Raw genomic sequence first — 57,671 nt, forward strand, 5'->3', positions numbered from 1 at the left:
GTTGCGGTGCACCGCGAAGGCCGCACCCAGGGCTACCAGGGCCAGCGGCCCGGTGGCGTTGGTCATCTGCGTGGCAAAGATCTGCAACGGGCCGGGCAACTGCCACTCCAGCAGGATGAACAATCCCGCAAGCGCCACCGCCAGGATCAGCGGGTTACTGACAATCGAGCGCAGAGTGGTGAGCAATACACGGGCCAGATCCGGCCGGGCCTGAACCTCCTGCTGGGCAGTGAGCTCCATGAGCAACGCCCCGCCTGCCAGGATCACCAGGTTGTCGGCCATGGTAATCATCAGGGTCGGCAGCGCCGCTGCGTCACCGAAGGCCATGACCATCAGCGGCAGGCCCATGTACCCCACCACCCCCGAGATCGAGGACAGCCCCCGCAGGCCCGCCACCCTGGCGTTGCCGCCCCAGATCAGCCGGCCACCGACGACGGCGATGATGAAGGTCACCAGGCAGGCCAAGTAGTAGGCGCTCAGCAGGCTCCAGTCCAGCTCGCCGTGGTCTCGGGTGCCCAGGGTCTTGATGAAGATGAAGCACGGCAGGAACAGCCAGAACACCACCCCCACCAGGCCGTTCACCGTGTCCTTGGCGATCACCCCGATCCGCACTATCCAGTAGCCGGCGAAGATCATGGCAAACAGCGGTATCACCACCGTAAAGACCTTATCCATGGGCCGCACGCCTGCGGAAAATGCGCTGCTCGGCATACACCGCCAGCTGGCGAGGGGTGTAGGTGGACGCGCGATAGAAATCCATTACCCCGCCCATCACCTGCCGGTACTGGGACTCGATATGGGGTATGGACGCCTGCATCTCGTTTTTCAGGCTGTCCACTATGGCCCACAGCTCCTGGTCGGCAATAGCCCCTACATCCAGCCCGGCCGAAGAATAGTTCTCCAGAGCCTGCCGTAAAGTCTGCGGATGCAGGCCGACATAGTTGACGAAATAGCCCTTCTCATCATTGGTTTCGAGAAAGTCCGGAATATTCAGGACGCCGTAGTTGGAAAGCGTTTCAAACTTGCCACTCACCGCACGATAGATACTGGGCAATTGCAAAAACGCCTCTTCACACTGATGTGCGGCGCTGATCAGGCCCGGCAGATCAAGTTCCAGGGAGCCCAGTTTTATATTGTTGGCCTGGCACAACTTCACAACTTGTTCCAGTGGGGCAATACCGGAACGATTGCCAAAGCCGGCCAATGACCCTTCAACCATCTGGAAGCCCGAATGAATGGCCTGCATGGTATTGGCCAGCGCCAGCCCGTTGTCATTGTGAGCATGCAGGCAGAACACCAGTTGAGGGAAATCCTTCACCAGCCTGGAACACAGCCATTGGGTCACGTGAGGCTGCAATGAGCCCACGGAATCGTTAATCCTGATGATCTCCACACCCAGGCCGGCAGCCCAGTCAATCTGCCGGCAGATTTCCTGGTAACTGCGGTTCGACACCCCATCACGGAAGTTGTTGAGCACACTGGCCTTGAACCTGACCGCGCCGATACTGCGAAAGGCCTCGATGGCCCGTTCGAACTCCCCGGTGCTCTGCCGATAGGTGATCATGCCGAAGCTGAACACGGTATCGGCGATCCACTGGCGATGGGCTTCCCGAGCCTTGAAATAGTCGAAAGCGGTTTCCCAGCAGTTGAGCAGAATAATGAAGGTGGCCCGGGTGTCGGCCGGCAGCTCACCGGCGTCCCGAGCCAAATGCAGACGGTCCCAGACCAGGGGTTCCTCAGGGCCGCAACCCACCACGAAATCCCTCAAGCCTGCCGCCACCATGGATTTGAGGATTGCGACCTTGGCCTCTACCGTGATCGGAAAGGCAGTACGTTCAATGCCTTCTCTAAGCGTTTCATCCACCAGATGCGGGACCGAGTAATCACAATAGCGAATTCCATTTTCAACCATCATTTTTATGCTCCTTGCTGATTGTTTTACTTGCCTGCTCATTGAGTTGAGACATCAAATTAAAACCCAACAATCAACACACGATATAGCAACAAACAAAAACTCGACCTAAGACAATTCTTAAAAGACAAAACAACAAACAATCACAAACAAACTACAAAAACATTAAAAACCATTGACTGGATATTAACGACAAAACAACTTCACAAATTAAACAAGCAACTAACTCAGTGGCAGGCAACACACTAGAAAACTTCAGTATTCCACTCGCTGCCCGTCAACATCCGGCCACTGGCCTGCGAGCCCGCCCTAGAGCGCCTGCCGGTCAGCGCCAGGTGAGGCTAGAATCAGTTCCTTTCTCCCCCGCGACCCGACGAGATCCGTTCATGAGCTTCGATTTCGATACCCTGCACCCCCGTCATGGCACCGGCAGCACCAAATGGAGCCGCTACCCCGAGGATGTCCTGCCGATGTGGGTGGCGGACATGGATTTCGCCGTGGCCGATGGCATCCTTCAGGCCCTGCGTCAGCGCCTGGAGCACCCGCTGCTGGGCTATAGCGTGGCCCGGGACGAATTGCGCGAGGCGGTGGTCGCCGACCTGTGGGACAAATACGCCTGGCGCGTCAGGCCCGACGAGCTGATTTTCCTCCCCGGGGTCGAGCCCGGGTTCAACATGGCCCTGCACGCCTTCGTCCAGCCGCAGCAGAAGGTGGTGCTGCAAACCCCCAACTATCGCCCCCTGCGCCTGGCCCCGGGCAACTGGGGCCTGGACAAGATCGAAGTGCCGTTCCAGCTCACCGTCGACGGCACCTACGACACCCCCATGGATGCCCTGCGCCAGGCCTTGCAAGGCGCCGGCGCGATGCTCCTGAGCAACCCGCACAACCCCCTGGGCAAGGTCTTCCCCCGGGACGAACTGTTGGCGGTGGCCACTGCCTGCCTGGACCAGGGCGCGTTGATCATTTCCGACGAGATCCATGCCGAGTTGTGCTTCGACGGCCGCCGGCACATCCCCACCGCCTCCCTGAGCCCGGAAATCGCCCGGCGTACCATCACCCTGATGTCGGCCAGCAAGGCCTACAACATCGCCGGGATGAAGACCTGCTTCGCCATCATCCAGGACCCTGCCACCCGCCTGGCCTTCAACAATGCCCGCGCCGGCATGGTAGACAGCGTCAGCCCCCTGGGCCTGGAAGCCACCCTGGCCGCCCTGACCCACGGCGGCCCCTGGCTCCAGGCCCTGCTGGGCTACCTGCAGGCCAACCGCGACTACCTGCTGCACGCGGTGCAGACCCGCCTGCCCGGCATCCGCATGCACGCGCCCCAGGGCACCTACCTGGCCTGGCTCGACTGCAGCGCCCTGGGCCTCGACGACCCCCACGCCTTCTTCCTCGAGCAAGCCAAGGTCGGCCTCAGCGCCGGCCTGGAATTCGGAGACGACTGCGGGCAGTTCGTGCGCCTGAATTTCGGCTGCCCGCGGGCCTTGCTGGAAGACGGCATCCAGCGCCTGCAGGACAGCCTGCAACGACGCTGATTCTGCAACCCCACTTCGTCCCCGACACCGCAGCCGCCAGATCCCCCTGGCGCTGCGGCCCGCCCCCCAGCCTCGCCCCGCAACTGCCCACCGGCCCTTCGGCGCGCCGCGCCTTGACGCGCGAACAGTGGATCCATAAATTCCCTTCACTGGATCCAAAACCCCTATAGCAGCCGATTATCGAACACTAAATCAGCATATTTGTTTGACACCCCCAGAGCGCCAACCATTTAATGGATCCATTAAATAAAAACAACAAACGCCTGGAGAGACGTCATGTACCCCAAGAATGCCTGGTACGTTGCCTGCACCCCCGATGAATTGCAGGGCAAGCCCCTGGGCCGGCAGATCTGCGGCGAACACATGGTGTTCTACCGCGCCCATGAAGGTCGGGTAGCCGCCGTCGAGGATTTCTGCCCCCATCGCGGCGCGCCGCTGTCCCTGGGCTATGTCGAGAACGGCAACCTGGTATGCGGCTATCACGGCCTGGTGATGGGCGGCGACGGCAAGACCGTGGAAATGCCCGGCCAGCGGGTGCGCGGCTTCCCCTGCAACAAGACCTTCGCCGCGGTGGAGCGCTACGGTTTCATCTGGGTCTGGCCCGGCGACCAGGCCCTGGCCGACCCGGCGCTGATCCATCACCTGGAATGGGCCGACAACGATCAATGGGCCTATGGCGGCGGGTTGTTCCACATCCAGTGCGACTACCGGCTGATGATCGACAACCTGATGGACCTGACCCACGAAACCTACGTGCATGCCTCCAGCATCGGCCAGAAGGAAATCGACGAGGCGCCACCGCAGACCACAGTAGACGGCGATCAGGTGGTCACCGCCCGGCACATGCACAACGTCATGCCGCCGCCCTTCTGGCGCATGGCCCTGCGCGGCAACCAGCTGGCCGACGACGTGCCGGTGGACCGCTGGCAGATCTGCCGCTTCAGCCCGCCCAGCCATGTGCTGATCGAAGTCGGCGTGGCCCATGCCGGCCACGGTGGCTACGACGCCCCTGCGCAGTACAAGGCGTCGAGCATCGTGGTGGATTTCATCACCCCCGAAAGCGACACCTCGATCTGGTACTTCTGGGGCATGGCGCGCAACTTCACCCCCCAGGACCAGGCGCTCACCGAGAGCATCCGCGAAGGCCAGGGCAAGATCTTCAGCGAGGACCTGGAGATGCTTGAGCGCCAGCAGCAGAACCTTCTCGCCCAGCCCCAGCGCAACCTGCTCAAGCTCAATATCGACGCCGGCGGCGTGCAGTCGCGCCGGGTACTGGAGCGGCTGATCGCCCAGGAGCGCGAGCCCCGGGAACCCTTGATCGCCACAAGCCGTTAACCCCCCGAACCCGACAGGCTGGCGGCCCGGATGCGGCCACTGGCGAGGACCGATGATGATCGACGTACTGGTGGCCGCGCGCCACGACGAAGCCCTGGACATCTGCAGCTTCGAACTGGTCGCGGCCGACGCAAGCCCCCTGCCCGCCTTCAGCGCCGGCGCCCATATCGACGTGCATCTGGCCAACGGCCTGGTGCGCCAATACTCCCTGTGCAACCACCCCGCAGAGCGCCACCGCTACCTGATCGGCGTGCTCAAGGACCCTGCCTCCCGCGGTGGCTCCAGCAGCCTGCACCAGCAACTGGAGGTGGGCACGCGCCTGCGCATCAGCGAGCCACGCAACCTCTTTGCCCTGGAGCACGCAGCACGGCGCAGCCTGCTGTTCGCCGGCGGCATCGGCATTACCCCGCTCCTCAGCATGGCCGAACAGCTGGCCCACAGCGGCGCGGATTTCCAGCTGCACTACTGCGCTCGTTCGGCCCAGCGCGCGGCCTTCGTCCAGCGCTTGCAGGCCTCGCCCTTTGCCGAGCGGGTGAGCCTGCATTTCGACGAACAACCGGACACCGCCCTGGATATCGCCCAGGCCCTGGCCGGGCCCCGGGACGACGTGCACCTGTATGTCTGCGGCCCCGGTGGCTTCATGCAACACGTGCTGGACAACGCCCGGGCCCAGGGCTGGAAGGAGCAATGCCTGCACCGCGAATATTTCAGCGCTGCGCCCATCGACCACAGCGCCGACGCCAGCTTCGCGGTGAAGCTGGCCAGCAGCGGCCAGGTGTTCCAGGTACCGGCCGATCGCAGCGTGGTCCAGGTGCTGCAGGACCAGGGCATCGAAGTGCCGATTTCCTGCGAGCAAGGGATCTGCGGCACCTGCCTGACCCGGGTGCTGGAAGGGGTACCGGAGCACCGCGACCTGTTCCTCACCGAGGACGAGCAGGCGCGCAACGATCAGTTCACGCCCTGCTGTTCCCGGGCCAGGAGCCCGCTGCTGGTGCTGGATCTGTAGAGCCTCACTGCGGGCGCAGGATCAGCCTCATGCGCTCGTCGGCCACGGCCGAGCCGAAGATCTCGGCATAGCGCAAGGTGGCGTTGGCATGCTCGCGCATCAGGGCCTCGGCCCGCGCACCCTGGCCATTGACCAGGGCATCGAATATCGAGTGATGCTGCATGTGGGCATAGTTGAAGCGCCGGTATTCCCGGGCCATGTCCTGGCGGTCTACTGCCAGGGCGGTGACCGAGGCGAACGGCAGGTGGTCGTTGCGCGCCAGGGCATCGGCGATCGCCGGGTTGCCGCTGCCCGCCACGATCACCTGGTGAAAACGCATGTTGAGGTCGTGATAGAGCTCCAGGTCCTCTTCGTTGACATAGCCCTTGTCGAACAGCGCATCGCCCTCGACCAGGCAGCGTTCGAGAATCGCCCGGCCCTCGGCCGACAGCCCGCGCTCGGCGGTCTGGCGCGCCGCCAGGCCTTCCAGCACCCCGCGCACCTCCACCGCCCCGGCGATGTCTTCGGCGCTCACCGAGCGCACCTGAAACCCGCGACCGCCGAACCGCACCAGCAGGCCTTCCTGCTCCAGGGTGCGAAAGGCCATGCGCACCGGCATGCGTGACACCCCGAACAGCTCGGCGGTGGGCACTTCCATCAAGCGCTCGCCTGCCGCCAACTCGCCCGAGGCGATCATCTTGCGCAGCGCGACCAGCACCGTTTGACCGGGTTTGCTCATCCGGGCAGCTTCCTGAAAACGTGGGCGGCCATAGTAACGCAAGCCCCCCCGCAACACGCACCCCGAGATTGCCGTAGCCATACGAAGCAGCACGAAACAGCGGCTACCTTGTAGCCGCTGCCGAGCCTCGGCGAGGCTGCGCAAAGGTCCGCAGGACCTTGCCTGGCGATCTGCCGCCGGACCTCCAGCGCCCGTGGAATCGCTGCGTCTGCTGCGTCGGAATGCCGCCCAAGCCGTTCGCAGCCTTCGGCAGCGGCTACAGGGTTTTCAGAGCGACAGCGGGTAGCTGACAATCAGCCGGGTCTGGTCGAAGTCGCTGTTGAAGCTGCGTCGGTTGGTGGCGTTGTTCAGCCGCAGGCTGAGGTTCTTCAAGGTGCCGCTCTGCAGGGTGTAGCCGATCTCGGTATCGCGCTCCCACTCATGGCCGTCATTGCCAACCTTGGTGGTGGCGCTGTCGCCACGACCGTAGCGCACCATGGCCAGCAGCCCGGGAATCCCCGAGGCGGCGAAGTCATAGTCATAACGCACCTGCCACGAACGCTCGCCGGCGTTGCTGAAGTTGCCGTTGAACATGTCGTTGCCCAGGGTCCGGCCGCTGCTGCCGTAGACCGACATCCAGGGGCTGTCGCCGCTGACTTTCTGCAACCCCAGGTACAGCGTGTGCCCGGCCCGGGAGGCGGAGAACAGACCATAGGCGGTGTGGCTGTTGACCCGGCCGATACGCGCGCTGCCATCGTCGCGGTCGATGAAGTAGCCCAGGTTCGCCCCCAGGGTCCAGTCCCCCAGCGGTTGCTTGTGCAGCAGGTTGAAGTAGCTCTGGCGGTAGATGTCCTCCAGCTGCGAATGCCAGACCCCGAGCAAGGTGCGCTGCTGGTTGAAGCGGTATTCGGCACCGGCGTAGTTGAAGCCGTCGGACTTGACCCCGGGCGCGGCCCAGGCCGAAAGGTCCTGCATGTCCGAGGAGTTGCGCAGGCTGACGGCACGGTACTGCCCGGCCTGCAGCCCCAGGCCGCTGATCTCTCGGGAGACCAGCATGGCCCCGCGGAAGGTCTGCGGCAGCAGGCGGCCGTCGTCATAACGCAGCAGTGGAATGTCCGGCAGCAGCTCGCCGACCTTGAACTCGGTGGCGGAAATCCGCGCCTTGAGGGCCGCTCCGGCGCGACCGAAATTGTCCGCGGCGCGCCCGTCGTCGTGCACCGGCAGCAACTCCGAACCGCTAGTCTCGCGACTGCTGTCGAGCTTGAGGCCGAACAGGCCGATGGCGTCCAGGCCAAAGCCCACGGTGCCCGGGGTGTAGCCGGAGCTGAACTTGAGGATAAAGCCCTGGGCCCACTCCTCGACCTGGCCCTTGGGCGCGTCATGGTCACGAAAATCCCGGTTGAAGTAGTAGTTGCGCAGCAGCAGGTCGGTCTTGCTCCCCTCGAAAAAACCGCTGTCGTCGGCGGCCCAGGCGGGCACGCACAGGCCCACGGACAAGCAAGCCCCCACCAGGGAACGGCACTGCATCGGATGACGGGTGTTCATTATTATTGTTCTCCGCTTTTCATAGGCGCAGCCGTGCCCGACAGGCCGACAAGGGCCCGCGCGCTCACGGATGCTCAAAAGCCCGGCCAGGGCGGCCGGGCGTTATTCAAAGGTGCCGGGTCAGAAGGGATACTGACGCGGCCGGTGCTGCAGGCTGATCCAGTGGTCCCGGGTGAATTCATCAATCGCCCAGTCGCCGTTGAAGCGCCCAAGGCCTGAGTTCTTCTCGCCACCGAAGGGCGCGTTGGCCTCGTCGTTCACCGGCACATCGTTGATGTGGGTCATGCCGGCGCGCACCTGCCGGGCGAAGTTCACCCCGCGCTCCAGGTTGCCGGTGAACACTGCACTGGCCAGGCCGAATTCGCTGTCGTTGGCCAGCTCCAGGGCATGGGCTTCGTCCCGGGCGCGCAGCAGCCCCACCAGCGGGCCGAAGATTTCATTGCGCGCCAGGTCCATGTCGGCACGCACTTCGCCGTACACATGGGGCGCCAGCAGGTTGCCGTTCTGCCCGCCCTCGTACAGTGGCTCGGCGCCCTGCTCGCGGGCCAGGGCGATCTTGTCCTGCAGGCCCTGCAACTGGCGGGCGTTGATCACCGGGCCGATCACTGTGTCCAGCGATTGCGGATCACCCACCTTGAGCTGCTTGACCCGGGCCACGAAGCGCTGGGCGAAGGCGTCATAGAGGCGCTCGTCGACGATGATGCGGTTGATCGCCATGCAGATCTGCCCCTGGTGCAGGAACTTGCCGAACACCGCGGCGTTCACCGCCTGTTCCAGGTCGGCATCGTCCAGTACCACGAACGGGCTGTTGCCCCCCAATTCAAGCGCCACGTGCTTGAGGTGCTCGCCGCCACTGGCGATGCGGCCGATGCCGCGCCCCACCGGGGTCGAGCCGGTGAAGGTGATCAGCGCCGGCACCGGGTGCTCGACAAAGGCATCGCCGATCTCGCTACCGGCGCCCACCACCACGCTGAACACCCCGGCGGGCAGGCCCGCTTCCTCGAAGATCCTGGCCAGCAGCAGGCCGCCGCACACCGGCGTATCGCTGGCCGGCTTGACCACCACCGCGTTGCCCAGGGCCAGGGCCGGGGCGATGGAGCGCTGGGTCAGGTGCAGCGGGAAGTTCCACGGGCTGATCACTCCGACCACCCCCAGGGCGCTGCGGTACACCCGGCTTTCCTTGCCCGGCACATCGGATTCGACAATCCGCCCGTGGACCCGCGCCGGGAAGGACGCCGCCTCCAGGGTGATGGCCCGCGCCGCGCCCCACTCGGCCAGGGCCTTGATCCGCGTGCTGCCGGATTCGCGAATGATCCAGTCGACAATTTCCTCCTGGCGCCGGTCGAAGATCGCCACCGCCTGGTGCAGCACCGCCGCGCGCTGGGACGGGCCCAGGGCCGCCCATTGCGGCTGCACCTGGGCGGCCTTGGCGTAGGCCGCGTCCAGGTCGCTGCGGTTGGCCTGGGCCAGTTCCAGCAGCTGTGCACCGTCGAATGGATTGCTCACCACCAGGGTCTTGCCGGAGGCGCCGGCGCGCCACTGTCCGGCGATGGGTTGCAGGTGCAGGTCGCGATAGACCGCGTTGGAATCACTCATGGAAAATCTCCTCATGGAACAGCGTTCATAAACCGATGTGTCACACAAAAGCCGGCGTATGCAGGAGCTGGCTTGCCAGCGAAGGCGCCCGCCAGCACCACACAAGCCCCAAGGCCCTCTTCGCCGGCAAGCCGGCTCCTACGAGGCGGCGCGTTTTTCGATCAGGCGCAGCAGGCCCAGCAGGGTTTCGGTGTGGGGCACGGGCACCCCCGCCTGCCGCGCCCGTTCCAGCACCTGGCCATTGATGGAGCCGATCTCCGTGGGCCGCCCTGCCAGCACGTCCTGCAACATCGAAGGCTTGTGGGTGCGGTGATGGGCAATGGCGAACGCCACACTGTCCAGGCAGCCCTGGGCATCCAGCTCTATTCCCTGGGACCTGGCCACCGCCACCACCTCCAGCACAATGGACCGGGCCAGGGCCACGCCCTCCGGCGCTGCGTCCAGCTGGCCCACGGTGCAGCCGGTAACGGCGCACAGGCTGTTCAAGGCGGCGTTGAAGGCCACCTTCTCCCAGATAGAGGTCCAGACCTGCGGGTCCACCGCACAGTTCAGCCCGGCAGCGTCCAGCACCGCCGCCACCTCCTGGCTGGCGTTGCGCTCGCGGCTGCCTGGGGCCAGCACCCGCACCATGCCCTGGCCGTGGGAATGCACCTGCCCCGGCCCGACCATGTCGGCGGGCCAGTTGGTCATGCCGATCAGCACCTGCTGCGGGGCCACATGCCGGGACAGCGCCTCGGCATTGCCCAGGCCGTTCTGCAGGGTCAGTACGAGGGTGTGGCCGGCGATATGCCCGGCGACACTGCGCAAGGCACTGTCGGTGTGCAGGGTCTTGGTGAAGACCAGCAACAGGTCGGGGTGCCCCGTGGCCTGCTCCGGACGGCAGGCGTGCAGGCCGGTAATGCGCCGCTCGCCGCTGTCGGTGGCCAGCAGCAGGCCGTCGCTGCGGATCGCCGCAAGGTGCCCGTCGTTGATGTCCAGCAAGGTCACCTGCTGGCCGCTTTGCGCCAGCAGGCCGCCAAACAGTGAACCCATGGCGCCCGCGCCAAGAATGGTGATGTTCATCGAACCTCCTGTTTGAGTGGCCGGTTCACGCACCGGGCCGCGTTCATGACTGGCCCGGCAGGCGCCGGGGAATGTGCCGGCCCACGATCAGCAGCGCCAGCAGCGCCATGACCATCACCGACCCCAGCAGCGTGAGGTAGCCGTTGGCGCCGCCCTGGGTAATCACCAGGGCTCCGGCGAAGGCACTGAGAATCGCCCCCAGGCGCCCGAAGGCCAGGGCCGATGCGGTGCCGGTGGCGCGCACACTGGTGGGGTAGATAAAGGCGCACAGGGCAAACATGGTGGACTGCACGGCGTTGACGAACAGGCCGTGCACGCCGAAGCCGAAGATCAGCAGCCCGGTGTCCTGGTGGATGTCCACCACCTGCAACAGGAAGGCGCTGGCCGCGCCGCCGGCGCAGCAGATCAGCAGCGGCCAGAACGAACCCCAGCGAGTGATGGCCACCGCGCACACCAGTGCCCCGATCACCCCGCCCAGGTTGTAGGCGGTCAGCCCGGAACCGGCCACCGACAGCTCCAGGCCTTCGGACAGCAGCATGGTGGGCAGCCAGCTGAAGGCGCTGTAGACCGCGGTCAGGCACATGAAGAACGCCACCCAGAGGGCCAGGGTGTCACGCCCGTAGCCCAGGGCGAACAAGGCGCGGAAACCACCCTGCTTCTCGCTCTTCTGCTCCAGGGCATCGGTGTAGACCACCCCCGCCGCCATCGGCCGGCCCATGCGCCCGAGCAAGGTGCCCAGCTCGTTCCAGCGCTGGGGCCGGCGCGCCAGAAAGCGCGGCGACTCCGGCAGCGTCGCCAGCAAGGCAAAGCCCAGGACGATGGGCAGGCTGCCGCCGATGAAAAACAGGGTGCGCCAGCCGTACAGCGGCAACACATGGGAGGCGAACAACCCCGCCAGCATCCCGCCCAGGGGTACGCAGACAATGGTGGCCGTCACCGCCAGGGTACGCCGCCGCGCCGGGGTGAACTCGGCCGTCACCGTGGTGGCGCTGGGCAGCGCGCCACCGATGCCCAGCCCGGCGATAAAACGCAGGGCCGCCACCGCCAGCGCATTGGGCGCCAGGCCAATGGCGCAAGTGGCCGCACCGAACACGAAGACACTGGCAATGATCGCCATGCGCCGGCCGAACCGGTCGGCAAACAGACCGGCGCAGGCACTGCCAATGCCCATGCCGATCAGCCCGGCCGCCACCGCCGGAGCGAACGCCTCGCGGGTGATGCCCCACTCCTTGATCATCAGCGGAATGGCAAAGCCGATCAGTTGGCCGTCGAAGCCGTCCATGACGATGGACAGCGCCGCCAGCAACACCACCAGCTTCTGCATGCCGGTGAAGGGGCCATGGTCGAGCAAGGTGCCGATGTCGGCGTGGGTGGAACCGGAACGCGCCGGCTGGGGCGCGTCATCTATCACAGCAGTGACCGAAGTCGTGTTCATAACCACCTCTTTTTATTCTTCTGGTGAGTCCGCAGGTTGCGGTTGGCAAGGCCGGGCTCGCGCCCGGCGACAAGGCAGCCCTCAGGGTTCGATGGTCAGGGTCGGCACCTCGATCAGTACCGGGCGGTCGCCTGCCAGGGCTTCACTCAGGGCCTGGGCGAACGCCTCGCGGGTGTTGGCCTGCACCGAGTGCACGCCATAGCCGCGGCCGATGGCGCAGAAGTCCAGGCCGGGCACGTCCAGGCCCGGGGCGTCGCTGACCTGCAGCACACCGGCGAACCAGCGCAGGGCGCCATAGGTGCCGTTCTTGAGAATGATGAACACCACCGGGATCTGGTACTGGGCGGCCGTCCACAGCGCGGTGATACCGTAGTTGGCCGAGCCGTCGCCAATGACCCCGATCACCCGCCGCTCCGGCCGGGCCAGTTGCACCCCCACCGCCGCTGGCAGGCCGAAGCCCAGGCCACCGGCGGCCGGGAAGTAGTAGCTACCGGGTTCGCGCATTTCCACCCGCTGCCAGAAGGCGCCTACGGTGGAGGTGGACTCCTTGACGTAGATCGCGTCCTTGGGCGCCAGCTCATCGATCACGTCGAACACGGTTTCCGGGCGCAGCAGGCCGCCCAGCTCCTCGACCGGAGCAGCCGGCGGCAAAGCCTGGGGCTGCGGCCGGTCGCAATCCGGCAGCGCCCAGACCAGGGCCTGCAGGGTCTCGGCGATGTCCCCCACCAGCGCATCGCCCATGGGCGCACGCGCCGCTTCGCCGGGGTCGCAGGTGATGTGCAGCAGCTCGGTGCCCGCGGGCAGGTAGTCCCCCGGGGCGAACTGGTGGTAGCGGAATACCGGGGCCCCCACCACCAGGATCAGGTCATGGTCCGCCAAGCAGCGGCTGATGCCGGCAATGGCTGCCGGCAGCACCCCGCGAAAGCTCGGGTGACGGGTGGGAAACGGGCAGCGCGAAGCGGACGGCGCGACCCAGGCCGGCATGCGCAGTTTCTCCGCCAGTTGCACGGCCAGGTGGTTGCTCTGGCTGCCATCCACATCCGGCCCCAGCACCAGCACCGGGTTGCGCGCTGCCGCCAGGCGCTGCACCAGCGAACGCAATTGCGCCGCCGAGGGCAGCCCGGCAGTGGCCACCTGGCGCCGGGCCAGATGCTCGACCCCGGCCGGCGCCGGGCGGGCCCAGTCGTCGTAGGGAATGGACAGGTACACCGGGCCCTTGGGCGCCTGGTTGGCCATGTGGATCGCCTGGCTCAGGGCCCGCGGCACGTCCTCGGCGCAGGCCGGCTCGGCGCTCCACTTGACCAGGGGCTTGGGCAGCTGCGGTGCATCGACGTTGGCCAGCATCGCCTCGACGCCGATCATCGAGCGCACCTGCTGGCCGGCGGTGATCACCAGCGGGCTGTGGGAGTACCAGGCATTGGTCAGGGCGCCCATGCCATTGCCGGTGCCGGCCGCGGCGTGCAGGTTGACGAAGGCCGGCTGGCCGCTGGCCAGGGCGAAGCCGTCGGCCATGCCCACCACCGCGCCTTCATGCAGGCCGAGGATGTAGCGGAAGTCTTCGGGGAAGCCCTTGAGAAAGGGCAGCTCGTTGGAACCCGGGTTGCCGAACACGGTGGTCAGGCCTTGTTGCCGCAGGATGTCGTAGGAGGCGCTATGGACGGTTTTCATATGGACCTTTGCCGCTGTTTTTTAGAATTTGAGTTACTCTTGCAGCCGCCACGAAATTGATCAAATCGATACTATCTCTATTAAAAATAAGACCCATCTATATCCATGAGGCAGCATGAGCCACATCGATCTGAACCTGATCCGCACCTTCGTCACCCTCTACGAAGCCCGCAGCGTGACCCTGGCCGCCGAGCGCCTGTTCGTCACCCAGCCCTCGGTCAGCTACGGCCTGGCGCGGCTGCGCGAGCTGTTCGACGACGGCCTGTTCAGCCGCACCCGGGACGGCATCCAGCCCAGCCAACTGGCCGATGAGCTGTACCCGGCCTTTCGCGAATCCCTGACGCGGATCGAGAACACCGTGCACAGCACCCGGCGCTTCGACCCGGCGACCACCGAACGGCGCTTTCGCATCGCCCTCTCCGACCTTGGCGAAATGGGCTTCCTGCCGCTGATCCTGGCGCGCCTGAACCAGCAGGCCCCCGAGGCCGAAGTCGAAGTCCTGCCGCTGCAGGTGGACCAGGCCGGCGAATGGCTCAGCAGCGCCAAGGTCGACGCGCTGATCTGCCGCAAACCCTTGACCGGCACCCGCAGCCAGGTGCTGATCCGCGAGCGCTACGTGTGCCTGCTCAGCGACCGTCATCCGCGCATCGGCACCCAGCTGAGCCTGGAGCAGTTCCTCGCCGAGCGGCACATCGCCGTGACCCGCACCACCGGCCACGGCAGCGTCGAGGACGTGCTCAAGCAGATGGGCGCCCGGCGCCGCATCAGCCTGCACGTGCCGCACTTTTCGGTGCTGCCCAAAGTGCTGCCCGGCACCGACCTGCTGACCGTGCTGCCAGCGCAGATCGCCCGCCTGTTCACCCTCGAAGGCGGCCTGCGGCAACTGGAACTGCCGTTTTCCGTGGGGGAGTTCGAAGTCTCGCTGCACTGGCACCCCAACAGCGACAGCTCCGCCGCCCTGAGCTGGTTCCGCCAGGCCGTGGCCGCGGCGATCATCGACGGCCAGTCTTGAAACAGCGCCCGCACTTTGCCGGGCCGTGCTGACAACCGCCCATCCCTTGGGCGACCATGGCCGGCCTGGGCCACAACCAGGCACCTCTCTTGAAAGGACTCTGACCACCATGAGCACCCGCTCCCTGCCTTTAGTTTTCCTGACCATTTGCATCAGCTTGCTGCTGAGCGCCTGTGGCCCCAACGTGCGCTGGATGCACCCGGACCCATCGAAGGAACTGCTGCTGCGCGCCATGACCGAGCTCAACGGTTTTCATGCCTACGACTTCAGCGGTGAAGACAACAGCCTGATCAGCGCCGCCGAAGCCAGGGCGCTGCTGGAAGACAGCACCCGGATCACCGAGCGCACGCCGACCTTCATGTTCGTCGAGATCAAGGGCCGCACCCTGAGCATCGTCGGTTACTCCTCCACCTATCGCCCGCGCACCCAGGACTACACCACGCCGATGATCTTCAGCTATGTCGGCGAGCTGAAAAGCGCCCGCTATGCCCTGCCCCACATGGCGCCGAACATCGCCGACCTGAAGTTCACCTCGATCCCCGTGGAAAAGCTCAAGGTGGCCCTGCTGCCGCTGTCCAGCGGGCGCGTGAGCTATCCCGACTTCAATGGCGACCTGAACGTCGAATCGGTCAACGGGCGCTACACCCGGATCAGTGCCTTTACCCGCAAGGACCGGGACTCGATCTTTTAACCCCCACCCTGGCCACACTAGGCCAGGGCCGGCTGCGGTTGCGCCGATACCGGCCGCAGCAGCAACAGGCAAGCGGCCGCCAGCACGAAGACCACGGCAAACACTGCGTACAGGTGCAGCGGCTGCCAGCCGGCATCCAGCAACACCCCGGCCACCGTGGGCGAGACAATCGCGCCAATGCGCCCGATGCCGATCCCCCAACCGACCCCGGTGGCCCGTACCGAAGCGTCGTAGACCACCGGTGATAGGGCGTAGAGCCCGGCCACGCAGCCGTTGGCGAACAGCCCGATCAGCAGCCCCAGGCCCAGGGCCGCGGCAATCGAGGAGGCCGAGCCGACGAACAGCACCAGCAGCCCGGCGGTCACCAGCATGAACAGCGACAGCACCCGGGTCAGCGGCCAGCGCGAGGACAAGCCGCCGACCAGCGCCGCGCCGAAGATCCCGCCGACACTCAGCAGCACCCCGCCGGTGATCCCCTGCTGCGCCGAGAGCCCGGCGGCCACCAGCAGTTTCGGGGTCCAGCTCATGACGAAGTAGAAACCGAACATCACCAGGAAAAACAGCAGCCAGATCAGCAGCGTGGTGCGCCGCATCGGCCCGGCGAACAGTTGGCCAAAACCGCTGCCGGCGCCCTGCTCGCGTACCGCTGCCGCGGGCATCTGCAGCAGTTGCGGATGGCCCAGGCGCCCGGCCAGGCGATTGATTCGCGCCAGGGCATCGGCCGGCCGCCGGGCCAGGAGAAAGTCCAGGGATTCGGGGAGCCAGAGCAGCACCAGGGGGATCACCAGCAAGGTGACGATGCCGCCGAACAGGAACACCGAGCGCCAGCCCCAATGAGTCAACAGCCACACCGCCAGCAGCCCGCCCAGGGTCGCGCCCAGGGCATAGCCGGTGGATTGCAGGCTTACCGCCAGGCCGCGCCAGCGGCGGCTGGAATACTCGGCGGCGATCACGTTGCTGCTGGCCAGGATGCCGCCGATGCCCAGGCCGGTCAGGCCGCGCAACAGCGCCAGTTGCAAAGGGCTCTGGCTGCCGGCCGAAAGCAGCATGCCGACACCCGACAGCAGCAGGCAGAACAGGATCAGCGGCCGGCGCCCGAAGCGGTCGGCCCAGGGCGCGATAAACAGCGAACCGGCGGCCATGCCGAACAGACCGGCACTGAGCAGCAGACCGATCTGCGCCCCGTTGAGTTGCCACTCGGCGGACACCGAAGCGGCGGTGAAGGCCATCACCAGCACATCGAAGCCGTCGATCATGTTGAGGACGATGCAGATACCGATCGCCAGGCACTGGAAGGAGCCCATCGGGCCTTGGTCGACCCGTTGCTTGAGATCGTGGTTCATGGCCGTCCTCCCATGCTCGGGCTGGACGCGCAAAGCGCGGGGACGGACAGGCACACAGGCAGGTGGCACGCAGGACCGAGAACGGCCCGTGCCCTTGGGAGAACGCGCATGACGAAACCCTTTTCTTGTAATTGTTATGCGGGGACGGCCAGGAAGGTTCCTGCCATCGCCAGGGGCCTAATCAATCAATTAATGGATCCACAAACAATAGAGAGACACGCAAATAGTGCTTTTTATGGGCGATTATCGCGCACTATCGACTTTTCACGCTGTAAACGATGAAGCCTTTAGATAATGGCTTTATTTTTGGATCCATTGGCATGAATCAACTGTTTGTGAGTGGCTGGCTGGGGCAGGCAGGCGCTGCGCCTTTTGTCGCCACCTGCAGCAGCGGCGACGGAGATCGGATCCTCTGGGGATCCGATCAGTAGGCTGGGCCCGGGTTGCGGCATCGCTTCAGAGGCTCAGGCAGATTTTCCCCAGGTGCGCGCCCGAGGCTTCATGGGCGAAGGCCTTGGCGATATCCGCCAGGGGGAAGGTGCTGTCGATGATCGGTTTGATGCCGGTGGCTTCCAGGCCCCGGACCATTTCGATCTGCTGCTGGCGGCTGCCGACGATCAGCCCCTGCAGGCGCTGTTGCCTGGCCATCAGCGCCGCGGTCGGCACCGGTCCGGCCCAGCCGGTGAGCACGCCGATCAGGGCGATGTGCCCGCCAATGCGGCACGCGTTGATCGACTGCGGCAAGGTGCCCGGGCCACCGACTTCCACCACGTGATCGACGCCGCGGCCGCCGGTGAGCTTGAGCACTTCAGCGCCCCACTCGGGGTGGGTACGGTAGTTGAGGGTATGGTCGGCTCCCAGCTCGCGCACCTTGGCCAGCTTGGCGTCCGAGGAGGAGGTGGCGATCACCGTGGCGCCCATGGCCTTGGCCAGTTGCAGGGCGAAGATCGACACCCCGCCGGTGCCCAGCACCAGCACGGTTTCCCCGGCCTTGAGCGCGCCGTCCACCACCAGTGCGCGCCAGGCAGTCAGGCCGGCGGTGGTCAGGGTCGCCGCCTCGGCATGGCTGTAGCCCTTGGGCGCATGGGTGAACCAGTGGCTGGGCTGGATCACCACTTCACGGGCGTAACCGTCGACGCCATCGCCCGGGGTGGTGCTGAAATCGGCGATCGCCGGGCCGCCATCGTGCCAATGGGGAAAGAAGCAGGACACCACCGCATCGCCCACCTTGAACTCGCTGACGCCCTCGCCCACCGCTTCCACGACCCCGGCGCCATCGGCCATGGGAATCCGCCCGTCGGCGGTAGGCAGCGCGCCGGTCACCACGGCGTAATCGTGGAAGTTCAAGGAACAGGCATGGATACGCACGCGGATCTGCCCGGCGCCGGGCTGGCCGGGGTCTGCCAGCTCCACGCGCTTCAGGTTGTCCAGGGATGCCGGCAGGCTGAGCTTGATGGCTTGCATGGGATGCTTCTCCACAGATCGATAATCATCAGGGGGCGAACCCTACCACCAATACCGGCTATCTGTAGCCGCTGCACCAGGCTGCGAACGGCTTGGGCGGCATTCCGACGCAGCAGACGCAGGTTTTCAGGGCCGCCACAGGCTCGGCTCGGGACCGCCAGGCAAGGCCCTGCGGGCCTTTGCGCAGCTTCGCAGGCTCAGCAGCGGCTACAGCGCTCAGCGCTCAGCGGATTGTGTCGCGCTGCGCCACCCTTGCTCGCACATAACACTGCTCGGTCACTGGCGCGCCCCATTGCTCGCCCTCTTGCTCCTGCACCAGCACAAAGCCCTGTTCCTCATACAACGCGCGCGCCGCATCCAGGCCCTTGAAGGTCCACAGCCGGGTGGCGGCAAAACCCCACTGGTCACAAAAGCCCAGGGCCTCGGCCAGCAACCGCCGGCCCAGCCCCTGGCCGCGGGCGGCCTCATCGAGAATGAAGCAACGCAGGAGCGCCTCGCCGCCCTCGCCCTCCCCATCAATGGCGATGGAACCGACAATCCGTTCCCCCTGCAGCGCCACCCAGACTTCATTGCGCGGGTTGTGCAAACGCCCCATCAATTCGGCCATGTCCCGCGCCACCAGGCTTTCGAAGGGCTGGCCGAAACCCGCCAGATCCGCGTAGTAACGGGCGTGCATTTCGGCGATGCGGCCAATCACTCCGGGCCGGTAGCCCCGGGCGATGGTGCTGCACTCCGGCTGTTCGGGCGCCTCTCCCAGCCGCACCGCACGCAATGCCCGGGCGTAGTCGGCGATGCCCGCACAGGCGCTGCGCTGCTGGGCCGGGCTCAGGTGGGCCAGGGCCGCGGCCACCTGGGCCTGGGCGAAACGGTCGATGCCGGCCAGGGTCTGGCGCCCCCGGGCGCTGAGCTGCAGCTTCTTGGAGCGGGCGTCCTGGTCATGGGCCTGCTCGCTGATCTCGCCGGCGTCCACCAGCTTGCGCACCAGGCGGCTGACGCTGGATTTCTCCAGGCCCAGCAGGGTCACCAGGTCACCGGCGGTCAGGGCATTGCCCTGGCCGATCTCCAGCAGTGCGTGCACCGCCGAGGGCGGGTAGTCGGTGGCGGCCAGGGTGGCCTGCATGAAGCCCAGCTCGCGGACCATCTGCCGGGAGGCCTGGCGCAGTGATGGGATAAGGGAAGCGGATGAACTCGGCATGGGCGTGACCTCGCAAGTGAGGCATTTAGTTGTACCTTGCAACCAATTAAACCTCAACCCTGCTCACTTTTCCGAGTGTCAGTCAGCCCTGGTGAACGGCAATAAAAACTCAAGCACTCACTAATGAGAAGCATTACCATAAACGCCCATTTCACCCACCTCGACCTCGGAACCCTTATCGATGGTGCCCAACCCTTCGCTACAGCACGCCGTGGGCGAGCTCTACCTCCAGCATCACAACTGGGTGGTGCAACTGCTGCGACGCAAGCTCGGCAACCAGGACCAGGCCATGGACCTGGCGCAGGACACCTTTGTGCGCATCTTGCGCAGCGAGCGACTGCCGGTACTGCGCGAACCCCGGGCCTACCTCAACACCGTGGCCAGCCGCCTGTGCGGGCAGTATTTCCGGCGCCAGGCCCTGGAGCGCGCATACCTGGAAACCCTGGCGCAGCTGGAGCCGCAGTACCAGCCCTCGCCGGAAACCCGGCTGCTGGTGCTTGAGGCCCTGGACGCCGTGGGCCAGGTGCTGGACGGCCTGGGCAGCCGGGTGCGCGAGGTGTTTCTGCTGTCCCAGCTCGAAGGCCTGACCTACCCGCAAATTGCCCAACGCCTGCAGCTCTCGGTCAACGTGGTGCAGAAAGCCATGCTCAAGGCCTACCGCCACTGCTACGCGGCGGTGTACCCGGGATGAACGCCTTCCAGCCAGTGGACGATCAGGGCGCCGTGGAGCAGCAGGTACTGGACCAGGCCCTGGAGTGGCTGGTGCTGCTGCAATCGGGCATCAGCCCCCCCGAGCAGCAGGCCGCCTGCCTGGCCTGGCGCCGGGCCGACCCGCAGCATGAGCTGGCCTGGCAGCGCCTGGCCGGCATCGGCCAGGACCTGCGCGACAGCACCCGCAGCCTGCCCGCGCCCCACGCCCGGCAACTGCTGCAGGCTCGTAGCCACCCCGGGCGGCGCACCCTGCTCAAGGGCATCGTCGGCCTGGGCGTGGTGGCCGCCAGCAGCTGGAGCGTGCGCGAACGGTTGCTGTTGCCGCAACTGTTCAGCGACTACCACACCGCCACCGGCGAGCGCCGCCAGCTGCAACTGGCCGCTGGCGCCAGCCTGCAACTGGACACCCGCACCAGCCTCGACCAGAAGGCCAGCCCCCAGGGCCTGCAACTGCGGCTCAACAGCGGCCGCCTGTTGCTGACCCTGGGCAACGCCGCGCCCGTGCAGGTCGCCACCACCGATGGGCACATCCAGCTCGCCCCGCGCTCGCAGTTGATCCTCAGCGTCGGCTTGCCGGGCATCAACGGCACCCGGGTACAACTGCTCGCCGGCAGCGGCTCGGTAAGCACCGCCCATGCCCCTGCGCTAAGCCTGGACCCGGGCCAGCAAGTGGATATCGCCCAACAGCGGATCAGCGCCCTGGCCGCCGTGCCCACCACGGCCAATGCCTGGACCCAGGGCCTGCTGATCGCCGAGCGTCGCCCCCTGGGCGAGGTGATCGCCGAACTCGACCGCTATCGCCCCGGCCTGCTGCGCTGCTCCGCCGAAGTCGCCGGGTTGCGGGTTTCCGGCTCGTTCTCCCTGGACCAGCCGGACGCCAGCCTCGATTTGCTGGCCAGGACCCTGCCGATTCGCATCCGGCGGGTAATGGGGTACTGGGCCTCCGTGGACGCTGCCTGATTGTTTTCCTGTTTTTTTCAGGGCGGCGGCAGTTTTTTCAATCTCGTGCATCAAGACCAGGGAAGAAGCTGGAAAACAGCTCAGCGCCATCCCTTCCCAACCCACGGATTTTCCTTATGCACATTCGCCTTACGCCCCTTGCCGCGACCTTGCGCCCGGTCATCATCGGCCTGTCCATCGCCAGCACCAGCCTGCCGCTGCTGGCCACGGAAGCCGGCGCCGCCGTGACCGACCACCAGCAGCGCGACTACGCCATCGCCCCGGGCAACCTGGACCAGGTGCTGGGCATCTTCGGCCAGCAATCGGCAAGCATGATCGCCATCGACGCCAACCTCAGCGCCGGTAAGCGCAGCACCGGCCTGAATGGCCGTTTCAGCGTGGCCGAAGGCCTGCAGCGCCTGCTCAAACCCCTGGGCCTGCAAGCCGTGGCCGAGGGCGCGGGCTATCGGGTAATACAGGCCGGCGGCGGTGAACGGGTCGAGCTGGGAGCAACCACGGTCACCACCAACCAGCTGGGCACCGTCACCGAAGGCAGCGGTTCCTACACGCCGGGCACCATCGCCACCGCCACCCGGCTAGTGCTGACACCCCGGGAAACCCCGCAGTCGATCTCGGTGGTGACCCGCCAGGCCATGGATGACTTTGGCCTCAACTCCATCGACGAGGTGATGCGCCATACCCCAGGCATCACCGTGGCCACCTACGACAGCGACCGCACCAGCTACTACTCCCGCGGTTTTGCCATTCAGAACTTCCAGTACGACGGGATTCCGATCCTGCAGGACGCACAGTACTCCTCGGGCCACACCCTCACCGACACGGTGATCTACGACCGCGTGGAAATACTCAAGGGTGCCACCGGCCTGCTCACCGGTGCCGGTGGCCCCGGCGGCACCATCAACATGGTGCGCAAGAAGCCCACTGCCGAATTCGCCGGCCACATCGACCTGGGAGCCGGTTCCTGGGACAACTACCGTTCGCAGGTCGATGTCAGCGGCCCCCTGACCGACAGCGGCAATGTCCGCGGGCGGATGGTCGCCGCCTATCAGGACAAGAAATCCTTCCTTGACCACTACCAGCGCCAGACCAGCGTCTACTACGGCATCCTCGAGTTCGACCTGTCACCGGACACCCTGCTGACCGTCGGCGCCGACTATCAGGACAACGACCCCAAGGGTTCCAGCTGGTCGGGCAGCAGTTCGCTGTACGACTCCAAGGGCAACGCCATCAGCACCTCGCGCTCCTACAACAACGGCGCGAGCTGGAGCCGCTGGTCGCAATACACCCGCACCGTGTTCAGCACCCTGGAGCACAGCTTCGCCAACGGCTGGGTGGCCAAGGCCCAATACAACCACCAGATCAATGGCTACAACGCGCCCTTGGGTTCGCTGATGTCGCCCAATGCCGAGACCGGCATCGCCTCGCTGCTGACCCGCAAGTACACCGGCGAAACCGTCAGCGACAGCGGCGACCTCTACGCCACGGGCCCCTTCGACCTGCTGGGGCGCGAGCATCAGTTGGTGGTCGGTGCATCGATCTCCAACTCGCACTGGAAAGGCCGGGACTTCACCAGCGCCACCAATCACGACAATTTCTACGACTACTTCAACTGGGACGGGCACAGCCCCAAGCCCGATTGGGGCAGCATGACCAAGAAGAACGACGAGACCACCCGCCAGAGCGCCGGCTACATGACTGCGCGCTTTAGCCTCAACGATGATCTTTCGTTGCTGCTCGGCAGCCGGGTCAACAACTACGAGGTCAGCGGTACCAGCCGGACCAAGGACACCGGCAAGGTCATTCCCTATGCTGGGGTGGTCTACGACCTCGACCAGAACTTCTCCGTCTATGCCAGCTACACCGAGATCTACCTGCCCCAGGACGACTACCGCGACCGCAACGACAAGGTGCTCAAGCCCGACGAAGGCACCAACTACGAGGTGGGCCTCAAGGGCGAGTTCTTCGACGGCCGCCTGAACTCCAGCCTGGCCTATTTCGAAGTGCATGAAGAAAACCGGCCGGTGGATGACCTGGCCTACAACGCCAACCCCACCACCCCCGGGCTGGACTATGCGTCCAAGGGCATCAAGTCCAAGGCCAAGGGTTATGAAGCGGAAATCTCCGGAGAGCTCGCTCCCGGCTGGCAACTGCAGGCCGGCTACACCCACAAGATCATTCGCGACCAGAGCGGGGCCAAGGTCTCCACCTGGGAACCGGAAGATCAGGTCAACCTCTATACCAGCTACAAGCTGACCGGCAGCCTCGACAAGCTGACCCTGGGCAGCGGCGTGCGCTGGCAGGGCACTGGCTGGAAGATACTCAGCAACTACGGCAAGGGCACCGAGGAAAAATTCGCCCAGGACCCTTACTGGCTGGTGGACCTGATGGCCCGCTACCAGATCACCGAGAACGTCTCGGCCACCCTCAACGTCAACAACCTGTTCGACAAGAAGTACTTCACCAACATCGGTTTCTACAACTCGTCGTACTACGGCGACCCGCGGAATGTGATGCTCAGCACCCGCTGGAACTTCTAAAGCCCCACCGTCGTGGCCCGCCCCGGCAGCGGGTGGCCACGGCGCTTGCCGACCCTCTCTGTAGCATTTGCTAACCCTTGCCGCCGACCGTTGCGCCGAAATTCCTGCAGCCGTCGCGGCACATCTGTTAAAACGCGTTTTCGACTGTCCTGCGGTGAAGCCTTCCATGTCCCCAACCCTGTCCCAGCGCCTGCGCCGTCGCTGGTTTGCGCTGCTGTGCCTGGCCACACTGATCGTCGGCCTGCCGGTGAGCTGCGCGGTGCTCGAACACAAGGAACGCCAACTGGTGTTTCGCATCGAGCCCGGCACCGCTGGTTGGTATCGCGGCCTGCCGAGCACGGTGCAGGAATTCGAACTCAAGCCGAAAAGCTTCAAGGCCGGGCAGAACATCCACGCCTGGTGGTGGCCGGCACAACGCGCCGATGCCCCGGCGATCCTCTACCTGCACGGGGTCCGCTGGAACCTCACTGGCCAGCTGTTTCGCATCGAGCAGCTGCACGCCCTGGGTTACTCGGTGCTGGCCATCGACTACCGCGGCTTTGGCCAGAGCCACGGCGACCTGCCCTCGGAAAGCAGCGTGTATGAAGACGCGCGCATCGCCTGGGAGCGGCTCAAGGTCTTGCAGCCCGACGCCAGCAAGCGCCTGATCTACGGCCATTCCCTGGGTGGCGCGGTGGCCATCGACCTGGCCGCCGAGCTGGGACGCCAGGCCGCCAGCGCCAAGGCGCCGACCGCCGCTCGCGGGCTGATCGTCGAATCTACCTTCACTACCCTGGCCGACGCTGCCGCGGCGGTGACCAAGACCTCCCTGCCGGTGCGCTGGGTGATGTCGCAGAAGTTCGACTCCATCGACAAGATCCGCGAGATCGGCATGCCGCTGCTGGTGGTGCACGGCCTGAAGGACGACTACGTGCCGCCGCGCCTGAGCAAGGAATTGTTCCAGGCCGCCCTGGAGCCGAAGAAACTGCTGCTGGTGCCCGGCGGCACCCACAACAACAGCATGAGCCTGGCGGGCAAGGGCTACGGCCAGGCCATCAACGCCCTGCTGCGTGCCAAACCCAGCCAAAAATTCGCCGGCCCGCCCCCCACCGCCGCCCCCACCAGCTGAAGCTGGCTTGTATAGGAGCTGGCTTGCCAGCGAATGGGCCCGCGGCACCTGCAAAAAACCTGTCCCTAGACGTCCCTTACGCAGCCGGCTGAGCCGCCACCATGACCACCACGGTCTTGGCCAGGAATGCCGGAGACTGCTGATTGATCGAATCGGCCAACTCCAGGGCCGCCGCCTTGACCGCAGGCGCCGCTTCGCGCAAGGCACGGACCATCTCCAGGCGCGCGGGCTCGCTGTTGAGCACCCGCATGAAAAGCGTCTGCGCCCACCTCGGGCTGTGTTCCTGCAAGCCGGGCAGCGCCGCCAGCAACGCCGGCACATACACAGCATCATCGAAATGCTCGGCGGCGTGAATCAGCGAAAACATCACCTCGTCATATTCGGCCTCATCGTCGAGCAACGACAACAGCGGGCCAATGCTGGCCGGGTCGGCCAACTGGGCCACCTCGGCGATGCAGGCGTCGATGCGCCGCACAAGGTTCTCGCCAGGGTCGTTGAAGGCGTTTTCGAGCTTTAGCAGGATGTCGGTCAACGCGTCGAATTTCATGGGTACTCGCCAGGGAGCTCGAAGGGAGGGAGGCGCAACGATACGCCATCGACACCATCCGCGAAATCGGCATGCCGCTGCGGGTGGTCCATGGCCTGAAGGACGACTACGTACCGCCGCGCCTGAGCCTGGCGGGCAAGGGCTCCGGTCAGGCCATCAACGCCCTGGTGCATTCCTTCGCCATGAACCGCGCCAACTGGCCGCTGTGCGGCTCGCCGGCAAGCCGGCTCCTACGGGTGCACACCCGCTCATCCGTAGGAGCTGGCTTGCCAGTGAAGAGGCCCGCAAGAGCGTCGCATTCCTTCGCCACGAACCGCGCCAACTGGCCGCTGCGCGGTTCGCCGGCAAGCCGGCTCCTACAGGGAGAGGCCGAGCTTTTCGTAGGTGGCGGCCGGTGGCGGGCGCAGGGCTTCGCCGATGGTGCGCAACTTCAGGCAGGTTTCCTGGTATTCGCTCGCCGGGTCCGACTCGCCGACGATGCCGCAACCGGCAAACAGGTGCGCCTGGTTGCCGCGGATCAGGGCGGAACGCAAGGCCACGGCAAACTCGCCATCGCCCTCGGCGTTCAGCCAGCCCACCGGGGCGGCGTACCAGCCACGGTCCAGTTGCTCATGCTCGCGGATATAGCCCAGGGCCTTGCCCCGAGGCAGGCCGCCCACCGCCGGGGTCGGGTGCAGGGCATCCACCACTTGCAACAGATCGACCTGGGGCCGCAACCGCCCCAGCACCGGGGTCAGCAGGTGCTGGACGTGGGCCAGGCGGTGCAGTTGCGGCTGCGGGGGAATCTCCAGCATCGCGCAGTAGGGCTGCAGGGCTTCGCGCAGGGTCTGCACCACCAGGGCGTGTTCATGGCGGTCCTTGGCGCTGTCCATCAGGGCCTGGCCCAGTTCCGCGTCCTGCTGCTCATGCTGGCCGCGCGCGCAGGTGCCGGCCAGGGCCACGGTGTTGAGGGTGCCGCGGGCCAGGCGCACCAGGCGTTCCGGCGTGGCGCCGAGAAAGCAGCTGTCGCCACGGCTGAAGGCGAACAGGAAGGCCTGGGGATAGGCCGCCCTGAGGTTTTCCAGCAGCGGCCCGCAAGGAATGCTGCGGCTCGCCCGCAGGCAGACTTCCCGGGCCAGTACTACCTTGCTCAGCTCGCCGCCCTGGATCCGCGCGATGGCTCGGGCCACGCAGTCCTGCCAGCGGCCGGCGGCCTGGGTGTCGTCCTCGGCCTGGGTGCCAACGGGCATCTGTGCCAAGGGGGCGTGGGTATAGCGCGCCTGCAACAGGGCCCACTCCGCCTCCAGGGCACCGGCGCACTGGGCCACGTCGGCGCCGGGCTCGACCCACAGGCTGAACAGCCAGTGCTGCTGCTCGCCTTCGCGCAGCAGCAGGATCCGCGGCAGCACCAGGGACGTGGCGGCGAACGACTGCCACTGGGCACTGCGCGGGCCCTGGGGGTCGAAGGCAAAGCCGCCGCACAGGTAGGCCCGCTTGGGCCCTACCTGATGGGCCTGCAGCAGCAACTGGCGCCAGGCCTGGGTACTGGCGGCAAAACGCTCGGCGGCCGGCGGGCTGATTTCTTCGGTGCAGCCGAACCCGGCCAGGGCCAGAGCGCCCTGGTCGCTGGACCAGAACAGGCTCTGGCCGAACACCTGGCGGTTGGCGGCAAACAGCCGCAGCGGCTCCAGGCGCTCGGCGGCCAGGCTGTACACCACCAGCACCGCCCGACCTCTGCGTCGGGCCAGGGATTCGCCCTTGCGCAGGGCCCGGGTCAAGCCGGACAGGCAGGATTCACTCATCTTGGGCTCCTTGATCCAGCCCGTGCTGACGGCGCCAGTGGCGCACTTGCTGGGCAATGTTCCAGTGGATGATCTGGGCAAACAGCGGCACCACGAACATCGGGTCCAGGCTCGCCTGCTCGGCCCATTGCCGACGTTGCGGGAGCATCGCCGCAACCCGCTCCGGGGCGGCAATGCTGTCCTCGGTCGGCTTGAACTGCGCCGCCGCCTTGACGTAGGCCAGGCGCCGGCCCAGGGCCTGGATGATCTGCTGGTCCATGGCGTCGATACCGCAGCGGACGTCGTCCAGGCCGCTGCACTGCTCGGGTGTCTTCATGTCGGGGTCTACCAAAGGAAAATTCATGGGGTCGAAGGCCAGCACTGCCACGGCTGCTCGCCATGGCCGGCCAGCAGCCGGGTCAGGTGGCGCAGCAGTTCGGCCTGTTGCTCGCGCAGGTAGAAGTGCCCGCCGGGGAAGGCCTGGAAGTCGGTGACCTGGGCGCTGACCTCGGCCCAGGCATAGGCTTCGTCCTGGTCCACCTCGGTGTCCCGGGCCCCCAGGCACACGCTCAGGGGCAGGTCCAGGGCGCGGCCGAGCGCACCGCGGTAGCACTCGATCAGCCGGTAGTCGTTGCGCAACGCCGGCAGGTACAGGTCGCGCAGCGCCGGGTCATCCAGGGGCGACGGCGCACCGTCCGACAGGCGTCGCACATCCGCCAGCAGGTCCTCGTCCGGGCCCAGGTGCAGTTCGCCGCTGCGCTGGCGATGGGGCGCGGGGTGCGCGGACACGATCAACCGTTGTGGCGCCGAGCCCTGCTGCTGCATGCGCGCCGCCACCTCATAGGCCAGGGCCGCGCCCATGCTGTGGCCGAACAGCACCAGGGGCCGGTCCACCAGGTCCGACAGGGCCCGGGTGATAGTGCCCGCCATCCACTCCAGGCTGCCGGGCCAGCTTTCGCTCAGGCGCTCTTCGCGCCCCGGGTACTGCACGCTGACCAGCTCGACATCCGCCGGCAACTGGCCACGCCAGTCGTTGAAAAAGCTCGCGCTGCCACCGGCATGGGGCAGGCACACCAGGCGGCAGCGCGGCGGTTGCGGCTGCGGATAACGACGCAGCCAGGCACTGGGAACCTTTCTCACAGCACGCCCTCCTCTGGCTCGGCCAGCGCCACAGCGGCGAAGTCGGGCAGGTGCACCCGGGTATCCGGCAGCCAGCGCAGCAGTTGTTCCAGGCAGGCCGTCGCGTCCAGCACCTGGGCGGCGTAGTGCAGCCCCTCAGGCAGATGCGCCCACTGCAGTGCACAGAAGGCTGCGACGCTGCCGGTCAGGCGCGAGCCGTCGCTGGCCCGCAGCCAGGCGCTGGCCTGCTGCTGGCGGCCCTCGCGCAGGCCGTCGATTTCCACCGCCAGCAGTTGATAGGGCCGGCGCCCGGCCACATCCAGGGCGCTGGCCTGCACCAGCGCAGCGATGTTCTGCGCGCTGCTCCGCGCCTCTGGCGCCGAGCCCTGGATACGTTGCAGGGCCGCCGCCAGTTGGCCGCCCTCGAACAGGTTGAAACCCTGACCGTGGCGCACCGGCACATCACCGAACAGGCGCTGCTGCTCGGTGCTCAGGTACGGATAGGCCTGCACCCCGGCCGGTGGCAGCCAGTCGCGTTGCAATGCCTGTTCGGCACTTGCCGTGCTGCGCACCACCTGCCCTTCGCACCAGCCGCACTGGGCCTGGCCGAAGCCGTTGCCCAGGCTCAGCAGGAAATCCTCGGCAGCCGTGGCGGACAAGCGCCCCAGCCCACCGGCATAGCAGCGCAAGGCATCGACCCGCTGGAAGGACTGCGCCAGCAGTTGCGGAAACAGCCCCGAGAGCCCCGGCAGCATGCCCGCCGACAACAGCACCCGGTGCCCCGCCGGCAGCTGTCCCACCAGCCGCTCATGGAGTGGATCGTCGCCCCCCACATCCAGGTAGTCGGCGCCTGCGGCCAGGGCGGCCCGGGCCACCCGATCGAGAATCCGGTAGCTGGGCCCGGCGCAGTTGATCACCAGCGAACAACCAGCGCAGAAGTCCGCCAGGCTCTGTGGCTCCCACAGGTCCAGGGCGCGCACCTCGGCGCGCGCCCCCAACTGCTGGTTCAGTTGCTCGGCCTGCCGCGGATCGCGTCCACCCAGGCGCAGTGCCACCTTGCCGGCCAGCAACTGCGCGACCTGACGGCCGACGCTGCCGTAAGCGCCGACCAGCCCCATCACCCCTGCCCTCATGCCGCCACCTCGGTGGGTGCATCGAAGGCCTGGGCCACGGCTTGCACCTGGGGCTGCTGCATGCAACTGAAATGATCCCCGGGCACATCCACTACCCGCAGCTCACCCAGGCACAGGGCCTGCCAGTAGGCGCTCATGTCGCGGTGCATGCCGGGCAGCACCTGCACCTCGCCGCTCTGGCGAATGAACAGCATGTCGCCCTGGTACGGCGTGGCCTCGTGCAGGGCTACCGCGGCCAGGCTGTGGCGCAATACCTGCAACTGCTCGCGCAGCCAGTGCAGGTCGCTCAGTTGCGAGCCGGCGTGGCGCATGGCCTCGGCAATGGCCTGCAGGCGCTGCTCCGGGGTCTTGTGTGCCAGACGCCGCAGGCAGGCCAGGGCCGGGGCGCACTGGGCATCCTCGCTCAAGGCCAGTAGCGAACCCTGGGGCACGCGCCCCGGAGTCTGCGCCAGCACCCGGGCGATGGTGCGTTCCATGGCCTGTTCATCCTCGGGGTAACCCAGGGCCAGCGGATCGGCCTGCATCACCCGGGCGAACACGTACTCGGCCAAGAGGTCGTCCTCGATCATGAACGGCACCCGGTAGCTGCTGATCACGCTCAGTTGCAGCACCTCGATGGAGCGCGCCGCCAGGCACGCCGCCAGCTCGGTGGCCAGCAGCCCGCCCAGGCAGTAGCCGACGATGCTCACCTGGCGCCGGCCTTCGGCCTGCAGAGTGTCGGCATAACGCTCGGCCAACTGGCGGATCGCCGTGGCCGGCTCCAGGGCCAGGTAGGCCGGCACATCGTTGAGCACCAGCCCTTCCAGGGGCGCTTCTTCCCCCAGGGCGGCAAACAGCGCGCGGTACGGCGCCAGGGTGCCGCTGCCGTCGTGGACGAAGATCCGCGTCGGGCCCTGGGCCTTGTCGCTGATGCGCACCAGCGGCGAATCGCCCTCCACGCCCTGGCCTCGCAGGTAATCGGCCAGGGCCGCCACCGTGGGCTGGTTGATCAACTGGCGCAGCAGGTCACTCCAGGGCAACTGCCGGGCCTGGGGCAAGGCTTCACGCAGGCGGCCCACCACCTGGGCCACCAGCAGCGAGTCGCCGCCAAGCTCGAAGAAGCCCTGGTCACGGCCCACCGCCGGCACCCGCAACAGGGTCTGCCAGACTTCGGCAATGCTGCGTTCCAGCTCATCCACGGGCGCCGCGCCGCTGCTGGCCTGCTGCTCGGGGCCGGCCACGCCGATCCGCGCCAGGGCCTGGCGGTCGACCTTGCCGTTGGCGGTCAGGGGCATTTCATCGAGGATCTGCCAGTGGCTCGGGATCATGTACTCCGGCAGGTGCCGGGCCAGATGGGCCCGCATCTGCTCGGGCTCCAGGGCCTGGCGCTCGCTCTTGAAGCGGGTGATGAACAGGTGCTGGCCGATCTGCGACATGGCGTCATCGGCCCCGGGCAGGCACAGCGGGGTCTCGCCTCCGGCCTCCAGCAGCAACTGCTGCCACTGTTCGCGGCGGATGAAGGTGGTGTCCAGTTCGGCCCGGAAATCCTCGAAGGCGGTGAGGCCCTCCTTGAACTCCATGGACGCCATGATCTGGTAAGTGTCGCGAGTGGCCTCGATGAAAATCAGCCAGCCGCCCGGGGCCAGCATCTCCCGCAGCCGCGCCAGCACCCGGCTGGCGTGCCGCGAGTTGTGCAGCACGTTGGCGCAGAGGATCACGTCCAGGGAGTTGGCGGCCACGCCCTGGGCCCAATGGTCCTGGTTGAGGTCGAACAGCCCGTAGCTGACCCAGGGGTAAGCGGCGAAATGTTCCCGGGCCTCGTTGAGGAAGAACTGCGACAGGTCGGTGAACTGGTAGTCCACCGCCAGCCCGTCCAGGGCCGGGATCAGGTCGGCGCTGGTACCGCCGACCCCGGCGCCGATTTCCAGCAGGCGCAGGCGCTGGCCGGCCGGACGCTGGCGGATGATCTCCTGCACCGCGGCGCACACCGCCTGGTTCAGGTACTGGCTGATCAGGTTCTTGCGGTAGGCGCCTTCGGCGGTGTCGGTGCGGCCCTGGGGAAACAGCAGGTGCAGCGGGTCCAGTTGGTCGCTCATCAGCGCCGGCAGTTGCTCCTGGCTTTCGCGCAGGTAGCGCAGCACTTCGGCGCCCCAGCCCACGGACGGTTCCAGGGCATCGATGCGCTGCCATTGCTGGCGGTATTCCTCGGCCGACACCTGCAGGCCCGAATAACGCCCGGTGTGCAGGTCCCGGTGCACCAGGCCTTCCCGGGCCAGGGCTTGCAGCCAACGGCGGATCAAGCGCTGGTTGCGCGGCGCCACCTCACAAGCCTCGACAATCTCGTCCAGGGCATGGCTCTGCCCGGCGCTCTCGAACAAGCCGGGGCGTTGCAGGGCCAGGCCCATGGACAGCAGTGCGGCGCGCTCGACACAGGCCGACATCTCGCTCACCAGGGCATCGCTCAAGCCGCCGCGCACGGCTTCGGCCGCCGCCTGGGTGCGCGCCTGCAACTGCGCCGGCCAGGCGATCGGCGTGTCCCGCAGGCTGGCCCGCAGGCAGGCTTGCAAGTGCCGCTCGAAGGCACCCTCGCCCGCTGCCACCACCACCGCGGACTCCACATGGGGATGGCTGAGCAGCGCGCTTTCCACCTCCGCCAGTTCAATGCGGTGGCCACGGACCTTGACCTGGAAATCTTCGCGGCCGAGGAACTCGATCAGGCCGTCGTCCAGGTAGCGCCCCAGGTCGCCGGTGCGGTACAGGCGCTCGCCGCTGCGCGGATGGTCGACAAAGCGCTCGGCGGTTTTCTCGGCATCCCCCAGGTAACCCAGGGCCAGACCGCTACCGGCGATGTACAGCTCGCCGGCCACCCCTTGCGGGCGATCCCGGCCCTGCTCGTCGAGCACCATGAAGCGCTGATTGGCCAGGGGCATGCCGTAGGGAATGCTGCGCCACTGGGGGTTGACCTGGGTAATCGGATAGTAGATCGACCAGATCGCCGCTTCGGTGGCGCCGCCGAGGCTGATCAGCCGCAGCCCGGGCAATAGCTGGGCGGCCTCCGCCGGCAGGTTCAGGGGGATCCAGTCTCCAGACAGCAGCGCCAGGCGCAGGGAACCGGGGGCCATGGATGGCACGGCCTGCAGGTAGTGGGTGAGCATCTGCAATTGCGCCGGCACCGAGTTCCACAGGGTCACCCCGTGTTCCCGGACGCACTCGGCCCAGTGCGAAGGGTCGGCGCGGCGTTGCGGGTCCGGCAGCACCAGGGCGCCGCCCACGGCCAGCAGGCCGAAGATGTCGTACACCGACAGATCGAAGCCCAGGCTGGCCAGGGCCAGTACCCGGTCTTGGGCCTCGATGGCAAAGCGCTGGTTGATGTCGACGATGGTATTGAGGGCCGCCTGATGGTTGATCATCACGCCCTTGGGCACCCCGGTGGAGCCCGAGGTGTAGATCACGTAGGCCAGTTGCTGCGGGTCGATGTCCAGGCTCGGCAACGCCCGTTGTGCCGCCCGCGGGCCCTGGTCCACCGCGATCACCTGGGTCACCCGCGCCGGCCAGCACAGGCTGTCGCTCAGCCAGGACTGGCTGAGCACCCGGGCGACCTCGGCGTTGTCCAGGATCAACTGGCGCCGGGCCTCGGGCTGGTTGGTGTCCAGGGGCAGGTAGGCGGCCCCGGCCCGCAGGATGCCGAGCACCGCGATCACCTGTTCCAGGCCCTTGTCCATGCACACCGCGACCCGCTCTCCAGGCTGGCAGCCGGCGTCGAGCAAGGCTTCGGCCACGGCTTCGGCGCGCCCGGCCAGTTCGCCGTAGCTCAGTTGCGCGGCGCCCTGGATCAGCGCCACACGCTCGGGAGCAGCCGCGGCCTGGCGCCAGAACGGCTCATGCAGCAGGCCGGAGGGCAAAGGCGCGGCAGTCTGGTTCACCAGCTCGCGCTGCAGGCGCTGGGCCGCCGGCAACTCCAGGCAGTCATCCAGGGTCCAGGCCGAGGGCTCCCGGGCCAGGCGCTTGAGCAGGCGTTCGAAGGTGTCGAACAGCGCATCCAGCAGGGTCTCGCTGAACACCCCTTCGCGGATGTCCCAGTTGATCGCCAAGCCGTCGTCACGCTCGCTGACCTGGCAGTCGATCAGCACCTGGGGCGTCTGGCTGATGCCGAACACCAGCTCGGCACCGGGCATGAAGGCCCCGCCGCCGCTCTCGCCGCCGGCCCCCAGGGTGCTGGTGAAGGCGTAGGGCATCAGCGCCGCGTCCTGGCCCTTGCGCCGCGCCAGCTCGCGCAGCACTTCGATGCCCGAACACAGGCGATGGTCCATGTCCTGCCACAGGCGCTCCTGCAGCTGCTGGCTGCGCTGGCCGAAGCTGCCGCCTTGCAGGGTCTGCACTTCCAGCAGTTCCACCGAGCTGAAGTCCCCCACCAGGCGATCCACCTGGGGGTGCAGAGACAGGCGATTGAGCAGGGTCAGGCTCAGGCAGAAGTGCCCGCGCCGGCTCCAGCGGCCCAGGGTTTCGGCATAGGCCGAGAGGATTGCCGCCGACACACCGACCCCGGCCGCCGCCGCGTTCAGGCGCAAGGCATTGCAGTCCCGGGCCTCCAGGCCCATGGCCCGGCGCTGGAAGCGCGGCCCGCTGGGCGGCCCCAGCAATGGCAGTTCCGGCGCACCCGGCAGGCTGTCGACCCGCGCCCACCAGTAGTCGCGATCACGCTGGTAGCGCGGCTGCTCGCGCAGGCGGCGCTCACCCAGCACATAGTCGCGAAAGCTGATCTGCGTCGGCGCCGGCAGGCTCTCGCCGCGGTACAGCTGCTGCAGTTCGGCCAGCAGCATGCGCACGCTCTGGTAGTCGCACACCAAGAGGTCCACTGACAGGTGCAAGCGCGAGGTGTCGCGGCCCTGGCTCACGCACAGCTCGATCAGCGGCCATTGCTGGGGCGGTGCACGGCGCAATTCCATGCGCTCGCGCAAGGCCTGCAAGGCGCTGCCGTCGTCCCGGCTCAGGTCGTGGCGGGCGATGGAGTAATGCGGCACCTGGGGCAGGATGCGCTGGTAGCCCTCCTCCAGGACCACGGCCCGCAGCATCTCGTGACGCGCGATCAACTGGTTCCAGGCCTGCTCCAGGCGCACCGGGTCCAGGTCCTTCTGGGCGAACTCCAGGTAGCCGTGGCAGGCCACGCCGCCGTAGCTGAAAGCCGTGGTGCGGCCCAGCAGGTAGGCGGCCTGCACGTCGGTCAGCGGGAAGGGTTCTTCCCGGGCCGAATGGTCGGCCTCCAGGGTCGGCATCTGCGCCGCTTGCAGCTCTTGCAGCAGCGCCTCCTTGTGTTCGCGCAGCTGTTGCAGGCGCGCCTCGTCCATGACCCCGGCCGGGGCCCGATAGCGCAAGCGACCCTGTTCTTCCCAGAGCTCCACACCCAGTTGTTGCAGATCCTGTTGCAGTTGCTGCAGCGTCATAACACGCCCTCCACCATTGCGTTCTGATTGACGGGCCGCTGTTCCCGGCGCGAGGCAAGCAACTGCCCCTGCAGGGCCACGGTGGCCGCGTTGAAAAAATCCTTGAGCGACAGTTCCAGCTGGAACTGCCGGGCGATGCGTTCGATCAACCGGGCCGCCAGCAGGCTGTTGCCGCCCAGGGCAAAAAAGCCCTGGTGCCGGCCCACCTGCGGCACCTCCAGCAGCTCCTGCCAGAGCGCGGCCACGGCCTCTTCCCATTCCCCTTGCGGCGGCTCGGCACTCTGCGGCTGGATGCCCCGGCGCTGCTCCTGCAGCAGCCACAGCAAAGCTGCGCGATCGACCTTGCCGTTAGTGCTCAGGGGCAGTTCCGGCAGGCTCAGCCAGAGGTCCGGGAGCATGTGTTCGGGCAGCCATTGCCCCAGCCACTGGCGCAGGGCCTGGGGTTCGGGCAGCGGCTCCCGGGCCAGCAGCACCGCCGCCAGCTGCGCTTCGCTGCCGGGCAGCACCAGGCTCAGCGCGCGGTCGATGGCCGGGTGGCGCTCCAGGGCCACATCGATTTCTGCCAGCTCGATGCGAAAGCCGCGGACCTTGACCTGATGGTCCAGGCGCCCGAGAAACTCCAGGCTGGCGTCGGCCCAGTAGCGGCCCTGGTCGCCGGTGCGATACCAGCGCCGGCCCTCGTGCTCGACAAAGCGCTGGGCGCTGAGGGTCGGCAGGCCGCGATAGCCGGCGGCCACCCCGGCACCGCCGATCCACAGCTCGCCGGGCACCCAGTCCGGGCAGTCCCGGCCCTGGCTGTCCACCACCCGGAAGCACTGGTTGTCCAGGGGCCGCCCGTAGGGGATCGAACGCCAGTGCCCGGGCACCTGCGCCACGTCCTGGTAGTTGGACCAGATCGCCGCCTCGGTGGCGCCGCCCAGGGCCACGAACGGCACGCGGTGGCCCGCCGCCCGCTCCAGGCGCCGTGGCAGGTCGAGGCCGACCCAGTCACCGGAGACCATGGCCAGGCGCAAGGCTCCCAGGCCGCCGTCGTCGCGCACTTGCAGGGTCAGCATGTCCAGCAGCGCCGGCACCGAGTTCCACACACTCACCTGCTGCTCGCGGATCAGCCGCAGCCATTCCCGGGGCTCCTTGCGCAGCCCGTCCGCCGGCAGTACCAGGGCGCCGCCGACACTCAGCAGGCCGAACAGGTCGTACACCGACAGGTCGAAATCCAGGGCCGAGACCCCCAGCACCCGATCCTCGGCGCTCACCTGGTAGCGCCGGTTGATGGCGGTGATGGTGTTCATCGCCGCCTGGTGGGACAGTTCCACGCCCTTGGGTTCGCCGGTGGTGCCCGAGGTGAAGATCACGTAGGCCAGGGCATCCGCCGCCATCTCCAGGGGTTGCCCCAGCGCCGGTGCGACCAGCGCCTGGGCCAGGGTCACCACCCGCAGTTCGGCGAGCCAGATACCGCCCTCGCGGTGGGCCTGATCGGTGATCACCACCCGCGCCCCGGCGCGCTGGTAGATCATGTCGCGGCGCGCCGGCGGCTGCTCGATGCCCACCGGCACATAGACCGCCCCTGCGGCAAGGGTCCCCAGCACCGCGACCACCTGGTCGCGGCCCTTGGGCAAGGTGATCGCCACCGCGTCACCCGGCTGCACGCCCCACTCGCCCAAGGCCCCGGCCAGTTGCAGGGCCTGCCGGGCGAGCTCGGCGTAGCTCAGGCTGCCCTGCTCGCAGATCAGCGCCACGGCCTCGGGGTTCAGGCGCGCCTGCTGGAAAAAGCCCTGGTGCAACAGCTGCGCCGGGGTCGCGTGTGCGGTGGCATTGACCTGCTGGCGGCGCTGCTGTTGCGCCGCCGGCAGCGGCAAGGGCGCCACCTGCTGCCAGTCGTTGGCGCACAGCCACAACAGCAAGGCGCGGTAGGCGTCGAACATCTCGTCCAGCAGGCCTTCGGGGAACAGCGCGTCCACCGCGTCCCAGTTCAGCAGCAGGCCGTCGGCCAGCGGGTAGCTCTGGTGGTCGAGCCAGACCTGGGGCGTCTGCGACAGCGCCCAGCCCGGTTCGCCCAGTTGCTCGCGGCAGGTGGCGTCGACAAAGGCCGGGCCCAGGTTGCAGGCGAACACCACCGGCGCGCCCTGGCCACCGCCCTGGCGCAGCCGCGCCCGCTCGCGCAGCACCTCGACCCCGGGCCAGGCGCTGTGGGCAATGTCGCGGTGCAATTGAGCCTGCAACGCCAGGGCCTGCTGGCTGAAGGGCGCGGGCTGGCGCTGGTCGACCTCCAGCAGCACCAGGTTGGAAAAGTCCGCCAGCAGATGAGGCACGCACGGGTGCAGTTCCTGGCGATTGAACAGCGGCACGTTGAGCAGGAAATGCTGGCTGGCGCTCCAGCGCCCCAGCACCTGGGCATAGGCGCAGGCCAGCACGCTGGCCAGGGTCAGCCCGTGCTGCCGGGCGCGCTGCTCCACGGCCTGCAACTGGCCCTGGTCCAGACGCATGGCCAGGCGGCGAAAACGCGCAGTGCCGGCGTTCTGCGGTTCCTGGGCCAGGGGCAGTTGCGGGCCGTCCGGCAGCTCTTCCAGGCGCTCCAGCCAATACTCCCGGGCCGCCGCCAGCAGTGGCGCGCGCACCGCCTGTTCGGCCCGCAGGTAGTCGGCGAAGTTCCAGTCCAGGGCCGGCAGGCTGTGCTCCTGGCCGGCTTGGATCAGCGCCAGGTCGCGCAGCAGGATGCCAATGCTGAGCACGTCGGCCACCAGCAGGTCGATGTTCAGGTGCAGGCGGCTGCGACCTTCGGGCAGCAGGCTCAACTGCACATCGAATACCTGCCCGCGGCTGACCTCCAGGCACCGGTGCGAGAGGTTTTCGCGGATCTGTTCCAGGGCCTCGGCAGCCCCGACGCAGGAAGCCTGGCGCAGGTCGTGGACGGTCAGCCCGGGCCAAGGGCTCTGGGGCAGGATGCGCTGGCAGGTGTCGCTGATAAAGCACGCCCGCAGCATCGGATGGCGCTGGCACAGGCGGCGCAGGGCCTGCTCCAGGCGCTGGGGCTCCAGGCCATGGCCGTCCAGTTCCTGGTACAGGTGGCAGCCGACGCCGCCCAGGGGCATGCCCGGATCGCGGCCGAACCAGTAGGCCTGTTGCAGTGGGGTCAGGGCGAAATCGCTGTTGGCAGGAGCGCTGGCCACAGCCTGCAGGCGCGGCGCCGCGAGGCCACGGCGAGCCTCGATCAGCGCCCACCAGGCGTCCAGGGTCGGTTGCTGGATCAGTTCGGCGAAGCTCAGGGCCACGCCTTCGGCGGCCAGCAGCGCCGGCAGGCGCATGATGCTCACCGAGTCGAGCCCCTGCTCGATCAGGGAGGCCTGGGGTTCAAGATCCTCGGCGCTGTAGCCGAGCAGCCGGGCAATGCCTTCGCAGAGTCCTTGGGGTGAATGACTCAGGCCGGCGTCCGCTGGATGAGCGCGTGCCAGTGCTGGGTTATCGGTCATGGTGGACGTTCCTTTGGGGTACGGAAGGGGGTTGGCGCAGGCGCCAGCGATTGATCGCCTCGCGCTCGTGGAACAGCTCGCGATAACGGCCCGGAGCCGCCATCAGTTGGGCGTGGGTACCGCGCTGGGCCAGGTGGCCCTGCTCCAGCAGGAGAATCTGTCCGGCGCTGGGGGCCAGGGTCGGTTTGTGAGTCACCAGCAGCACCGTGTGCTTGCGCGCCAGTTGCAGCAGGCAACGGTTGACCCGGGCCTCGCTGATGGCATCGAGGGCCGCGGTGGGTTCGTCCAGCAGGATCAGGCTGGCGTCCTTGAGCAGCACCCGGGCCAGGGCCAGGCACTGGCGCTCGCCCCCGGAGAGGCTGACGCCGCCCTCGCCGACCCGGGTCTGCCAGCCCTGGGGCAGGCGCTGGGCCACAAGGTCCAGGCCGGTGGCGCGGGCGGCGTCCATCAGTTGGCTGTCGCTGGCCTCGGGGCCGCCCAGGCGCAGGTTATCCAGCAGGCTCGCAGCCAGCGGCGGACAGTCCTGGAACATCAGGGCGATGGAACGATCGCGCTGCGCGGCGGACAGTTGGCGCAGGTCGACACCACCCAACAAAATGGCGCCGCTATCGACATCGCTGAACCGCGCCAGCAGGCGCAGCAGGCTCGACTTGCCGGAGCCGGAGGCGCCCACCAGCAGGTTCAGCGAGGCCGGCGCCAGCTCGAAGCTGATGCCCTGCAGGATCACCTGCTCCTGGCGCACCAGCCCCAGGTCGCGCACCTGCACCTGATGCCCCCGGGGTTCCTCGGGCTGGCTCGGCTCCGGCAGCGCCGGCAGGCGCAACAAGTGGCGCAAACGGTTCAGGCCATGGCGGGTCTGGCGCAAGGTCGTGCCGAGGTTGACCAGGGTGCCCATGGGTTCCACCAGGCAGGTGGCGAGCACCGCCAGCGCCAGGTACTGGGCCACTCCCAGGCTGCCACCGAGCACTGCATACAGGCCGCATAGCAGCATCGCGGTGTAGCCGGCCTGGAGTACCACCGCCAGCCCCAGGGCCGCCGGAAAGGTCCGCCAGTGGGCCCGACGCTGGGCCCGGCGCTGTTGCTGCAAGGCCTCGCTGAGCAGGCTGAAGCCTTCGCCGGTGCGGCCACTGGCACGCAGCAGCGGCTGCTGGCGCAGGAACTCCAGGACCCGCGCCGCCGCCTCGTTGGCCGCCGCCTCACTGCGGCTTTCGGCCTGGCCGCCCCAGCGTACGCCCCAGTGGTAGAACACCAGCAGCAGGGGCACGCTGGCCAAGGCCGCCAGGGCCATGGTGCGGTCATAGAAGAACAGCGCCACAAGCAGCGCCAGGGGCGTCAGCAAGGCGTTGGCCATGGGCTGCAACAGGTGCGCCGGGGTGCTCATGATCTGCAGTACGGTGTGGGTCACCAGCCGATTGAGCTCGGCGCTGCGGCGCTCGACGAACCACTCCAGGGGCAGGCGCACCAGTTGTTCGCCGATGCGCAGGTTCAACGACTGGGCCGCCGCGGCGCCCGCGCGGTAACCCGCCAGCTGCGCATGCCGGCGCAACCCCAGGCACAGCAGCGCGAAACCGGCAAAGGCCCCGGCCCATCGCCACGGCGCCTGCCCGGCAGCGGCATCGAACAGGCTGGCAAAGGCCATGGGTAACAGGGCCAGCGCCGCGCCCTGGGCCAGGGCACTGGCGGCCATGGCCAGCAAGGCCCGGCGCAGCAGGCTGGCTTCGGCCGGCTGCAAACTGCGTAACAGTGCGCCAATCATGCCTGCTCCCCCGCCGTTTCCACGGCGCAGAACTGCTGCGTCGCCCACAGCCCGGCATACACCCCCTGCTGCTCCAGCAGGGCCTGGTGCCGGCCGCATTCCACCAGTTGCCCGGCCTGCAGCACGGCAATCTGGTCGGCATCCTGGATACTGCTCAGGCGATGGGCGATCACCAGCACCGTGCGCCCCGCCGCCAGCCGCGACAACGCCTGCTGGATCGCCGCTTCGGACTCCGGGTCGCTGGCGGCGGTGGCTTCGTCCAGCACCAGGATCGGTGCCTGGCTGAGCATCGCCCGGGCAATGCCCAGGCGCTGCACTTCACCACCGGAGAGCTGCACGCCACTGCCCAGCTGGGTGTGATAACCCTGGGGCAAGGCGGTGATACGACTGTGGATCTGCGCCGCCCGGGCCGCCTCTTCGACCTCGGCCAGCGTGGCCTCGGGACGCCCCAGGCGCAGGTTGTCCAGAACGCTGCTGCGCAGCAGGCGCACGTCCTGGAAGACAAAGGCCACCTGGCGATAGAGGGTCGCGCTGTCCATGTCCCGCAGGTCGACGCCGCCGATGCGGATGGCCCCGCCGCTGACGTCGGCAAAGCGCGCCAGCAAGGTGGCCAGGGTCGACTTGCCAGCGCCCGAATCCCCCACCAGGGCGGTCAGGGTGCCCGGTTGCAGGCACAGGTCGATGCCGTGCAGCACCTGGGTGCCGTCGGGGTAGCTGAAAGCCACTTCATCAAAGATCACCTGATGCCCCTCGGGCTCCCGGGAAAATGCCGGCTGCGCCTGCACCGGGGTACTCAGCACGGTGCTGATGCGCTGCGCCGCCGCCCGGCCCTGGACCAGGGAATCGGCGCCATGCCCCAATGCCGCCACCGGCGCCGCCAGGGCCGGGCCAAGCAGGGCGAACGGCAACAGTTGCACCGGGTGCAGCCAGCCGGCCGCCGTCAGCGCCACCCCGGCCACCAGCACCAGGGCCAGCACCAGCAAGGGCGACAGCAGCACCTCGACACTCGCCCCCAGGCCCGCCCAGCGCTCCACCCACTGGGAGAAAAAACGCCCGAAACCCTGCACCGCGTTGACGAAATCCGCCTGCACCCGCTCGGCACGGCCGAAGGACTTGACCATGGCGATGCTCTGCACAAAGTTCAGGGTCGCGGTGGACAGGTCGCCCAGGGCCGCCCCCAGGCGCTGGCGCTCGGCCTGATAGGCCGGGGTGCGCATGACCCGCAAGCGCCACAGCGCCAGCAATGGCGGCAGCAGCACCACCAGGGTCATGGGCAGGCTCACCGTGAGCAGGTAGACCAGGCTAGCCAGGGGCACCACCAGCGCCGCCACCAGGTTGTTGGGCAGGTGCGCCACCAACTGGTGCAGGGCGCCGACATCATCCAGCAAGGCCCGTTCGGCGGTCTCCCGCTGCTGGCCGAACCAGGCCAGGGGCACCCGTGCCAGGTGCGCGGCGATGCGCTGGCGCAGTTGGCGTTGCAGGTCGCTGTCGGCCAGGTGGGTGATCTGCAATGCCGCCGCCAGCCCCAGCAGGCGCAGGAGCAAAGCGGCGGCGCCGGCCAGCAGCCAGAACTGCGCACGCTGCGCATCCAGCTCGCCGGCCAGCAGCAGCGGCGCCAGTTCGGCCACGGCAATGAACGGCAACAGCCCCACCAGCGCCGCCAGGGCCTGCAGCAGCATGGCCGCCAGCAGGCGCCCGCGCACCGGGTGCAACAGGTCGCAAAGTCCTTGTCGTTCAGCCACGGGCGCCACTTCCCTCCAGGGGTTCGGCCTGGGCGCCGAAGTACAGGGCCTGGATCGCCTCGCGCAGGTGCTTGCGGCTGACCTTGCCGACCCCGGTCTGGGGGAAGGCCGGGATGAACTCGAAGCGGTCCGGCAGCTTGAACGCCGCCAGGCCCTGGGCCCTTAGGTGACGCAGCAGTTCCGGGGCCCGGGGCGCGGTGCCGCGGGGGATGACGAAGGCGCAGGTGCGTTCGCCCAGGAAGGCATCAGGCATCGCCACCAGGGCGATGTCGGCCACCGCCGGGTGGCTGAGCAGCAGGTTTTCCACTTCTTCGGCAGCGATCTTTTCGCCCCCGCGGTTGATCAGGTCCTTGTCGCGCCCTTCCACCATCAGGTAGCCGTCGGCGGTGAGCATGACCCGGTCGCCGGTGCGGTAGAAACCATCGGCCGTGAAGGCCTGGGCGTTGTGCTCGGGGTAACGGTAGTAACCGCGGATGGTGTAGGGGCCGCGGGTCAGCAACTGCCCCACCTGCCCCACCGGCACCGGCTGGTCGTGCTCGTCCACCACACGAATTTCGTCCGCCGGCGACAGCGGCCGGCCCTGGGTGTGCAGCACCCGCTGTGGCGGGTCCTCGGGGTCGGTGTAGCAGATCAGCCCCTCGGCCATGCCGAACACCTGCTGCAGGCGGCAGCCGAGCACCGGTTCGATGCGCCTTGCGGCCTCGTAACTGAGTTTGGCGCCGCCCACTTGCAGCAGTTGCAACGGCGCCAGGCCACGCCCACGGGCCTGGGCCGCTTCCAGCCAGACCAGGGCCAGGGGCGGCACCAGCGCGGTGTGGGTCACCCCCTGGCGCTCGATCAGTTCGAAGCAGACTTCCGGGCTCGGCGAGGGGCTCAGCACCACCCGCCCGCCCACCGAAAAGGTGCCGATGAACCCTGGGCAGCACATGGGAAAGTTGTGCGCCATGGGCAGCGCCACCAGGTACACGCTGGCCTCGGACAGGCCGCAGCGCTCGGCGCTGGCCCGCAGGTTGTAGAGGTATTCGTGGTGCCGGCGCGGGATCAGCTTGGGCACCCCGGTGGAGCCGCCGGAGAGCTGGAAACAGGCCACCGCGTCGGCGCTGGGGGACTGGAAGGTACGCGCAGGCGCCGGCTCATACAGGCTGTGCAAGGCAGTGAATTCCTCGGCTTCGCCGGCGACCACCACCCACTCCAGCTGCGGGTTGCGGTCCTTGAGGTCGCGGGCCATGGCCCGATAGTCGAAGCTGGCGTCCCGGTCGGCGCAGAAGTAGGCCCGGGCCTGGGCGAACTCGCAGAAGCGGCCGATTTCCAGGTGCCGGTGGGCCGGCAGCGCGAAGATCGGCCGCACCCCGAGGCGGTATAGGGCAAAGCAGACTTCGACGAAGGCCGCACTGTTGGGCAGTTGCAGCACCACGTTGTCGCCGGCCCGCAGCCCCAGCCGGTACAGGCCGGCGGCCAGTTGGTCGACCCGCAGGTCCAGTTGCCGGTAGCTCAGGTGCTGCTCGCCCTCGGTCAGTGCTTCACGCTCGGCAAAGGCCTGGGCGGCGCTGCGCAGCAGGTCGCCAAAGGTTTCGTCGCGCCAGTAGCCGGCCTGGCGGTAGCGCTGGGCGAAGTCTTCGGGCCAAGAGGGGCAATCCTTGAGGTCATCGAAAGTGGACATGCTGTCTCCTGCTGTTTTTTACGCAAAAAGCGGCCCTGGACCTGAGAGATCAGGCCCCTGGAATGAGCTGGGAATCCGCCGTCAGGGTTGGCGGGAATGAAGAGTCGCCGGCGGTCCTGCGGCGCTGTCGAGCAAGGGGTCGTCCATGGGAGGCTGCCGTGCCTGGAAATGAGAGTGATTATTAATAGGCAATTTGCCGGACCCGGCAATCGGCAGGACATTCGTTTGCGCGGCTTTTTCTTTTGATTGCGCGGCGCGCCCCGGAAAGAGCCCGGCAGGACGGTGCTCGAAGGCTAAAGGATAATCATTCTTAATTACAGAAAGGCAATTTCCTGCTAGCGTATGGCCTCTTTTCAGGTCCACAGGGAGTTCGCCATGCTCAGCCCCAACGCTGCGCCGCAGCCTGTCAAAAGGGATTCCACCCTGCACTTTCCCAACCCGCAGCACACCGGGTCGGCCGCTGTAGTCCCGGAGGTCACCCTCTCCACCGGGACCGTGCTGATGGACAGCCAGATGTGGATGCAGGAGCCGCTCTGGGAAGGCCTGAAAATCATCCTGGTGCTCAGCGGCCAGCTCAATTGCCGGGTCGAAGGCCAGCCCGAAGTGGAGATCCGCGGGCCGACCCTGTGCGCCGTGGCCAACCAGGGCGAGCACTGCGGCGACCACCTGTTCGCCAGCGGCGTGCCGGTGCGCTACACCACAGTGCAGCTGGACTTCCCCTCGATCCGCAATGTCGGCCTGGAACCCGAGCGCCTGCTCGATCAGCGCGGCGGCGGCCCGATGCTGTTCTGCCAGCCGGCGAGCAAACCGCTGCTGGCCCTGGCGCAACAGATCTTCACCTGCCCGCTGCAGGGCCCGACCCGCTCCTTCTACCTGGGTGGCAAGGCCCTGGAACTCACCGCCCTGGGGGTCGAGGGGATTCTCGCCCAGGCCGAATCCAGGCCACTGCAGGACAGCCCATGCAGCTCGGCGGACATCGAGCGCATCCATGCCGCCCGTGACCTGCTGCTCAACTCATTGCAGGATTCGCCTTCGCTGTCGGAGCTGTCGCGCCAGGTGGGCCTGAACCCGCGCAAGCTCACCGCCGGTTTCCGTCAGGTGTTTGGCACCAGCGTCTATGCCTACCTGCAGGAGCAGCGCCTGGGAGAAGCCTATCGCTTGCTCGCCAGTGGCGAGACCAATGTCTCCAGCGCGGCTTATCGGGTCGGCTACAGCCCGGCGCATTTCTCCACGGCCTTTCGCAAGCGCTTCGGGGTGTCGCCCAAGTCCTTGCGTTGAGCCCGCTCCTGCTCGAGCCTGCTCCATCCAAAGCTGCGCCTGGTGATCCGGGCGCCCTCCCCGCGCCGTACCGCAAACGAAAGAAATGGTCGCTCAAGCCAAAGTTTTAGCCCGCAACCCAAGCTCACAAATGAGATACGTTTGCATTCTCATTTAATCCCCATCACGGAGTGAAGCATGGGTAGCCGCTTTGCGCACCGAAACACCTCAGGTTGTCCCGTCAATTGTGTGGTCTCGCGTCCGGCTCTGGGCCGCAACCCGCTGGCGTGCCTGATCCACGGCCTGGCCCTGGGCCTCTCGCTGACCCAGGCCGGCGCCGCGCTGGCCGCCGATGGCGATACCGACCAGGACCACGCCCTGACCCTGGACACCAGCGTGATCAGCGCCACCCAGCCCGACTCCGCCACCGGGCCGCAGGCCGGTTACGTGGCCAAGCGCAGCCTCAGCGGAACCAAGACCGATGCCAGCCTGAGCGAAATTCCCCAGTCGATTTCCGTGATCACCCGCGACCAGATGGATGCCCAGCAGGTGCAGTCGGTGAACGAGGCGCTGCGCTACACCGCCGGGGTCCAGGCCAATACCACCGCCGCCAGCCAGCGCTTCGACACCCTCTCGATCCGCGGTTTCGACGTCACCACCGGCATGCTCCGCGATGGCCTCAAGGGCAATACCGCCCAGGCCTGGCCCAAGGTCGAAGCCTATGGCCTGGAGCGCATCGATGTGCTCAAGGGCCCGGCCTCGGTGCTGTTCGGGCAGAACTCGCCGGGGGGCGTGGTCAACCAGATCAGCAAGCGCCCGCTGGACAAGCCCTTCCATGAAGTGCAGATCCAGGGGGGCAGCTTCGACCGAGCCCAGGGCCAGTTCGACTTCAGCGGGCCGCTGGATGATGAAGGGCAGTTCCTCTATCGCCTGGTGGGCCTGGAGCGCGACAGCGGCACCCAGTTCGATCACATCAAGGACGACAAACAGTACTTCGCGCCCTCCTTCACCTGGAAGCCCAACGACGACACCAGCCTGACCCTCCTGGCCGACTACACCCAGGACACGTTCGGCGCGCCGCGGGTGTTCCTGCCGGCCCAGGGCACCCTGCTTGGCAACCCCAATGGCAAGGTCAGGCACAACGTCTTCCTCGATGAACCGGGGCTGGACAACGACCGCACCCAGTACTCCCTGGGCTACCTGCTGGAGCACCGCCTGAATGACGTCTGGAGCCTCAATTCCAGCGCCCGCTACGGCCACGTCAACCTGCTGACCAACACCGCCAGCGGCATGTCCCTGGCTCCGGACCTGCGCACCCTGAACCGCGCTGCCTATCGCTTTCGCATCGTCGGCGACACCTACTCCCTGGACAACAATGCCCAGGCCCGCTGGAACCTGGGCAGCACGCAAATGGTGTCGCTTTTGGGGGTGGACTACCGGCGCACCCGCGAGGACTACTACCTGCGCGGCGGCTCGGCTTCGCCCATCGACATCTATAACCCGGTGCACGGCGGCGTGTTCGACCCCAGCACCCCCTTCACCAACACCGTGCAGCGCGCCGATCAGGTCGGGGTCTACGCCCAGCAGCAGTTCACCTTCGATGAGCATTGGGTGCTCACCGTCGGCGGACGCCAGGACCGCTCCAGCGCCCGAACCGATAACCGCATGAACGACAGCGGCAGCAAGCAGGACGACGAAAAGTTCACCTACCGCACCGGGCTGGTGTACCTGGCGGACAACGGCCTGGCACCCTACATCAGCTATTCCACGTCCTTCGACCCGGTGCTGGGCACCAACTTCTACGGCACGCCGTACAAGCCCACCAGCGCCAAGCAATCGGAAGTGGGGGTCAAGTACCAGCCGCCGGGCATCGACAGCTACATCACCCTGTCGCTGTTCGACCTGACCCAGGAAAACGTCAAGACCGCCGATCCCGCCAACCCGTTGAATACCCTGCAGACCGGCGAAGTGAACGTGCGCGGCATCGAGCTCGAAGGCAAGGCCAGCCTGGCCCGGGGCCTGGACCTGCTGGCGGCGCTGACCTACAACGACGCCGAGGTGAGCAAGAGCAACAACCCGCTGGAGAAGGGCAAACGCCCCACCGACACCCCGGAAAAAATGGCCTCGCTGTGGGCCGACTACACCTTGCCCGAAGGCCCCCTGAGCGGCCTGGGCTTTGGCGCCGGGGTGCGTTACATCGGCTCCACCGAGGCCGATGCCGCCAACACCCAGCGCGTGCCCTCCTACACCTTGCTGGACGCGGCGGTGCACTACGACTTCGACAAGCTGATCCCGGCGGCCAAGGGCCTGCGCCTGGCGGTGAATGCCACCAACCTCACCGACAAGCACTATTACGAAGGCTGCTCGCTGACCAATTGCAGCGCCGGTTATGACCGCAGTGTCATCGCCAGCCTGCGCTATCGCTGGTAAGCCGCCGATGCTGTCCATGCGTGATATCTGGCTCAGGCTGCACCGCTGGCTGGCCCTGTGCCTGGGGCTGTTCCTCGCGCTGCTGGGCCTCAGTGGTTCGCTGCTGGAGCTCAAGGGGCCGATCCTGCGCTGGGAGGTCGGTGCGCAGATGCTGCAATTGGCCCCTGGCGAGCATGGCACGCTGCTGCAACAGGACGCCTGGATCAGGGCCGCCTCCGACGCCTACCCGCAATTGCACAAGGTCTTCGGCGCAGCCCCACCGCGCCAGGGCTTTCTCGAATCGGACAATGTGATCGTCTTCGGTGCCCTCAAGGAGCGTCCCGGCACCGGCATCGCCATGATCGATCCTTATAGCGGCGAACCCCGGGGCTTCTTCGTCTTCGAGGACCTGTGGCTGGCCAAGCTGGTGGCGCTGCACCGCAGCCTGCTGCTGCCGCCAGCCTGGGGTTCGAACCTGGTGCTGCTCTGTGGCCTGGCGCTGCTGGGCTCCCTGGGCAGTGGCCTGTACCTGTGGTGGCCGGGCCGGCGCAGCTGGTGGAAGGCCGCCAGCCTGCGTCCCGGCAGCCGGGGCAACCGACGCCTGCGGGAATGGCACAACGTGGCGGCGGCCTGGCTGTGCCTGCCGCTGCTGCTGATTGCCGGCAGCGGTGCCTGGCTGGCACGCCCCGACCTCTTCACCTGGCCCGGCGCCCAGCCGATGGCGATCAAGCCGCTGTTTTCCGCGGCCCATGGCCACTTGCTGCTGGGCACCCCCGGCGCCTGGCTGGCTTTTCTCTGCGGCATTTCGTTACCCCTTCTGTACCTCACCGGCCTGCTGCTGTGGTGGCGCAAGCGCGCTGCCCGCCGGGCCGTCCAATCGTTCAAGGAAACTAGCCATGACACACCGTGATTTCTTGCGCCGGGCCCAGCGCGGGCTCTTGCTCGGCCTGCTGCCCCTGGGCCTGCTATGGGCCGCCACGGCCAGCGCCGCGACCCTCACCGATCTGGCCGGACGCCAGGTCCAGGTGCCGGAGAAGGTCGAGCACATCCTCCTGGGTGAAGGCCGGATGATCTATTCCCTGTCGCTGCTCGAAGGCCAGAACCCGTTCGCCCGTCTCGCCGGTTGGCAAGGGGACTTTCGCGGCCTCGACGTGCAGGGCTACGAGGCCTATCACAAGGTCTTCCCCCAGGCCGACAAGGTGCCGCTGGTGGGCGGCACCTCGGCCGAGACCTTCAGCGTCGAAAAGGCCCTGGCGGTGCACCCGGACCTGGCGATCATGGCCCTGAGCGGCGGCCATGGGCCGAGCCCCGACAGCGAGGCGGTGAAACAGCTGGAGGCCGCCGGGGTGGCGGTGATCTTCGTCGACTTCAGCGACCATCCCCTGAGCAACACCGTGCCCAGCATGCGCCTGCTGGGCCAGGCCCTGGGCCGTGAGCAGCGGGCCGAGGAATTCATTGCCTTCTATCAGCAGTCCCTGGCCAAGGTCACCCAGACCCTGGCCAAGGCCGGTACCGTCAAGCAGCCGAAGATCTTCATCGACATGCTCGCCGGGCTGCAGGACTGCTGCGGCTCGCCGGGCACCGGCAACTTCGGCGAGATGATCAAGCTGGCGGGCGGGCGCAACATCGCCGACGGGCGCATACCCGGGCCCATCGGCACCCTGAACGTGGAGTACATCCTCTCCAGCAACCCGGACGTTTACGTGGCCACCGGGGTCTTTGCCGCCGGCCAGGGCGGCGTGACCCTGGGTTATTCCGCCACCTTGCAACAGGCCCGGGACAGCCTGCGCCAGGCCGCCAACCGCCCGCCGCTGAATGAACTGCGGGCGGTGCGCGAAGGCAATGTGCACGGCTTGTGGCACATCTTCTATGACTCGCCGGAACACCTGATCGCGGTCCAGGCCCTGGCCAAGTGGCTGCACCCGGAGCTGTTCAAGGACCTGGACCCGGACCAGACCCGCCGCGAGCTGTACCAGCGCTTCATGCCGATTCCCGCCAGCGGCGTGTTCGCCACGAGCCTGAAACCATGACCCAGGCTGCCACCGACGTGGCGGACAACCTTGCCGCCGGCCATTACCAGCGACGCCACGGGCGCCGAGTGCTGCTGTTGGGCGGGCTGGCCCTGGCCCTGCTGCTGTCCCTGGCCCTGGACATCACCACCGGGCCTTCCGGGATGAGCCTCTCGCGCCTGCTGCAGGTGCTCTGGGACCCGGGCTCGATGCCCCGGGTGGAAGCGGTGATCGTGTGGAACGTGCGCCTGCCCTACGCCCTGATGGCGGTGCTGGTGGGGGCCGCCCTGGCCCTGGCCGGGGCGGAGATGCAGACCGTGCTCGACAACCCCCTGGCCAGCCCCTTCACCCTCGGTGTATCCGCCGCCGCGGCGTTCGGTGCAGCCCTGGCCATCGTCCTCGGCCTGGGCCTTCCCGGGGTGCCGGCGCAGTACCTGATCTCGGCCAACGCCTTCCTCTTCGCCCTGGCCTCGGTGGCCCTGCTGTACCTGCTGGCACGCTGGCGCGGCTTCGGCGTGGAAAGCCTGGTGCTGTTCGGCATCGCCCTGGTCTTCGCCTTCAACGCCCTGGTGGCGCTGCTGCAATTCGTCGCCACCCAGGACAGCCTGCAGCAACTGGTGTTCTGGACCCTGGGCAGCCTGGCCCGGGCCTCGTGGGAAAAGCTCGCGGTACTGGCCCTGGCGCTGTTGCTGTGCCTGCCCTTCTCCCTGCGCCAGAGCTGGGCCCTGACCGCCCTGACCCTGGGCGAGGAACGGGCCCGCAGCTTCGGCATCGACGTTGGCCGCCTGCGCCTGCTGTCGCTGCTGCGCATCAGCCTGCTGTCGGCCCTGGCGGTGTCCTTTGTCGGCACCATCGGCTTTATCGGCCTGATCGCCCCGCACATCGCCCGCCTGCTGGTGGGCGAAGACCATCGGCTGTTCCTGCCGGCCAGCGTGCTCAGCGGCGGGCTGATCCTGTCCATGGCCTCCATCGCCAGCAAGGCGCTGATCCCCGGGGTGCTGATTCCGGTGGGTATCGTCACCGCCCTGGTGGGCATTCCCTTCTTCATGGCCATCGTCATGCGCAACCGTCGAGGTGTCCTGTGAAGCCGCCTGTGTCCTCCAACGCCGGCCTGTGCACCGCCGGCCTGAACATGCACTACGGCAACCGCCAGGTGCTGTGCGACGTGGCCCTGCCGCCCCTGGCCGGGGGCAGCGTGACCGCGCTGATCGGCCCCAACGCGGCGGGCAAGTCGACCCTGCTGCGGGGCATCGCCGGGTTGCACAAGACCTCGGGCCAGGTACTGCTGGACGGCGTCGACCTCAACCGCCTGCCCCAGGTGGAACGGGCGCAGCACATCGTCTACCTGCCCCAGAGCCTGCCGGAACGTACCCGCCTGTGCGCCTTCGAAGCAGTGCTCAGCGCTGCCATGGCCGGGCATCGCACTGGCGGTTTCGCCCCTGGCCGGCCCAGCGCGGCGGTGTTGCACGGGGTCGAACAAGTGCTGCAGGACCTGGACCTCACCGCCCTGGCCGACCGCCCGATCGACGCCCTCTCCGGTGGCCAGCGCCAACTGGTGGGCCTGGCCCAGGCCCTGGTGCGCCAGCCCCGGGTGCTGCTGCTGGACGAACCCACCAGCGCCCTGGACCTGTACCACCAGTGCCAGGTAGTGGAAGCCATCACCCGGGCCACCCGCGAGCGCCAGTTGATCACCCTGGTGGTGGTCCACGACATCAACCTGGCCCTGGGTTTCAGCCAGCAGGTGGTGGTGCTGCACCATGGCCGCCTGGCCGCCGCCGGGCCGGCCCTGGAGGTGATCAACCCACAACTGCTGCGCGACGTCTACGGCGTCGACGCCAGCCTGGAACAGGTACGCGGTCGACCGCTGGTGATGGTCGACGGCCGCCTGCCCTCTCACTCAGCCCTGGGATAAACCATGACCAACGCTCAACAGCTGCCCCTCGACACCCTGGACACGCCCCAGGCCGCCCCGGCCTTCGACCTGCGCCCGCTGCTGGTGGCCAACCTGGCCTGCACCATGGCGATGATGGCGTTCGTTTCGCTGATCGGCCCCATTGCGCGGATTCTCGGCCTGGCCACCTGGCAGGCAGGGATGGCGGTGACCGTCTCCGGGGTGATCTGGATGCTCCTGGCCCGGCCCTGGGGCCGGGCCAGCGATCGCCTCGGTCGGCGGCGCATCCTGCTGCTGGGCACCGGCGGCTTCACCCTGGCCTTTCTCGCCCTCAGCCTGTTTATCGACGTGGCGCTGCACGCCCTGCCTTCGGCGCTGCTGGCGTTTGCCGGGTTGCTGCTGGGCCGCGGCCTGATCGGGGTGTTCTATGCGGCAATCCCGGTGGGCGGCTATGCGCTGATCGCCGACAACATCGAACCCGAGCATCGCGCCCGGGCCATGGCGTCCCTGGGGGCGGCCAACGCCTGCGGGCTGGTCCTGGGGCCGGCGCTTGCCGCATTGCTGGCGCGCCACAGCCTGAGCCTGCCGTTCTATGCGCTGGCGGTGTTGCCGCTGCTGGGCTTCGCCTTCCTCAAGGCACGGCTGCCGCGCCAGGAACTGCACCTCAAGCAGCCGCCCAAGCCGGTGAGCCTGGGCGACCCGCGCCTGCGCCGGCCGCTGGTGGTGGCGTTCGTCTCGATGCTGTGCGTGGCCATGGCGCAGATCACCGTGGGCTTCTTCGCCCTCGACCGCCTGGGCATGAGCCCGGCCGACGCGGCGCAGACCGCCGGCATTTCCCTGACCCTGGTGGGGGTGGCGCTGATCGCCTCGCAACTGGTGGTGCGCAAACTGGAATGGCCGCCGCTGCGGATGATCCGCATCGGCGCCCTGGTGGCGGCGCTGGGCTTTGTCACCAGCATTCTCGCGGCCCAGGCCTGGGTGCTGTGGCTGGGGTTCTTTGTTTCGGCCGCCGGCATGGGCTGGATCTTCCCCTCCTTCGCCGCCCTGGCCAGCAACTCGGTGGACGCCGCCGAACAGGGCGCCACGGCCGGCTCCATCGGCGCGGCCCAGGGCCTGGGGGTAGTGGTCGGGCCCCTGGCCGGGACCCTGATCTACGGGCTGGAGCCACGCCTGCCCTACCTGCTGGCGGCGCTGCTGCTCGTACTGGTCGCCTGCTGGCCCGTAGCCCGACTCCGGTAACCTTCGGGCGAACGACGCGCATTATCGAAACCCTGCGGCCCTGTAGCCGCTGCCGAGCCTGCGGCGAGGCTGCGAAAAGGTCCGCAGGACCTTGCTCGGCGGTCTCCAACCGGGCACGCAGCGGCCTTGAGAGCGCCGCGCCCCTGCGACGGAGTGCCGCCCAGACCGTTCGCAGCCTGCGGCAGCGGCTACACGCTGGTGCGGCTCATGCGGCCCAGGGCCAGGCTGTACAACAGCAAGGCCAGGGTCGCCAGGGCGCCACCCGCCAGGCCGACATAGGCAAAGCCCAGCTGCCCGCCGACCCAACTGCCCAGCAGCGCACCGCCGCCAATGCCGATGTTGTAGATGCCGGAGAACATCGCCATGGCCACGTCGGTGGCGTCCGGCGCCAGCACCAGTACCTTGGATTGCAGGGCCAGGCCGAAGCCCATGATCGCCATGCCCCAGAACACACTCAGGGCCACCAGCGACCAGACGTGGCCATTGAGCGGCAACAGCAGGCTCAGGCACAGCGCCAGCAGCGCCACCGCGGTCAGTAGAAACCCCTGGGGGCTGTGGCGGTGCAGCCAGCTGAACAGCAGCGAGCCGATGATCCCGGCGCCGCCGAACACCAGCAGGACCAGGGTCACCACCTCGCCCCCCAGGCCCGCCGCCACCTTGATGAAGGGCTCGATGTAGCTGTAGGCGGTGAACTGCGCCGTCACCACCAGGGCGGTAAGCACATAGATCGCCACCAGCGCCGGGCGCTTGAACAGCAGCGGCAGGCTGCGCAGGGAACCGGAGTTCTGGCTCGGCAGCAGCGGCAAGGTGCGGATCAGCCACAGCACCAGCAGGCCGGCCATGGCCGCGATCACGCTGAACGTGGTGCGCCAGCCCAGGGCCTCGCCCAGCAAGCGGCCCAGGGGAATGCCCAGGACCATGGCCAGTGAGGTGCCGGTGGCCAGCAGCCCGAGGGCCTGCACCTGCTTGCCCGGCGGCGCCAGGCGCACCGCCAGGGACGCGGTGATGGACCAGAACAGTGCATGGGCCAGGGCCACGCCGATGCGGCTGAGCATCAGCAGGCCGAAGTTGCTGGCCAGGCTGGAGAACACATGGCTGACGATAAACAGCCCGAACAGCACCGTGAGCAGCTTGCGTCGTTCGATGTTGCGGGTCAGCAGCATCACCGGCAGCGAGGTCAGGGACACGATCCAGGCGTAGATGGTGAGCATCAGACCGACCCGCTCGGTGGGCAGGTCGAAGCTGGCGCCAATGGCGCTGAGCAGGCCCACCGGCACAAACTCGGTGGTGTTGAAGACAAAGGCCGCCAACGCCAGCGCGATGACCGGCTGCCAGTTGCCTTGGGGTGTCGCCGCGGAATCACTCATGGGGGGGCGTCATACTCTTTCGATGATGGAACGGGTCCGGGACCCGCTGAAAAAATGCACAACCCGGGCCAGCATCGCTGCTCCCGGATTGCGGGCAAAGGCTCCCAGGCGGAGCCAGGGTGCAGCGCCGCTTCAATTCCCTTGGGCGGTTCGCGCAAAGACCTGCATGGCCAGCGCCACGCCCTGCAGCAGGCGCGCCGCACTGACGCCGTCGCGGGCTTGCACCGACAGCCCGTGGAGCACCGTAGAGTAATAATCGCCCAGGGAAGTTGCATCGCTGTGGCCGGGCAGTTCACCCGCCTGCTGCGCGGCTTCCAGGCGCTGGATAATGCTTGCGGTACGCGCCCGGCGATGTTCGGCCAGCCATTCGCGCACGCTGTCGTTGTCGCTTGAGCAGTTCACCGCCGAGGCCACCACCATGCAGCCACGGGGGCCGTCGGCCCGGGTGTAGAGTGCCACCGCTTCTTGCAGCATGCGCTCGATGGCGACGTAGGCGCAGGGCTCTTGCAGGGCCAGGTCGGCGAAACCGCCTTCCTGGCTTTCGTACAGCTCGATGGCCTCGCGAAACAACGCCTCCTTGGAGCCGAAGGCGGCATAGATGCGCGCCGAGGCGATGCCCAGGGCCGCCACCAGGTCGGCCATGGAGGTGGTTTCGAAACCACGGCGCCAGAACAGTTCGAGCGCCTGGCGCAGTGCCTGGTGACGGTCGAATTCGCGGGGTCTTCCAGCCATGGGGGTCGGGTATCTCGTCGGGACAGGGAAGGCGCTCGGTTGAGCCCGAACAGCCGGTTGGCGCAGGGCGCCGGGACGAAATGATATTAGATTTGCGCCGGCCGCGGCCAATTTCCGTGGCCGCGGCCTTGCCTGCGCCCTGCCTCAGTCACGGCCCTCCTGCAGAAACGGCAGCAGCAGCGCGAGAAATTCCTCCGGTGCCTCTTCCATGATGAAGTGCCCGCAGTCCTCGACAATGGCCCCGCGCAGGTCATTGGCATGGCCCTGCAGGGTCAGCAGAGGTGCATCGTTGGTGGCGTGCTCGGCACCAATGGCCAGCACCGGCATGGTCAGCGGCTGCTGCGCGCGCAGCTGATTCTGGCGCACCGTCTCGGGGATCGCCCGGTAATAGGCGAAGCCTGCGCGCAACCCGCCCGGGGCAGCGTAGGCCTCGATGTAGACTTCGGCGGCCACCGCCTCGCGGCGATGGGACCAGTGGTCGAAGATGTAATTCAGATAGGCCCGCTCGCGCCCGGCGATCAAGGCTTCCGGCAAATCCCGCAGCTGGTTGAACATGAAGTGCCAGAGAAAGATGTTCTGCTGCGGCGCGACGAAAATCGGTGGTGCATCCGCCAGCCCGGGGATCACCGCCTCGGTCAGCGCCAGGCGCTCCACCGCCTGCGGATGGTCGCTGGCCAAGGCGTAGGCGATCCACATGCCGACGTCGTGGCCGACCACGCTGTAGCGCTCGAAACCCAACTGCCCCATCACCTGGTGCAGCACCCCGGCCACATGGCCGGTGTCGTAGCCGTGCTCAGGGCGGTCGGACTGGCCGCTGCCCGGCGGGTCCACGGCAATGGCCTGGAAGCCTTGGGCAGCCAGGGCCTGGATCACCTGACGCCAGGCGTACCAGGTCTGCGGCCAGCCGGGAATCAGCAGCACCGGCCGGCCCGTGCCGGCGGTGACACAGTGGATGCGCTGGCCATCGACGCGCACGTAACGGTGAACCAGGTCGAGGCTGTCGGCCTGGAGGTTGTCAGTCAAAGCATTCATGGTGTGTTCTCGATGAAGGGTTTCAGGCAATGCCGAGCATGGCGTTGATCTGTTGGCGGTCGATCTGCGCGCCGGCGAAGTCGTCGAAGATGCGCTGGGTGACCTGGATCATGTGCCGGTTGATGAACTCGACACCTTCCCGGGCGCCATCCTCCTGATCCTTGAGGCAGCACTCCCACTCCAGGGTCGCCCAGCCCGGGTAGTCGTATTGCGCCAGCTTGGAAAAGATCCCCTTGAAGTCCACCTGGCCATCACCCAGGGAGCGGAAGCGCCCGGCGCGCTCGACCCAGGCGCTGTAGCCGCCGTAGATGCCCTGGCGGCCGCTGGGATTGAACTCGGCATCCTTGACGTGAAACATGCGGATGCGCTCGTGGTAGATGTCCAGGTAACTCAGGTAGTCCAGCTGTTGCAGCACGAAGTGGCTGGGGTCGAAGAGGATGTTGCAACGCGGGTGATGGTCCACCAATTCATAGAAGCGTTCGAAGCTGGTGCCGTCGTGCAGGTCCTCGCTGGGGTGGATCTCGTAGCACAGGTTGACCCCCTGCTCGTCGCAGGCATCGAGGATCGGCCGCCAGCGCCGCGCCAGCTCGTCGAACGCCGTCTCGATCAGGCCCTCGGGGCGCTGGGGAAAGGGAAACAGATAAGGCCAGGCCAGGGACCCGGAAAAGGTCCCCAGCTCACTCAGCCCCAGGCGTCGCGAAGCCTTGGCCGCCAGCTTCATCTGCTCCATGGCCCAGGCCGTTCTGGCTTGCGGATTGCCCCGCAGCGCTGGCGGCGCGAAGTTGTCGCACATCGCGTCGTAGGCCGGGTGCACCGCCACCAGTTGGCCGAAGATATGGCTGGTCAGCTCGCTGATCTGCAGGCCCTTCTGCGCCAGCTGGCCCTTGAGTTCATCGCAGTAGTCCTGGCTCTCGGCCGCCGTGGCGACGTCGAACAACCGCGCATCCCAGGCAGGGATCTGCAGCGCCTTGAAACCCAGGTCGGCGGCCCATTGGGCAATCGCCGGCAAATTGTGGAACGGCGCCGTCTCGGCGCTGAATTGCGCCAGATGCAGGCTGGGACCCTTGAGGGTTTTCATCGAACTGCTCCCTATTCTTTGTCGGTCGACAAAGAATAGGGATACGCTCTGGCCACGTCAATCATCGCCGTGCAGAAAAGTGTTTGGAGACGAGCTGATCACCTGTAGGAGCTGGCTTGCCAGCGAAGGCGTCGGCAAAAAAAACCCGCGATCAAGATCGCGGGTCCGCTCTGCATCACCGCAGAATCACGGCCGACGGTACACCTCGCGCCCGGCAAAATAGGTCGTCAGTACCTGGGTATCCGCCAGTTGCTCCTGGGGCACCTGGAACACATCGCGGTCAAGAACGATCAGGTCGGCCTGCTTGCCCGGGGCCAGGCTGCCGATCTGCTGCTCCAGGCCAATGGCCCGCGCGGCGTTGCGGGTGTAGGCGTAGAACATGGTTTCCCGGTCGATGCCTTCGTCCTTGTTCAACACGCCCTTGGGCCCCTTGCGGCTGATGGCCTGGGCGATGGCCTTCCAGGGTTCCGGGGTGCTTACCGGCCAGTCGCTGGCCCCGGCGATGGTGGCGCCGTTCTTCAGCAGCGAGCGGGCCGGGTACATGAAATGGAACTGCATGGCGCTGATGTAGGGCTGGAGCAAATCGATGCTCAGCTCATCGGCGGCGGCCCAGTACAGCTGCATGGAGGCGATCACGTCCAGTGGCTTGAAGCGGGCGAACTCCTTGGGGTTGACCATCTGCAAGTGGGTGATGGAGTGCACCACCCCACTCTGGCGATCACGCCGCGCCTGCTCGATGCCGTTGAGGGATTCGCGCACCGCGCGGTCGCCAATGGCATGCACATGCACCAGCCAGCCACGGGCATCGGCGGCGCTGACCAGCTCGCCGAAATGCGCCGGGTCGATCAGCAGTTCGCCATCCTTCTTCGAGTTCTTGTAGGGGGTCAGCAGGGAAGCGGTTTGCGCCGGAAACTCGGCGACACCGTCGGCGAAGATCTTGATCCCCGGCAGGCTCAGGTTCGGCACCCCGAGGAACTGCTGGCGCACCTGCTCCAGCACCTCCAGGTCCGCCGGGCGGCTCTTGGGATTGGCCACCATCAGGGCCGCGACCCGCTGGGTCAGCTCGCCCTTCTGCGCCAGCGCCTTGTACACCGGCAGCACACCGACGGTCTGGGCCGTGGGATGCATGGCGAACAGCGCGTCGCCCGGGGTGGCGTTGGCCGCCGGGTCCATCAGCGCGGTGATGCCCAGGCTCAGGTTGAGGTCGCGGGCGGCGCGCCCGGCGTCGAGCAACTGCTCGA

General features: G+C 67.3%; 42 protein-coding genes (2 of these 42 running past the window's edge). 16 read left to right on the forward strand and 26 right to left on the reverse strand.

The genetic code is table 11. The features are described 5' to 3' along the window. Window positions 1-675, reverse strand: partial view of an AEC family transporter gene (locus tag AC1RMG_RS18340; RefSeq protein WP_077934337.1) — the 5' portion only. Its footprint begins 273 nt before the window's first position; the window shows 675 of its 948 coding nt (coding positions 1-675); the start codon lies at window positions 673-675; the stop codon falls past the left edge of the window. Next, the gene (locus AC1RMG_RS18345; protein ID WP_194237705.1) at window positions 668-1,915 is read right to left on the reverse strand and encodes a hydroxymethylglutaryl-CoA lyase-like TIM-barrel protein; all 1,248 of its coding nucleotides are present in this window, start codon (window positions 1,913-1,915) and stop codon (window positions 668-670) included. Before AC1RMG_RS18345 ends, AC1RMG_RS18340 begins: the two co-directional genes overlap by 8 nt. A 383-nt stretch (window positions 1,916-2,298) precedes the next feature. Between AC1RMG_RS18345 and AC1RMG_RS18350 the strand changes: the two genes are divergently transcribed. From AC1RMG_RS18350 to AC1RMG_RS18360, 3 genes are all read left to right on the forward strand, one after another. Next, window positions 2,299-3,447, forward strand: a complete 1,149-nt coding sequence (locus tag AC1RMG_RS18350; protein ID WP_443691668.1) for a MalY/PatB family protein — start codon at window positions 2,299-2,301, stop codon at window positions 3,445-3,447. Between the two features lie 276 nt (window positions 3,448-3,723). Beyond that, complete coding sequence (locus AC1RMG_RS18355; protein ID WP_493169822.1) at window positions 3,724-4,782, forward strand: Rieske 2Fe-2S domain-containing protein; 1,059 nt, start codon at window positions 3,724-3,726, stop codon at window positions 4,780-4,782. A 55-nt stretch (window positions 4,783-4,837) separates the two neighbouring features. Further along, a complete protein-coding gene (locus AC1RMG_RS18360; protein ID WP_493169824.1) occupies window positions 4,838-5,788 on the forward strand; it encodes a PDR/VanB family oxidoreductase in 951 nt (316 codons plus the stop codon). A 4-nt stretch (window positions 5,789-5,792) separates the two neighbouring features. Here AC1RMG_RS18360 and AC1RMG_RS18365 read toward each other — a convergent pair whose 3' ends face one another. The 6 genes from AC1RMG_RS18365 to mdlC all read right to left on the reverse strand — a co-directional run bounded on the left by AC1RMG_RS18365 (window position 5,793) and on the right by mdlC (window position 13,791). After that, window positions 5,793-6,506, reverse strand: a complete 714-nt coding sequence (locus AC1RMG_RS18365) for a GntR family transcriptional regulator (RefSeq protein ID WP_011061753.1) — start codon at window positions 6,504-6,506, stop codon at window positions 5,793-5,795. Between the two features lie 267 nt (window positions 6,507-6,773). Beyond that, window positions 6,774-8,012 (reverse strand): OprD family porin, encoded by a 1,239-nt coding sequence (locus AC1RMG_RS18370; RefSeq protein ID WP_401018483.1) that lies wholly within the window; start codon window positions 8,010-8,012, stop codon window positions 6,774-6,776. Window positions 8,013-8,150: 138 nt separating this feature from the next. After that, the gene (locus AC1RMG_RS18375; RefSeq protein WP_011061755.1) at window positions 8,151-9,626 is read right to left on the reverse strand and encodes an aldehyde dehydrogenase family protein; all 1,476 of its coding nucleotides are present in this window, start codon (window positions 9,624-9,626) and stop codon (window positions 8,151-8,153) included. Between the two features lie 138 nt (window positions 9,627-9,764). Beyond that, window positions 9,765-10,688 carry a ketopantoate reductase family protein gene (locus AC1RMG_RS18380; protein WP_019094484.1) on the reverse strand — a complete coding sequence of 308 codons (924 nt, stop codon included), beginning with the start codon at window positions 10,686-10,688 and terminating at the stop codon, window positions 9,765-9,767. 43 nt (window positions 10,689-10,731) lie between these two features. Then, window positions 10,732-12,123, reverse strand: a complete 1,392-nt coding sequence (locus tag AC1RMG_RS18385; protein WP_015635941.1) for an MFS transporter — start codon at window positions 12,121-12,123, stop codon at window positions 10,732-10,734. An 81-nt stretch (window positions 12,124-12,204) separates the two neighbouring features. Further along, window positions 12,205-13,791: a benzoylformate decarboxylase gene (gene mdlC, locus AC1RMG_RS18390; protein WP_015635942.1), complete on the reverse strand. Its 1,587-nt coding sequence runs from the start codon at window positions 13,789-13,791 to the stop codon at window positions 12,205-12,207. Window positions 13,792-13,906: 115 nt separating this feature from the next. Between mdlC and AC1RMG_RS18395 the strand changes: the two genes are divergently transcribed. Then, the gene (locus AC1RMG_RS18395; RefSeq protein ID WP_011061759.1) at window positions 13,907-14,803 is read left to right on the forward strand and encodes a LysR family transcriptional regulator; all 897 of its coding nucleotides are present in this window, start codon (window positions 13,907-13,909) and stop codon (window positions 14,801-14,803) included. 109 nt (window positions 14,804-14,912) lie between these two features. Beyond that, window positions 14,913-15,494 (forward strand): hypothetical protein, encoded by a 582-nt coding sequence (locus tag AC1RMG_RS18400; RefSeq protein ID WP_493169826.1) that lies wholly within the window; start codon window positions 14,913-14,915, stop codon window positions 15,492-15,494. A 17-nt stretch (window positions 15,495-15,511) separates the two neighbouring features. Here AC1RMG_RS18400 and AC1RMG_RS18405 read toward each other — a convergent pair whose 3' ends face one another. The 3 genes from AC1RMG_RS18405 to AC1RMG_RS18415 form a co-directional block, all read right to left on the reverse strand. Beyond that, the gene (locus tag AC1RMG_RS18405) at window positions 15,512-16,837 is read right to left on the reverse strand and encodes an MFS transporter (protein WP_492574940.1); all 1,326 of its coding nucleotides are present in this window, start codon (window positions 16,835-16,837) and stop codon (window positions 15,512-15,514) included. A 456-nt stretch (window positions 16,838-17,293) separates the two neighbouring features. After that, window positions 17,294-18,301, reverse strand: a complete 1,008-nt coding sequence (locus AC1RMG_RS18410) for a zinc-dependent alcohol dehydrogenase family protein (RefSeq protein ID WP_065364247.1) — start codon at window positions 18,299-18,301, stop codon at window positions 17,294-17,296. A 223-nt stretch (window positions 18,302-18,524) separates the two neighbouring features. Further along, window positions 18,525-19,496, reverse strand: coding sequence for a bifunctional helix-turn-helix transcriptional regulator/GNAT family N-acetyltransferase (locus AC1RMG_RS18415; RefSeq protein WP_493169828.1), 972 nt, complete (start codon window positions 19,494-19,496; stop codon window positions 18,525-18,527). Between the two features lie 181 nt (window positions 19,497-19,677). Here AC1RMG_RS18415 and AC1RMG_RS18420 point away from each other — a divergent pair, with 181 nt between their 5' ends. From AC1RMG_RS18420 to AC1RMG_RS18435, 4 genes are all read left to right on the forward strand, one after another. Beyond that, window positions 19,678-20,187 carry a sigma-70 family RNA polymerase sigma factor gene (locus AC1RMG_RS18420; RefSeq protein ID WP_011061763.1) on the forward strand — a complete coding sequence of 170 codons (510 nt, stop codon included), beginning with the start codon at window positions 19,678-19,680 and terminating at the stop codon, window positions 20,185-20,187. Then, window positions 20,184-21,167, forward strand: coding sequence for a DUF4880 domain-containing protein (locus tag AC1RMG_RS18425; protein WP_125063019.1), 984 nt, complete (start codon window positions 20,184-20,186; stop codon window positions 21,165-21,167). The genes AC1RMG_RS18420 and AC1RMG_RS18425 overlap by 4 nt, the downstream gene beginning before the upstream one ends. A gap of 116 nt (window positions 21,168-21,283) precedes the next feature. Then, window positions 21,284-23,704, forward strand: a complete 2,421-nt coding sequence (locus AC1RMG_RS18430) for a TonB-dependent siderophore receptor (protein WP_123473545.1) — start codon at window positions 21,284-21,286, stop codon at window positions 23,702-23,704. A gap of 166 nt (window positions 23,705-23,870) precedes the next feature. After that, window positions 23,871-24,812, forward strand: coding sequence for an alpha/beta hydrolase (locus AC1RMG_RS18435; protein WP_346624341.1), 942 nt, complete (start codon window positions 23,871-23,873; stop codon window positions 24,810-24,812). 76 nt (window positions 24,813-24,888) lie between these two features. Here AC1RMG_RS18435 and AC1RMG_RS18440 read toward each other — a convergent pair whose 3' ends face one another. The 10 genes from AC1RMG_RS18440 to AC1RMG_RS18485 all read right to left on the reverse strand — a co-directional run bounded on the left by AC1RMG_RS18440 (window position 24,889) and on the right by AC1RMG_RS18485 (window position 43,416). Then, complete coding sequence (locus AC1RMG_RS18440) at window positions 24,889-25,359, reverse strand: Imm30 family immunity protein (protein ID WP_011061767.1); 471 nt, start codon at window positions 25,357-25,359, stop codon at window positions 24,889-24,891. A gap of 356 nt (window positions 25,360-25,715) precedes the next feature. Continuing rightward, on the reverse strand, window positions 25,716-27,140 hold the full coding sequence (locus AC1RMG_RS18445) for an isochorismate synthase (RefSeq protein ID WP_123430600.1): 1,425 nt from the start codon (window positions 27,138-27,140) through the stop codon (window positions 25,716-25,718). Further along, window positions 27,133-27,456 carry an isochorismate lyase gene (locus AC1RMG_RS18450; protein ID WP_026020138.1) on the reverse strand — a complete coding sequence of 108 codons (324 nt, stop codon included), beginning with the start codon at window positions 27,454-27,456 and terminating at the stop codon, window positions 27,133-27,135. The genes AC1RMG_RS18445 and AC1RMG_RS18450 overlap by 8 nt, the downstream gene beginning before the upstream one ends. Before the next feature lie 23 nt (window positions 27,457-27,479). Then, window positions 27,480-28,259: a thioesterase II family protein gene (locus AC1RMG_RS18455; protein ID WP_493169832.1), complete on the reverse strand. Its 780-nt coding sequence runs from the start codon at window positions 28,257-28,259 to the stop codon at window positions 27,480-27,482. Then, window positions 28,256-29,371, reverse strand: coding sequence for a saccharopine dehydrogenase NADP-binding domain-containing protein (locus AC1RMG_RS18460; protein WP_236203827.1), 1,116 nt, complete (start codon window positions 29,369-29,371; stop codon window positions 28,256-28,258). Before AC1RMG_RS18460 ends, AC1RMG_RS18455 begins: the two co-directional genes overlap by 4 nt. After that, window positions 29,368-34,791 (reverse strand): non-ribosomal peptide synthetase, encoded by a 5,424-nt coding sequence (locus tag AC1RMG_RS18465; RefSeq protein WP_493169834.1) that lies wholly within the window; start codon window positions 34,789-34,791, stop codon window positions 29,368-29,370. The genes AC1RMG_RS18460 and AC1RMG_RS18465 overlap by 4 nt, the downstream gene beginning before the upstream one ends. Next, on the reverse strand, window positions 34,788-38,258 hold the full coding sequence (locus tag AC1RMG_RS18470) for a non-ribosomal peptide synthetase (protein ID WP_493169836.1): 3,471 nt from the start codon (window positions 38,256-38,258) through the stop codon (window positions 34,788-34,790). Before AC1RMG_RS18470 ends, AC1RMG_RS18465 begins: the two co-directional genes overlap by 4 nt. After that, complete coding sequence (locus tag AC1RMG_RS18475; protein WP_493169838.1) at window positions 38,248-40,014, reverse strand: ABC transporter ATP-binding protein; 1,767 nt, start codon at window positions 40,012-40,014, stop codon at window positions 38,248-38,250. The genes AC1RMG_RS18470 and AC1RMG_RS18475 overlap by 11 nt, the downstream gene beginning before the upstream one ends. Further along, complete coding sequence (locus AC1RMG_RS18480; RefSeq protein WP_493169840.1) at window positions 40,011-41,756, reverse strand: ABC transporter ATP-binding protein; 1,746 nt, start codon at window positions 41,754-41,756, stop codon at window positions 40,011-40,013. The genes AC1RMG_RS18475 and AC1RMG_RS18480 overlap by 4 nt, the downstream gene beginning before the upstream one ends. Then, window positions 41,749-43,416, reverse strand: a complete 1,668-nt coding sequence (locus AC1RMG_RS18485) for a (2,3-dihydroxybenzoyl)adenylate synthase (protein WP_262212134.1) — start codon at window positions 43,414-43,416, stop codon at window positions 41,749-41,751. The genes AC1RMG_RS18480 and AC1RMG_RS18485 overlap by 8 nt, the downstream gene beginning before the upstream one ends. A 375-nt stretch (window positions 43,417-43,791) precedes the next feature. On the opposite strand from AC1RMG_RS18485, the gene AC1RMG_RS18490 reads away from it, so the two are divergent. From AC1RMG_RS18490 to AC1RMG_RS18520, 7 genes are all read left to right on the forward strand, one after another. Next, on the forward strand, window positions 43,792-44,694 hold the full coding sequence (locus AC1RMG_RS18490) for an AraC family transcriptional regulator (protein ID WP_011061777.1): 903 nt from the start codon (window positions 43,792-43,794) through the stop codon (window positions 44,692-44,694). Window positions 44,695-44,871: 177 nt separating this feature from the next. Further along, window positions 44,872-47,103, forward strand: coding sequence for a TonB-dependent siderophore receptor (locus AC1RMG_RS18495; RefSeq protein ID WP_493169843.1), 2,232 nt, complete (start codon window positions 44,872-44,874; stop codon window positions 47,101-47,103). 16 nt (window positions 47,104-47,119) lie between these two features. After that, window positions 47,120-47,992, forward strand: coding sequence for a PepSY-associated TM helix domain-containing protein (locus AC1RMG_RS18500; RefSeq protein ID WP_231114246.1), 873 nt, complete (start codon window positions 47,120-47,122; stop codon window positions 47,990-47,992). Beyond that, window positions 47,979-49,112: an ABC transporter substrate-binding protein gene (locus tag AC1RMG_RS18505; RefSeq protein WP_194237836.1), complete on the forward strand. Its 1,134-nt coding sequence runs from the start codon at window positions 47,979-47,981 to the stop codon at window positions 49,110-49,112. The genes AC1RMG_RS18500 and AC1RMG_RS18505 overlap by 14 nt, the downstream gene beginning before the upstream one ends. Further along, the gene (locus AC1RMG_RS18510) at window positions 49,109-50,176 is read left to right on the forward strand and encodes a FecCD family ABC transporter permease (RefSeq protein WP_011061781.1); all 1,068 of its coding nucleotides are present in this window, start codon (window positions 49,109-49,111) and stop codon (window positions 50,174-50,176) included. Before AC1RMG_RS18505 ends, AC1RMG_RS18510 begins: the two co-directional genes overlap by 4 nt. Before the next feature lie 8 nt (window positions 50,177-50,184). Beyond that, window positions 50,185-51,003 carry an ABC transporter ATP-binding protein gene (locus tag AC1RMG_RS18515; protein WP_011061782.1) on the forward strand — a complete coding sequence of 273 codons (819 nt, stop codon included), beginning with the start codon at window positions 50,185-50,187 and terminating at the stop codon, window positions 51,001-51,003. A 3-nt stretch (window positions 51,004-51,006) separates the two neighbouring features. Continuing rightward, window positions 51,007-52,221 (forward strand): MFS transporter, encoded by a 1,215-nt coding sequence (locus tag AC1RMG_RS18520; RefSeq protein WP_493169845.1) that lies wholly within the window; start codon window positions 51,007-51,009, stop codon window positions 52,219-52,221. A gap of 188 nt (window positions 52,222-52,409) precedes the next feature. Here the strand turns inward: AC1RMG_RS18520 and AC1RMG_RS18525 are convergent, their stop codons facing one another. The 5 genes from AC1RMG_RS18525 to AC1RMG_RS18545 all read right to left on the reverse strand — a co-directional run. Then, the gene (locus tag AC1RMG_RS18525; protein WP_011061784.1) at window positions 52,410-53,588 is read right to left on the reverse strand and encodes a sugar transporter; all 1,179 of its coding nucleotides are present in this window, start codon (window positions 53,586-53,588) and stop codon (window positions 52,410-52,412) included. Between the two features lie 132 nt (window positions 53,589-53,720). Beyond that, window positions 53,721-54,320: a TetR/AcrR family transcriptional regulator gene (locus tag AC1RMG_RS18530; protein WP_011061785.1), complete on the reverse strand. Its 600-nt coding sequence runs from the start codon at window positions 54,318-54,320 to the stop codon at window positions 53,721-53,723. A 144-nt stretch (window positions 54,321-54,464) separates the two neighbouring features. Continuing rightward, window positions 54,465-55,352 carry an alpha/beta fold hydrolase gene (locus AC1RMG_RS18535; RefSeq protein WP_493169849.1) on the reverse strand — a complete coding sequence of 296 codons (888 nt, stop codon included), beginning with the start codon at window positions 55,350-55,352 and terminating at the stop codon, window positions 54,465-54,467. Between the two features lie 22 nt (window positions 55,353-55,374). Further along, window positions 55,375-56,430, reverse strand: a complete 1,056-nt coding sequence (locus AC1RMG_RS18540) for a sugar phosphate isomerase/epimerase family protein (protein WP_015635973.1) — start codon at window positions 56,428-56,430, stop codon at window positions 55,375-55,377. Window positions 56,431-56,616: 186 nt separating this feature from the next. Then, window positions 56,617-57,671, reverse strand: partial view of an amidohydrolase gene (locus tag AC1RMG_RS18545; protein ID WP_493169851.1) — the 3' portion only. 685 nt of this gene lie beyond the right edge of the window; 1,055 of the gene's 1,740 nt are visible here — the last part of the coding sequence; the start codon falls outside the window, past its right edge; the stop codon is at window positions 56,617-56,619.

This window comes from Pseudomonas sp. GW822-FHT04H02, from assembly GCF_058800645.1.

Excerpts from the sequence above, each read along its gene's own strand:
- AC1RMG_RS18345 (WP_194237705.1), bottom strand. The coding sequence starts at position 1,915 with ATGATGGTTGAAAATGGAATTCGCTATTGTGATTACTCGGTCCCGCAT.
- AC1RMG_RS18350 (WP_443691668.1), top strand. The coding sequence starts at position 2,299 with ATGAGCTTCGATTTCGATACCCTGCACCCCCGTCATGGCACCGGCAGC.
- AC1RMG_RS18355 (WP_493169822.1), top strand. The coding sequence starts at position 3,724 with ATGTACCCCAAGAATGCCTGGTACGTTGCCTGCACCCCCGATGAATTG.
- AC1RMG_RS18360 (WP_493169824.1), top strand. The coding sequence starts at position 4,838 with ATGATCGACGTACTGGTGGCCGCGCGCCACGACGAAGCCCTGGACATC.
- AC1RMG_RS18365 (WP_011061753.1), bottom strand. The coding sequence starts at position 6,506 with ATGAGCAAACCCGGTCAAACGGTGCTGGTCGCGCTGCGCAAGATGATC.
- AC1RMG_RS18370 (WP_401018483.1), bottom strand. The coding sequence starts at position 8,012 with ATGCAGTGCCGTTCCCTGGTGGGGGCTTGCTTGTCCGTGGGCCTGTGC.
- AC1RMG_RS18375 (WP_011061755.1), bottom strand. The coding sequence starts at position 9,626 with ATGAGTGATTCCAACGCGGTCTATCGCGACCTGCACCTGCAACCCATC.
- AC1RMG_RS18380 (WP_019094484.1), bottom strand. The coding sequence starts at position 10,688 with ATGAACATCACCATTCTTGGCGCGGGCGCCATGGGTTCACTGTTTGGC.
- AC1RMG_RS18385 (WP_015635941.1), bottom strand. The coding sequence starts at position 12,123 with ATGAACACGACTTCGGTCACTGCTGTGATAGATGACGCGCCCCAGCCG.
- mdlC (WP_015635942.1), bottom strand. The coding sequence starts at position 13,791 with ATGAAAACCGTCCATAGCGCCTCCTACGACATCCTGCGGCAACAAGGC.
- AC1RMG_RS18395 (WP_011061759.1), top strand. The coding sequence starts at position 13,907 with ATGAGCCACATCGATCTGAACCTGATCCGCACCTTCGTCACCCTCTAC.
- AC1RMG_RS18400 (WP_493169826.1), top strand. The coding sequence starts at position 14,913 with ATGAGCACCCGCTCCCTGCCTTTAGTTTTCCTGACCATTTGCATCAGC.
- AC1RMG_RS18405 (WP_492574940.1), bottom strand. The coding sequence starts at position 16,837 with ATGAACCACGATCTCAAGCAACGGGTCGACCAAGGCCCGATGGGCTCC.
- AC1RMG_RS18410 (WP_065364247.1), bottom strand. The coding sequence starts at position 18,301 with ATGCAAGCCATCAAGCTCAGCCTGCCGGCATCCCTGGACAACCTGAAG.
- AC1RMG_RS18415 (WP_493169828.1), bottom strand. The coding sequence starts at position 19,496 with ATGCCGAGTTCATCCGCTTCCCTTATCCCATCACTGCGCCAGGCCTCC.
- AC1RMG_RS18420 (WP_011061763.1), top strand. The coding sequence starts at position 19,678 with ATGGTGCCCAACCCTTCGCTACAGCACGCCGTGGGCGAGCTCTACCTC.
- AC1RMG_RS18425 (WP_125063019.1), top strand. The coding sequence starts at position 20,184 with ATGAACGCCTTCCAGCCAGTGGACGATCAGGGCGCCGTGGAGCAGCAG.
- AC1RMG_RS18430 (WP_123473545.1), top strand. The coding sequence starts at position 21,284 with ATGCACATTCGCCTTACGCCCCTTGCCGCGACCTTGCGCCCGGTCATC.
- AC1RMG_RS18435 (WP_346624341.1), top strand. The coding sequence starts at position 23,871 with ATGTCCCCAACCCTGTCCCAGCGCCTGCGCCGTCGCTGGTTTGCGCTG.
- AC1RMG_RS18440 (WP_011061767.1), bottom strand. The coding sequence starts at position 25,359 with ATGAAATTCGACGCGTTGACCGACATCCTGCTAAAGCTCGAAAACGCC.
- AC1RMG_RS18445 (WP_123430600.1), bottom strand. The coding sequence starts at position 27,140 with ATGAGTGAATCCTGCCTGTCCGGCTTGACCCGGGCCCTGCGCAAGGGC.
- AC1RMG_RS18450 (WP_026020138.1), bottom strand. The coding sequence starts at position 27,456 with ATGAAGACACCCGAGCAGTGCAGCGGCCTGGACGACGTCCGCTGCGGT.
- AC1RMG_RS18460 (WP_236203827.1), bottom strand. The coding sequence starts at position 29,371 with ATGAGGGCAGGGGTGATGGGGCTGGTCGGCGCTTACGGCAGCGTCGGC.
- AC1RMG_RS18465 (WP_493169834.1), bottom strand. The coding sequence starts at position 34,791 with ATGACGCTGCAGCAACTGCAACAGGATCTGCAACAACTGGGTGTGGAG.
- AC1RMG_RS18470 (WP_493169836.1), bottom strand. The coding sequence starts at position 38,258 with ATGACCGATAACCCAGCACTGGCACGCGCTCATCCAGCGGACGCCGGC.
- AC1RMG_RS18475 (WP_493169838.1), bottom strand. The coding sequence starts at position 40,014 with ATGATTGGCGCACTGTTACGCAGTTTGCAGCCGGCCGAAGCCAGCCTG.
- AC1RMG_RS18485 (WP_262212134.1), bottom strand. The coding sequence starts at position 43,416 with ATGTCCACTTTCGATGACCTCAAGGATTGCCCCTCTTGGCCCGAAGAC.
- AC1RMG_RS18490 (WP_011061777.1), top strand. The coding sequence starts at position 43,792 with ATGCTCAGCCCCAACGCTGCGCCGCAGCCTGTCAAAAGGGATTCCACC.
- AC1RMG_RS18495 (WP_493169843.1), top strand. The coding sequence starts at position 44,872 with ATGGGTAGCCGCTTTGCGCACCGAAACACCTCAGGTTGTCCCGTCAAT.
- AC1RMG_RS18500 (WP_231114246.1), top strand. The coding sequence starts at position 47,120 with ATGCGTGATATCTGGCTCAGGCTGCACCGCTGGCTGGCCCTGTGCCTG.
- AC1RMG_RS18505 (WP_194237836.1), top strand. The coding sequence starts at position 47,979 with ATGACACACCGTGATTTCTTGCGCCGGGCCCAGCGCGGGCTCTTGCTC.
- AC1RMG_RS18510 (WP_011061781.1), top strand. The coding sequence starts at position 49,109 with ATGACCCAGGCTGCCACCGACGTGGCGGACAACCTTGCCGCCGGCCAT.
- AC1RMG_RS18520 (WP_493169845.1), top strand. The coding sequence starts at position 51,007 with ATGACCAACGCTCAACAGCTGCCCCTCGACACCCTGGACACGCCCCAG.
- AC1RMG_RS18525 (WP_011061784.1), bottom strand. The coding sequence starts at position 53,588 with ATGAGTGATTCCGCGGCGACACCCCAAGGCAACTGGCAGCCGGTCATC.
- AC1RMG_RS18530 (WP_011061785.1), bottom strand. The coding sequence starts at position 54,320 with ATGGCTGGAAGACCCCGCGAATTCGACCGTCACCAGGCACTGCGCCAG.
- AC1RMG_RS18535 (WP_493169849.1), bottom strand. The coding sequence starts at position 55,352 with ATGAATGCTTTGACTGACAACCTCCAGGCCGACAGCCTCGACCTGGTT.
- AC1RMG_RS18540 (WP_015635973.1), bottom strand. The coding sequence starts at position 56,430 with ATGAAAACCCTCAAGGGTCCCAGCCTGCATCTGGCGCAATTCAGCGCC.